52 protein-coding genes and 4 pseudogenes (1 of these 56 running past the window's edge) are annotated in these 55979 nt (G+C 60.5%); 26 read left to right on the forward strand and 30 right to left on the reverse strand.

The window, feature by feature from the left end; all coding sequences use genetic code 11:
- The first annotated feature begins 48 nt into the window (after nucleotides 1-48).
- From AC1Q6D_RS05845 to AC1Q6D_RS05875, 7 genes and pseudogenes are all read left to right on the forward strand, one after another.
- Nucleotides 49-342 carry an integrase core domain-containing protein gene (locus AC1Q6D_RS05845; protein WP_371919945.1) on the forward strand — a complete coding sequence of 98 codons (294 nt, stop codon included), beginning with the start codon at nucleotides 49-51 and terminating at the stop codon, nucleotides 340-342.
- A gap of 327 nt (nucleotides 343-669) precedes the next feature.
- Nucleotides 670-1167, forward strand: a complete 498-nt coding sequence (locus AC1Q6D_RS05850; RefSeq protein ID WP_103406860.1) for a hypothetical protein — start codon at nucleotides 670-672, stop codon at nucleotides 1165-1167.
- A 315-nt stretch (nucleotides 1168-1482) separates the two neighbouring features.
- Nucleotides 1483-2352, forward strand: a pseudogene (locus AC1Q6D_RS05855) (aldehyde dehydrogenase family protein); the annotation flags it as partial.
- 50 nt (nucleotides 2353-2402) lie between these two features.
- Nucleotides 2403-2831: an MFS transporter gene (locus tag AC1Q6D_RS05860; RefSeq protein ID WP_256590412.1), complete on the forward strand. Its 429-nt coding sequence runs from the start codon at nucleotides 2403-2405 to the stop codon at nucleotides 2829-2831.
- A 143-nt stretch (nucleotides 2832-2974) separates the two neighbouring features.
- A pseudogene (locus tag AC1Q6D_RS05865) lies at nucleotides 2975-3537 on the forward strand (GMC oxidoreductase); the annotation flags it as partial.
- Between the two features lie 53 nt (nucleotides 3538-3590).
- Complete coding sequence (locus AC1Q6D_RS05870) at nucleotides 3591-4001, forward strand: response regulator (protein ID WP_103406861.1); 411 nt, start codon at nucleotides 3591-3593, stop codon at nucleotides 3999-4001.
- A 53-nt stretch (nucleotides 4002-4054) separates the two neighbouring features.
- Nucleotides 4055-4720, forward strand: coding sequence for an HAD-IA family hydrolase (locus AC1Q6D_RS05875; RefSeq protein ID WP_103406862.1), 666 nt, complete (start codon nucleotides 4055-4057; stop codon nucleotides 4718-4720).
- A 121-nt stretch (nucleotides 4721-4841) separates the two neighbouring features.
- Here AC1Q6D_RS05875 and AC1Q6D_RS05880 read toward each other — a convergent pair whose 3' ends face one another.
- From AC1Q6D_RS05880 to AC1Q6D_RS05905, 6 genes are all read right to left on the reverse strand, one after another.
- A complete protein-coding gene (locus AC1Q6D_RS05880; RefSeq protein ID WP_103406863.1) occupies nucleotides 4842-5294 on the reverse strand; it encodes a hypothetical protein in 453 nt (150 codons plus the stop codon).
- A gap of 144 nt (nucleotides 5295-5438) precedes the next feature.
- Nucleotides 5439-6800 carry a purine-cytosine permease family protein gene (locus tag AC1Q6D_RS05885; protein ID WP_103406864.1) on the reverse strand — a complete coding sequence of 454 codons (1362 nt, stop codon included), beginning with the start codon at nucleotides 6798-6800 and terminating at the stop codon, nucleotides 5439-5441.
- Nucleotides 6801-6805: 5 nt separating this feature from the next.
- Entirely contained in the window at nucleotides 6806-7483 is a 678-nt protein-coding gene (locus tag AC1Q6D_RS05890; RefSeq protein WP_103406865.1) for a cysteine hydrolase family protein, read from the reverse strand.
- Between the two features lie 133 nt (nucleotides 7484-7616).
- Entirely contained in the window at nucleotides 7617-7769 is a 153-nt protein-coding gene (locus AC1Q6D_RS05895) for a hypothetical protein (protein WP_167361809.1), read from the reverse strand.
- Between the two features lie 130 nt (nucleotides 7770-7899).
- Nucleotides 7900-8943, reverse strand: a complete 1044-nt coding sequence (locus AC1Q6D_RS05900; protein ID WP_103406867.1) for an LLM class flavin-dependent oxidoreductase — start codon at nucleotides 8941-8943, stop codon at nucleotides 7900-7902.
- Between the two features lie 451 nt (nucleotides 8944-9394).
- Nucleotides 9395-9880, reverse strand: a complete 486-nt coding sequence (locus AC1Q6D_RS05905) for a flavin reductase family protein (RefSeq protein WP_103404893.1) — start codon at nucleotides 9878-9880, stop codon at nucleotides 9395-9397.
- A gap of 323 nt (nucleotides 9881-10203) precedes the next feature.
- Between AC1Q6D_RS05905 and AC1Q6D_RS05910 the strand changes: the two genes are divergently transcribed.
- On the forward strand, nucleotides 10204-11610 hold the full coding sequence (locus AC1Q6D_RS05910) for a purine-cytosine permease family protein (RefSeq protein ID WP_103404892.1): 1407 nt from the start codon (nucleotides 10204-10206) through the stop codon (nucleotides 11608-11610).
- Nucleotides 11611-12240: 630 nt separating this feature from the next.
- On the opposite strand, the gene AC1Q6D_RS05915 is transcribed toward AC1Q6D_RS05910, so the two are convergent.
- The 5 genes from AC1Q6D_RS05915 to ribBA form a co-directional block, all read right to left on the reverse strand.
- The gene (locus AC1Q6D_RS05915) at nucleotides 12241-13395 is read right to left on the reverse strand and encodes an ABC transporter ATP-binding protein (protein ID WP_047527862.1); all 1155 of its coding nucleotides are present in this window, start codon (nucleotides 13393-13395) and stop codon (nucleotides 12241-12243) included.
- Nucleotides 13396-13412: 17 nt separating this feature from the next.
- A complete protein-coding gene (locus AC1Q6D_RS05920) occupies nucleotides 13413-14222 on the reverse strand; it encodes an ABC transporter permease (protein ID WP_047527863.1) in 810 nt (269 codons plus the stop codon).
- A gap of 6 nt (nucleotides 14223-14228) precedes the next feature.
- Complete coding sequence (locus AC1Q6D_RS05925) at nucleotides 14229-15161, reverse strand: ABC transporter permease (protein WP_047527865.1); 933 nt, start codon at nucleotides 15159-15161, stop codon at nucleotides 14229-14231.
- Complete coding sequence (locus AC1Q6D_RS05930) at nucleotides 15158-16183, reverse strand: ABC transporter substrate-binding protein (protein ID WP_103404891.1); 1026 nt, start codon at nucleotides 16181-16183, stop codon at nucleotides 15158-15160. The genes AC1Q6D_RS05925 and AC1Q6D_RS05930 overlap by 4 nt, the downstream gene beginning before the upstream one ends.
- Nucleotides 16184-16556: 373 nt before the next feature.
- Entirely contained in the window at nucleotides 16557-17666 is a 1110-nt protein-coding gene (ribBA, locus tag AC1Q6D_RS05935) for a bifunctional 3,4-dihydroxy-2-butanone-4-phosphate synthase/GTP cyclohydrolase II (protein WP_047527868.1), read from the reverse strand.
- 71 nt (nucleotides 17667-17737) lie between these two features.
- Here ribBA and AC1Q6D_RS05940 point away from each other — a divergent pair, with 71 nt between their 5' ends.
- Complete coding sequence (locus tag AC1Q6D_RS05940) at nucleotides 17738-18034, forward strand: DUF1330 domain-containing protein (protein ID WP_103404890.1); 297 nt, start codon at nucleotides 17738-17740, stop codon at nucleotides 18032-18034.
- A 65-nt stretch (nucleotides 18035-18099) separates the two neighbouring features.
- Here the strand turns inward: AC1Q6D_RS05940 and AC1Q6D_RS05945 are convergent, their stop codons facing one another.
- The 9 genes from AC1Q6D_RS05945 to AC1Q6D_RS05985 form a co-directional block, all read right to left on the reverse strand.
- Complete coding sequence (locus tag AC1Q6D_RS05945; RefSeq protein ID WP_090319567.1) at nucleotides 18100-18663, reverse strand: NUDIX hydrolase; 564 nt, start codon at nucleotides 18661-18663, stop codon at nucleotides 18100-18102.
- A gap of 2 nt (nucleotides 18664-18665) precedes the next feature.
- Nucleotides 18666-19418, reverse strand: coding sequence for a GntR family transcriptional regulator (locus AC1Q6D_RS05950; RefSeq protein ID WP_020800935.1), 753 nt, complete (start codon nucleotides 19416-19418; stop codon nucleotides 18666-18668).
- A gap of 88 nt (nucleotides 19419-19506) precedes the next feature.
- A complete protein-coding gene (locus tag AC1Q6D_RS05955) occupies nucleotides 19507-19896 on the reverse strand; it encodes a carboxymuconolactone decarboxylase family protein (protein ID WP_047527877.1) in 390 nt (129 codons plus the stop codon).
- A gap of 81 nt (nucleotides 19897-19977) precedes the next feature.
- Entirely contained in the window at nucleotides 19978-21429 is a 1452-nt protein-coding gene (locus AC1Q6D_RS05960; protein WP_103404889.1) for an NAD-dependent succinate-semialdehyde dehydrogenase, read from the reverse strand.
- Between the two features lie 170 nt (nucleotides 21430-21599).
- Nucleotides 21600-22085, reverse strand: a complete 486-nt coding sequence (locus AC1Q6D_RS05965; protein WP_047527880.1) for a flavin reductase family protein — start codon at nucleotides 22083-22085, stop codon at nucleotides 21600-21602.
- Between the two features lie 12 nt (nucleotides 22086-22097).
- Nucleotides 22098-23579, reverse strand: coding sequence for an aldehyde dehydrogenase (locus AC1Q6D_RS05970; RefSeq protein ID WP_103404888.1), 1482 nt, complete (start codon nucleotides 23577-23579; stop codon nucleotides 22098-22100).
- On the reverse strand, nucleotides 23576-24409 hold the full coding sequence (locus AC1Q6D_RS05975; RefSeq protein WP_103404887.1) for an alpha/beta fold hydrolase: 834 nt from the start codon (nucleotides 24407-24409) through the stop codon (nucleotides 23576-23578). The genes AC1Q6D_RS05970 and AC1Q6D_RS05975 overlap by 4 nt, the downstream gene beginning before the upstream one ends.
- A gap of 42 nt (nucleotides 24410-24451) precedes the next feature.
- Nucleotides 24452-25042, reverse strand: a complete 591-nt coding sequence (locus AC1Q6D_RS05980; RefSeq protein ID WP_047527885.1) for an amino acid synthesis family protein — start codon at nucleotides 25040-25042, stop codon at nucleotides 24452-24454.
- A 304-nt stretch (nucleotides 25043-25346) separates the two neighbouring features.
- Nucleotides 25347-25820 (reverse strand): PA2171 family ribosome-binding persister protein, encoded by a 474-nt coding sequence (locus tag AC1Q6D_RS05985; RefSeq protein WP_103404886.1) that lies wholly within the window; start codon nucleotides 25818-25820, stop codon nucleotides 25347-25349.
- Nucleotides 25821-26198: 378 nt separating this feature from the next.
- On the opposite strand from AC1Q6D_RS05985, the pseudogene AC1Q6D_RS05990 reads away from it, so the two are divergent.
- Both AC1Q6D_RS05990 and AC1Q6D_RS05995 read left to right on the forward strand, forming a co-directional pair.
- Nucleotides 26199-27076, forward strand: a pseudogene (locus AC1Q6D_RS05990) (hypothetical protein).
- Between the two features lie 29 nt (nucleotides 27077-27105).
- A pseudogene (locus tag AC1Q6D_RS05995) lies at nucleotides 27106-27582 on the forward strand (SAM-dependent methyltransferase); the annotation flags it as partial.
- Nucleotides 27583-27620: 38 nt separating this feature from the next.
- Here the strand turns inward: AC1Q6D_RS05995 and AC1Q6D_RS06000 are convergent.
- Both AC1Q6D_RS06000 and AC1Q6D_RS06005 read right to left on the reverse strand, forming a co-directional pair.
- Nucleotides 27621-28112, reverse strand: coding sequence for a copper chaperone PCu(A)C (locus AC1Q6D_RS06000; protein ID WP_103404885.1), 492 nt, complete (start codon nucleotides 28110-28112; stop codon nucleotides 27621-27623).
- On the reverse strand, nucleotides 28112-28717 hold the full coding sequence (locus AC1Q6D_RS06005; protein WP_103404884.1) for an SCO family protein: 606 nt from the start codon (nucleotides 28715-28717) through the stop codon (nucleotides 28112-28114). The genes AC1Q6D_RS06000 and AC1Q6D_RS06005 overlap by 1 nt, the downstream gene beginning before the upstream one ends.
- Nucleotides 28718-29408: 691 nt before the next feature.
- Here AC1Q6D_RS06005 and AC1Q6D_RS06010 point away from each other — a divergent pair.
- The 3 genes from AC1Q6D_RS06010 (at nucleotide 29409) to nirD (ending at nucleotide 34191) form a co-directional block, all read left to right on the forward strand.
- Nucleotides 29409-30734, forward strand: coding sequence for an OprD family porin (locus AC1Q6D_RS06010; protein WP_103404883.1), 1326 nt, complete (start codon nucleotides 29409-29411; stop codon nucleotides 30732-30734).
- A 521-nt stretch (nucleotides 30735-31255) separates the two neighbouring features.
- Nucleotides 31256-33817 carry a nitrite reductase large subunit NirB gene (nirB, locus tag AC1Q6D_RS06015; RefSeq protein WP_103404882.1) on the forward strand — a complete coding sequence of 854 codons (2562 nt, stop codon included), beginning with the start codon at nucleotides 31256-31258 and terminating at the stop codon, nucleotides 33815-33817.
- A complete protein-coding gene (gene nirD / locus AC1Q6D_RS06020) occupies nucleotides 33817-34191 on the forward strand; it encodes a nitrite reductase small subunit NirD (RefSeq protein ID WP_103404881.1) in 375 nt (124 codons plus the stop codon). Before nirB ends, nirD begins: the two co-directional genes overlap by 1 nt.
- Nucleotides 34192-34239: 48 nt before the next feature.
- Here nirD and ilvD read toward each other — a convergent pair whose 3' ends face one another.
- Nucleotides 34240-35922 carry a dihydroxy-acid dehydratase gene (ilvD, locus tag AC1Q6D_RS06025; RefSeq protein WP_103404880.1) on the reverse strand — a complete coding sequence of 561 codons (1683 nt, stop codon included), beginning with the start codon at nucleotides 35920-35922 and terminating at the stop codon, nucleotides 34240-34242.
- A 374-nt stretch (nucleotides 35923-36296) separates the two neighbouring features.
- On the opposite strand from ilvD, the gene mqo reads away from it, so the two are divergent.
- The 3 genes from mqo to AC1Q6D_RS06040 all read left to right on the forward strand — a co-directional run bounded on the left by mqo (nucleotide 36297) and on the right by AC1Q6D_RS06040 (nucleotide 39844).
- Complete coding sequence (mqo, locus tag AC1Q6D_RS06030) at nucleotides 36297-37940, forward strand: malate dehydrogenase (quinone) (RefSeq protein WP_103404879.1); 1644 nt, start codon at nucleotides 36297-36299, stop codon at nucleotides 37938-37940.
- A gap of 588 nt (nucleotides 37941-38528) precedes the next feature.
- On the forward strand, nucleotides 38529-39194 hold the full coding sequence (locus tag AC1Q6D_RS06035) for a M24 family metallopeptidase (RefSeq protein ID WP_103404878.1): 666 nt from the start codon (nucleotides 38529-38531) through the stop codon (nucleotides 39192-39194).
- A gap of 80 nt (nucleotides 39195-39274) precedes the next feature.
- A complete protein-coding gene (locus tag AC1Q6D_RS06040; protein WP_256590285.1) occupies nucleotides 39275-39844 on the forward strand; it encodes a nucleotidyltransferase family protein in 570 nt (189 codons plus the stop codon).
- A 57-nt stretch (nucleotides 39845-39901) separates the two neighbouring features.
- Here the strand turns inward: AC1Q6D_RS06040 and AC1Q6D_RS06045 are convergent, their stop codons facing one another.
- From AC1Q6D_RS06045 to AC1Q6D_RS06070, 6 genes are all read right to left on the reverse strand, one after another.
- Nucleotides 39902-41080, reverse strand: a complete 1179-nt coding sequence (locus AC1Q6D_RS06045; protein WP_103404877.1) for a trans-sulfuration enzyme family protein — start codon at nucleotides 41078-41080, stop codon at nucleotides 39902-39904.
- Nucleotides 41077-42453, reverse strand: coding sequence for a pyridoxal-phosphate dependent enzyme (locus tag AC1Q6D_RS06050; RefSeq protein WP_047527915.1), 1377 nt, complete (start codon nucleotides 42451-42453; stop codon nucleotides 41077-41079). Before AC1Q6D_RS06050 ends, AC1Q6D_RS06045 begins: the two co-directional genes overlap by 4 nt.
- A 251-nt stretch (nucleotides 42454-42704) precedes the next feature.
- Nucleotides 42705-42977, reverse strand: a complete 273-nt coding sequence (locus AC1Q6D_RS06055) for a hypothetical protein (protein WP_103404876.1) — start codon at nucleotides 42975-42977, stop codon at nucleotides 42705-42707.
- Between the two features lie 74 nt (nucleotides 42978-43051).
- Nucleotides 43052-43714 carry a glutathione S-transferase family protein gene (locus AC1Q6D_RS06060; RefSeq protein ID WP_103404875.1) on the reverse strand — a complete coding sequence of 221 codons (663 nt, stop codon included), beginning with the start codon at nucleotides 43712-43714 and terminating at the stop codon, nucleotides 43052-43054.
- A gap of 64 nt (nucleotides 43715-43778) precedes the next feature.
- Nucleotides 43779-44006, reverse strand: a complete 228-nt coding sequence (locus AC1Q6D_RS06065) for a hypothetical protein (RefSeq protein ID WP_146041504.1) — start codon at nucleotides 44004-44006, stop codon at nucleotides 43779-43781.
- 66 nt (nucleotides 44007-44072) lie between these two features.
- Complete coding sequence (locus tag AC1Q6D_RS06070) at nucleotides 44073-45752, reverse strand: sigma-54-dependent Fis family transcriptional regulator (protein ID WP_103404874.1); 1680 nt, start codon at nucleotides 45750-45752, stop codon at nucleotides 44073-44075.
- 384 nt (nucleotides 45753-46136) lie between these two features.
- Here AC1Q6D_RS06070 and AC1Q6D_RS06075 point away from each other — a divergent pair, with 384 nt between their 5' ends.
- The 7 genes from AC1Q6D_RS06075 to AC1Q6D_RS06105 all read left to right on the forward strand — a co-directional run bounded on the left by AC1Q6D_RS06075 (nucleotide 46137) and on the right by AC1Q6D_RS06105 (nucleotide 51868).
- Nucleotides 46137-46439: a phenol hydroxylase subunit gene (locus AC1Q6D_RS06075; RefSeq protein ID WP_103404873.1), complete on the forward strand. Its 303-nt coding sequence runs from the start codon at nucleotides 46137-46139 to the stop codon at nucleotides 46437-46439.
- Nucleotides 46436-47431 carry an aromatic/alkene monooxygenase hydroxylase subunit beta gene (locus tag AC1Q6D_RS06080; RefSeq protein ID WP_103404872.1) on the forward strand — a complete coding sequence of 332 codons (996 nt, stop codon included), beginning with the start codon at nucleotides 46436-46438 and terminating at the stop codon, nucleotides 47429-47431. Before AC1Q6D_RS06075 ends, AC1Q6D_RS06080 begins: the two co-directional genes overlap by 4 nt.
- Complete coding sequence (locus tag AC1Q6D_RS06085; protein WP_103404871.1) at nucleotides 47428-47700, forward strand: MmoB/DmpM family protein; 273 nt, start codon at nucleotides 47428-47430, stop codon at nucleotides 47698-47700. Before AC1Q6D_RS06080 ends, AC1Q6D_RS06085 begins: the two co-directional genes overlap by 4 nt.
- A gap of 50 nt (nucleotides 47701-47750) precedes the next feature.
- Nucleotides 47751-49286 carry an aromatic/alkene/methane monooxygenase hydroxylase/oxygenase subunit alpha gene (locus tag AC1Q6D_RS06090; protein WP_103404870.1) on the forward strand — a complete coding sequence of 512 codons (1536 nt, stop codon included), beginning with the start codon at nucleotides 47751-47753 and terminating at the stop codon, nucleotides 49284-49286.
- Between the two features lie 122 nt (nucleotides 49287-49408).
- Nucleotides 49409-49768, forward strand: coding sequence for a phenol hydroxylase subunit P4 (locus AC1Q6D_RS06095; protein WP_103404869.1), 360 nt, complete (start codon nucleotides 49409-49411; stop codon nucleotides 49766-49768).
- Nucleotides 49769-49778: 10 nt separating this feature from the next.
- Nucleotides 49779-50840, forward strand: coding sequence for an NADH:ubiquinone reductase (Na(+)-transporting) subunit F (locus AC1Q6D_RS06100; protein ID WP_103404868.1), 1062 nt, complete (start codon nucleotides 49779-49781; stop codon nucleotides 50838-50840).
- Nucleotides 50841-50965: 125 nt separating this feature from the next.
- Nucleotides 50966-51868: a SphA family protein gene (locus AC1Q6D_RS06105; protein ID WP_103404867.1), complete on the forward strand. Its 903-nt coding sequence runs from the start codon at nucleotides 50966-50968 to the stop codon at nucleotides 51866-51868.
- A 104-nt stretch (nucleotides 51869-51972) separates the two neighbouring features.
- Here the strand turns inward: AC1Q6D_RS06105 and AC1Q6D_RS06110 are convergent, their stop codons facing one another.
- Nucleotides 51973-53685 (reverse strand): amidase, encoded by a 1713-nt coding sequence (locus AC1Q6D_RS06110; RefSeq protein WP_103404866.1) that lies wholly within the window; start codon nucleotides 53683-53685, stop codon nucleotides 51973-51975.
- Nucleotides 53686-54384: 699 nt separating this feature from the next.
- Between AC1Q6D_RS06110 and tssB the strand changes: the two genes are divergently transcribed.
- Both tssB and tssC read left to right on the forward strand, forming a co-directional pair.
- Nucleotides 54385-54888, forward strand: a complete 504-nt coding sequence (gene tssB, locus AC1Q6D_RS06115) for a type VI secretion system contractile sheath small subunit (RefSeq protein WP_103404865.1) — start codon at nucleotides 54385-54387, stop codon at nucleotides 54886-54888.
- Nucleotides 54889-54922: 34 nt separating this feature from the next.
- On the forward strand, nucleotides 54923-55979 hold the 5' portion of the coding sequence (gene tssC / locus AC1Q6D_RS06120) for a type VI secretion system contractile sheath large subunit (RefSeq protein ID WP_103404864.1). The gene runs 482 nt beyond the window's last position; only the first 1057 of its 1539 coding nucleotides appear in the window; it begins with the start codon at nucleotides 54923-54925; its stop codon lies beyond the right edge, outside the window.

Consider the following 55979-nt stretch of genomic DNA (forward strand, 5'->3'; position numbering starts at 1 on the left):
ATTTTTGCATCCAGCCTGCAGGTCGTCCCATAAACACCTCGATCAGAGGTGTTGCGACGACCGGTTGAATCCGCCCAGTACACCAGCCATAAATTCAGAAATGAACTGCTGGAACATGGACTCCGGCAGAGCATGAACCGTAAAGGCGAATGCTGGGACAACGCTCCAATGGAGCGTTTCTTTGGAAGTTTGAAATCAGAGTGGGTGCCAGAAGCAGGCTACGGATCGGAACATGAGGCCCGAGCGGATGTGCAGCGCTATGTATCGCGCTACAACATCACCAGGCCGCATAGCTACAACGACTATCGGTCACCAGTCTCCAGGGAGAAGTTGGCGGCGTGAAACCTTAATCGGTGTCCAGGATTACTTGACCAGTTCAGCCTGCTGGCGATGAAGCTGATGCGGTGTAGCTGATGGGCTACCAAGGTTCAACCTGGTGGTGTCACGCGACCCGACTGAGCCCGCTCAATGGGGATTATTATCGACAGTACTTTTTCCTATGAACAGAAGACATTTATAAGTTCAATTTTGAATGTATACGAACAGCCTGTCGAGTTTACGCCCTCTGAACAACTTCCACAGCTAACAGAACTGTTAGTGGTCCACCCCCCGCAACTGCTCTAATGTCACACCTGCACTAACCACATACAAACCAGGCAGGTTAAGACAATGGATAAGAATTTCATCAAGCTCGCCTCTGAATTCAACGATAAATTCAGAGAACTCCCTGAAGACAAAGCAGCAAAAGGATCGATGACTGTCACTGTCAAAAGGGAGCACAACGTTATAAAGCAAGAAGCCAAAAGCTTCTACTTTGGTGCTACTGACTCTGCGTTTTTTCTTTACGCCTACCTCGGAGATACATCGAAGAATCATCAATACATTCAAATTCTAGGAGATGAACAGCTAAGGGAAAAAACCTATGAGCTTGCACCTGAAGGTACCAAGGGGGCGTACGCTTGGTACAACTTCGTCGATGGAGGTACCCACATGAAAATTGGCAGCGGGAAGTTGGTAATCTGGGAAGTTTCCATTGATCCAAACGACCCGTTTCGCGGTTTCGTGAAGGGCTCAATTGACTTCGAGTGCGAGGATAGACACCCGACAGATAGCAAGCTTAAAGTTGTGAGCAAGGACTTTTGGATTGAGGGTAAGGGCTCCCAATAAGCAGGCTAATCCAAGCCAACTTTGGATCTTTTGAATGGAGGGCTTTGGCGGGTGCACAGATCGCTGTAGGAGCCTGCTGGCGATGAAGTTGATGCGGTGTCGCTGATGGCCCCATCGCGAGCAGGCTCGCTCCTACAGTGGGTTTGAGTGGGTCACACATGCTGTAGAGCATGTAAAACCTGTAGATACTCTGTTCCCGGTCAAGCTTTCAGCAGGTGCTTATCGCTGAAAAGCTTGGCCGTGTCGAAATCCTCTCCCGAGCGCATGCACGCCCACAAACTTGCTCAGGCGACCGGGTTTGTCGATGCTCGTTCCAGCGTGATCAACATCCTGACCATGGATCACGCCATCGCCGCCGCTGTTTGCACCCATAAGGCCGTGGGGCTGATCCCCCTGACCGGTAGCGTCAACGCCGGTCGCATCGTGCTCGACTACTGCAAGGCCAACATCGCCAAACCTTCCCGGGAACTGGGCGGTAAGACCCCGGCCATCATCGAAGTCGACGCCGACCTTGAAACGGCTGCCACCGCCATCGTCGCCTCCAAGACCACCTACTGCGGCCAGTTGTGCACGGCGGTAGAGCGGGTCTACGTGCAGGAAAGCGTCCACGACCAATTCCTCGCGTTGCTCAAGGCGAAAATCAGCGCCGTGGCATTCGGCGACCGCGCCAGGGAGCCAGGCTTTATGGGGCCACTGGTCAACGCCAGTTCGCAGCAGAACATTCATGCCATGGTCCAGCGCGCCGTCGCTGACGGTGCCGTGCTGGAAACCGGCGGTGTGCTGCCTGAAGGCAAGGGGAATTTCTACCCGCCGACCCTGCTCAGCCACTGCCGCCAGGACATGGAAATCATCCAGGAAGAAATCTTCGGTCCAGTGCCGCCGGTGCTCAAGTACCGCGACATCGACGAAGCCCTGGCCATGGCCAACGACCATCAGTTCGGCCTGGCCTCGGTGCTCTATACCGAGAACTACCGCACCACCATGAAAGTTGCCAACGCCATCGAGGCGGGCGAGCTGTACGTCAATCGCACCCCGGCTGACCCTTGCCAGGGCTTCCACGCCGGCTGGAAACGTTCCGGCCTGGGCGGTGATGACGGCAAGCACGGCATGCTCGAATTCACCCAGACCCGTCTTGTGGTCATGAATACTGATTCACCGGTAACACGCCTCACGCTGCATCTATAAAAGCAATTAACTGGGACGCCCGGACCAACCGGGCGCCCGAGGTCTACTCGATGTCCAAGCATGCATCCACTGCTGCCGCTATTCAGTGTTCGAGCGCGAGTTCAAAAAGCCACAGTGACAAGGAAAGTCGCTATTTCCAACTGATGCTGCTGGTACTGGCCGCCGGTGCGATCTACCCGATCCTGTACCTGCGTCAGGTTTACCAGACCACCATGCTCGAAGTGTTCCATATCAATCACAGCGAGCTGGGTTACCTGTACTCGATGCTCGGCACGATCTTCCTGCTCAGCTATTTGCCCAGTGGCTGGCTGGCCGACCGTATCGCACCGCGCTTTCTGATTTTCTTCTCGCTGGTCGCCACCGACGCCCTGGGCCTGTGGTACTCCACCGCGCCGTCGATGACCGGTCTGATGATCATCTTCGGTTGCTGGGGCCTGACCACCGGCCTGACCTTCTGGGCCTCGGTGCTCAGCGAGTGAAGATGATTGCCCATCACTCCGAGCAGGGCCGTTTCTTCGGCATCCTCGATGGTGGTCGCGGCCTGGTGGAAGCCTTGCTGGCAACCGTAGCCCCGGGACTGTTCGCCTTTGCCACCGAAACCCGTGGCGAGTCGGCAGCCGAAGGCTTCAATCCACTGTCGTACCAGATCCCGAAAAACAACAAGGCGAGCCTCAAGCCGAGCCGTATTCCGGCTTCCTGTTGTGCTTCAACCCCTGCCGGCCGACCAGCCGCGGGCACATCGAGATCGCCTCGAAAAAACCCGAGGATGCGGCGTTAATCGACCCTAACTACCTGAGCACGCAAAAGGACATCGACGAGGTGATCCAGGGCAGTCGCCTGATGCGCAAGATCATGCAGGCACCGGCCCTCAGGGGCATCACGGTCGAGCAAATGTTGCAGTACTTCTGCGACAACAGCGGGTCGATTTATCACCTGTGTGGTTCCTGTGCCATGGGTGCTGACACTCAGAAGTCGGTGGTGGACAAGCGTCTGAAAGTGCATGGCCTGGAGGGGTTGCGGGTCGTCGATGCGTCGATTTTCCCCAACGTGACCTCCGGCAACACCCATGCCGCCGTGTTGATGGTGGCGGAGAAGGGCGCTGATCTCATCCTGCAGGACGCCCGACTTCACTATTCGCCTGTATCAAAAATGAATTTCCGCCCACTCCGCTGCTCCTACCTGTAGGCAGCGGCGTTGAGCCCGCGAATTCATTGAAGCAATCAGGGAGCGGCACGGTCATGAGTCGAGTACCGACAGCGGGCGAACACCTTCCTGGCGAGTTGATCCTGGTGGTTGAGGATGACCCGCTGATTCTGGAGTTTCTCTGTGAAATCCTGCAGGACGAAGGCTTTGTGGTGCAGCCGCAGATCAGTGCGGACGCTGCATCGCAGTATCTGGAGCAGCATGCGCAGGATGTGCGGATGTTGCTGACCGACATCACCATGCCGGGCAAGCTCAATGGCGCGGACCTGGCCAACCTGTTCGGTGATCGCTGGCCGGACAAGCCGATCATGATCATGTCCGGCTTTGAGACCCCCGAAAGCTCGGGCGTGCGGCATGCGGTTTCATTCATCAAGAAACCCTGGGCCCTCGGGCAGTTGCTCGACTGCGTACAAAACGCATTGCAGGCTAATCCGCCGCCGCATTGATCCTGTACATTGGCCATCACACCCGCCAGCTCCGTTAGACAGGAAGGTCCGCCTTGTCCGCTCAAACCTGCGTTTTCCATCACCCGTACCGTGCCTTTCTGTTTGATATGGACGGCACCGTACTGACGTCCATTGCCGCCGCCGAGCGCGTCTGGGCGACCTGGGCCAAGCGTCACGGCGTCGATGTCGAGACCTTCCTGCCGACCATCCACGGCGCCCGCGCCATCGACACGATCAGCCGCCTGGCGTTGCCCGGCGTCGATGCCGAAGCCGAAGCGGCATGGATCACCCAGGCGGAACTCGAGGATGTCGACGGGGTGGCAGAGGTGGTGGGTGCGGCGGGGTTCCTCAAGTCATTGCCGGCCCATCGATGGGCTATCGTCACCTCTGCTCCCAGAGCGTTGGCGTTGCGCCGCATGGCCGCCGCCGGGATTCCCGAGCCGCAGGTGATGGTCACGGCCGAAGACGTCAGCGCCGGCAAACCTGATCCGGCCGGTTATCGATTGGCGGCCCGGCGACTGGGTGTCGAGATCACCGAGTGCCTGGTGTTCGAAGATGCCACCGTTGGCATTCTTGCGGCCGAAGCGGCGGGGGCGGATTTGCTGATCGTCACGGCCACCCATGATCAGCCGATTCAGACGGCGCACGCGACCCTGGCCGGTTATGACCGGATTGTGGCCAGACTGAACGGCGACCTGATCCAGCTGCAGCTTTTGTGAGTGATAGCGCCTTCCAATGAAGAAAGGCCCGCCAGCAGGTTCTGCTGAAGGGCCGTCAGGTGAGCGTTCGCGCCGCTGCCGGCGTCGCCTCGCCAGTCGGGTTGCGGGTGCTGGCCTTGAGCTACTTCTGCGCAACGCCTTGCTTGATGTCCCCACAGAAAATATCGACATTGCCGTCGGTCGCCGCAGTGCGCACGACGATGGAGTATTCACCGGCCAGCAGCACGGACAATTCGACGGGGGCGCTTCGGCTGAACGCCCAGCCGCGTACGGCCTGGCGTTCAGTGTTGACTTTGTCGTTCATGGCGTAGGCGACAGGCCCGGGTTTTGCGCAACTGCCCTTGTTGATGAACGAATAGAGGCGCAAGGGCAGCACCGCTCCGGTTGGCACACCACTGATGAAGAAGCTGAGGCCGGTTTGTTTGTCCCAGTCGGACAAGGCGACATTGCCGATCTGACCAGTGTTTTGCCGGGTGGCAACCAACGTAACAGACACGCTCTGGTTTGATGAAGTGGCGCAGCCGAACAGACTGGTCATGACCATGAGCGCGGTAAGTGAGTTTCTGAGTTTCATTGCCAACCTCCTGCATAGAAGAACCGCAATGGGTGATTAAGGGGTATAGCTCATTAATCGCTGCCCGGGGCTGCAATGCTGTCCACTCAAGGTCGAGCACTGACTTGTGGCGAGGGAGCAAGCTCCCTCGCCACAGATTAGTGATTACGACGCTTGCTTCAGCACCGGCGTGCGCTTGCCCAGTTTCATCAGCCAGAAGTAGCTCAAGGCCGGCACCAGCAACCCCACCAGCCAGGCCAGGTCGACGCCGTCGAGCGCCGTGGCCACTGGGCCGACGTAGAGCGTGGTGTTCATGAACGGAATCTCCAGCGCAATCGCCAGCACAAAACTGCCGCAGGCGATCCAGTTGACCCGGCCATAGATCCCGTTGACGTCAAAGATGTCATCGATCCGGTACTGACCTTTGCGCAGGCAGTAGTAATCCACCAGATTGATCGCCGTCCACGGGATCAGGAAGTAGCTCATGAAGAAAATGAAGTTGAGGAAGAAGGTGATGAAGTCGTCCTGACTGATGGTGCACAAGGCTGTGGCCACCAGGCTGATCACCAGCATGAACAGGCCGCGCACCCGGGGCGTCACTTTCAGGCGGGCGAAGGGTTCAATCACGGTGATGGTCGACATGAAGGCGCCATACAGGTTGAAGACGTTGATCGACACCTGGCCGTAGACGATGAAGGCGAACAGCAGCAGCGCGCCGCTGCCGAACAGCCCGGCGACATGGCCGCCGACGTTGCTGGAAAAGTCGCCGATGCCGACACTCAGGATCGCCCCGAGAATCATCATCCACGCACCGCCACTGACCGTCCCGGCGTAGCTGTACCAGAACACCTTGGCGGTCGGCGTTTGACTGGGCAGGTAGCGCGAATAGTCGGCGACATACGGCGCATACGACAGCTGCCAGGTGACGGCAATGCTCACGGCCACCAAAAATTTCGACAGCGAGAACCCGGTCGGCAGCCACTGCTCGGGCGGAATCGACAGTTGCAGGGCGAAGAGCGTGGCAGCGACGAACACCAGCAGCGAAAGGATCGACAACAGCTTTTGCAAGCGGTGAATCAAGCGGTAGCCGTAGAGCGCGACGACGAAGCACAAGGCGCCGATCAGGTAGATGTTGCCGTTGGCGGGCAACGGGCTCACCGACTCCAGCGCCTGGGCGGCGAGCAGGGTGTTGCTGACGAAGAATCCCAGGTAGATCAGCATCACGAACAACAGCGGCAACACCGCCCCGAGCACGCCGAACTGGGCCCGGCTCTGGATCATCTGCGGGATGCCCAGTTTCGGTCCCTGGGCAGAGTGGGAGGCCATGAATATCGCCCCGATCAGCGAGCCGATGATGATCGCCAGCGCGCTCCAGAACAGGTTGAGCCCCATCACCACCGGCAGCACACCCGAGGCGATGGTGGTGATGTTCATGTTGGCGCCGAACCAGATGAAAAACAGTGAACCCGGCTGGCCATGACGTTCGGCTTCGGGGATGAAATCGATGCTTCTTTTTTCAACTTGCATGGCTATCACTCCTGAGTCCGGACGAGGTGGGTGTGCAGGCGGGCGATGGTGCTTTGCAGTTCGTGGGGCTGGTGGGCGAACAGGTCCGGGTGCTCGGGACTCAGGCTCACGTAGTCACGGCTTTCCAGGGCGCGCCGGCATTCGCCGGTGGTGAGGATTTCCAGGGAGTAGACCCAGTTGGCCATGATCAACAGCGCCGAATAGTGCCCGGCCTGGGTGGTCGTGGTGCAGGCGTCGCTGACCAGGCGAATGTGATAGCCGAGGGCAAAGGCATCGAACACCGTGGTCAGCACGCAGACATCGGTCAGCACGCCGCCGATGATCAGCGTGTCGACGTCCAGTGCCTTGAGCCGGGCATCGAGGTCGGTACGGTGGAAAGCGCTGTAGCGGCCTTTATCGACGACGGCTTCATCGGGTCGCGGGGCGAGGCTTTGGATGATCTCCACTTGCCGCGTGCCGGCGCGATAGCCGCTCGGGCCGCCATCGGCCTCGCGGGGTTCGCCCGGTGGCAGATCACTGCCGTCGGCCTGGTTGATATGACGGGTATAGATCACGGGGACCCGCTGCTGGCGGGCGCTTTCGAGCAGTGTGGCGGTGTTGGCCAGCACCGAATCGAAGTGTTCGAGGACGAAACCGTCCTCCTGTTGCATGTCGATGATCAACAGTGCGTTTTTATTGTTCATAGAGCAAACCTGATCATGGGCCGGACACTGTTGCGTCCAGCCAGCCCGATAACCACCGGGCCGAAGCACAATGCACCGCAAACGCGAGGCTACCGCCTGACGCCGAGGTACGTGGATTCCTGTTGGGGAGTGCTCAGTGAACTATTTGCCAGAAGCCGTTCTGCTTGGCCGAAACACTGGCGCGCAGACGCTTGAAATGCAGGTGCGAAGCGGTCCATTCACCGCGCAGGTAAGCCCGCGCGGCGCCGGAGGGAAGGGCGAGTGACTGGAGACGACCATTGAACATGGAAATCGACCCTGTAGGAGCGAGCCCGCTCGCGATAAACCTGAGAACACTGCTGGGTGTCAGGCCCCCAGCGTTATCGTTGACGAACATCGCGAGCAAGCTCGCTCCTACACACAGCAACTCAGAGGACTCAGCGGAACGCCGGGACCACGTGCTTGATAAACAGCTCCAGGGATTTCTTCTTCTCGGCGTGCGGCAAGCTGTTGTCGCACCAGAAGCTGAACTCGTCGACGCCCAGTTCCTGATAGTACTTGATGCGTGGAATGATCTCTTGCGGGGTACCGATCATGGCGGTCTTGTGCAGGCTGTCCAGTTCAAACTCCGGACGACCGGCGAATTTCTCTTCCGGGCTTGGCGCCAGGAAGCCGTTGACCGGGGTTTCCTTGTTGCCGAACCAGGCATCGAAAGTGCGATAGAACCTGGCGATCGCCTTGGCCCCGACCTTCCAGCCTTCGGGATCATCGACGGCGTGAACATGGGTGTGACGCAGCACCATCAGTTGCGGGCGTGGCACGTCCGGGTTGTTGTCCAGCGCGGTCTGGAACTTGTTCTTCAGGTCCAGGACTTCTTCGTCGCCTTTCATCAACGGCGTCACCATGACGTTGCAGCCGTTGGCCACGGCGAAGTTGTGCGAGTCCGGGTCACGGGCGGCGATCCACATCGGCGGGTTCGGTTTCTGAACCGGCTTGGGCACGCTGGTGGAGGTCGGGAATTTCCAGATGTCGCCGTCATGGGCGTAGTCGCCTTGCCACAGGGCACGAACCACCGGAACCATTTCCCGTAGCGCCTGGCCGCCGCTTGAGGCGGGCATGCCACCGGCCATGCGGTCGAATTCAACCTGGTAAGCACCACGGGCCAGGCCCACTTCCATGCGCCCGTTGCTGATCACGTCCAGCAATGCGCATTCGCCGGCGACCCGGATCGGGTGCCAGAACGGCGCGATGATAGTGCCGGCGCCGAGGTGGATGGTGGTGGTCTTGGCCGCCAGGTAGGCCAGCAGCGGCATCGGGCTCGGCGAGATGGTGTATTCCATGGCGTGGTGTTCACCGATCCAGACGGTGCTGAAACCACCGGCCTCGGCCATCAGGGTCAGCTCGGTCAAATCTTCGAACAGCTGGCGATGGCTGATGCTTTCGTCCCAACGTTCCATGTGTACGAACAGGGAAAATTTCATGACGCTTACCTCGGATCTTTTGTTGTCGGCCTGTCGACTGCGGGCCTGTTGCCTGGAATGAGCGCAGGGCTCCCCGGTGTTCTCGCCAGTGTAAAGCGCGTTCCTGAGCACGGCTGTTCGGCTGATTGATTATTGGTATACCATAATACGGAATATCTGCAAAATATTTCTCTCAGACGGTCACATACCAAGAGTCATCCGGCTTATGCCTATCTGTCCCTGGGCACGCAGGAGGGCGGTTATGTGTTCCGGCGCGGACAACACGGGCATTCAGACGACCCGCGTTATCGTTGGCGTCCATCGCGAGCAGGCTCGCTCCTACAGGGATTTGCGTAGATCTGTAGGAGCGAGCCCGCTCGCGAAAAACGCGCGGACAACACGGGCATTCAGACGACCCGCGTTATCGTTGACGTCCATCGCGAGCAGGCTCGCTCCTACATGGATTGTGGAGTCAGGCGAGAACAGGCAGGGCGCCCATCTTGCCGTGGCAATACACCAGTGGTCCGGCGTTCTGCCGGGGCACGATCAGGTTCTTCACCGCGCCGACCATGATCGCGTGGTCGCCCCCTTCATATTCGCGCCACAGTTCGCATTCGATGACCGCCGTGGCGTTGGCCAGGATCGGATTGCCCAGCTCGCTCAATGTCCACTCGATGCCTTGTGCCTTGTCTTTGCCCTTGCGCGCGAAGGCATAGGCTTCGCTTTGCTGACCGCCGGAAAGCACATGAATGGCAAAGCGTTTGTTCTTGATCAGAACCGGGTAGGAGTCGGAACTGTAGTTGGGGCAGAACAGCACCAGGGCCGGGTCCATGGACAGTGAACTGAACGCACTGGCCGTCAGGCCGACGATGTGCCCGTCGTCATCGAGCGTGGTGATCACGGTTACGCCGGACGGGAACGAGCCCATGACTTGTTTGTAGATGGCGGCATCGATCATTGGACTGTCCTCGGGTGTGGTGCGTGGTTTTTATGAGTTTGTAGGTCTGATGGTATACCGTAATACAGCGTTTGCAAGGGCTTTTTCTACCGGCCGATAAACGTACACCTCCGGTCTTTAGGTCAATAAATACGGGGCTTTAAGCTAGGCGGAGAGTGGTTTTTTGCGGCAGGATTGCAGATCAGATGGGCTTGCAAAGACCGGATCAGTCTTGTGAAAAGCTTGGAATACCATAATATGGTGTTCATCTGAGGGGCGGCCAGAGAGTCCCCCCGGTTTGGCTTCATACAAAGATAAGAACAGACAAACTCGAGTTCATGCATATGTCCCAGATGTCCCGGCAAGACCCGTTGATCGAGAATCACACGGTCGATTACGTTCCACTCGCAGAGCGCCACGGGAAGGCCCGCGATCTGTTCACCCTATGGTTCAGCACCAACATTGCACCACTGCCTATCGTCACCGGTGCCATGGTGGTTCAAGTGTTCCATCTCAATGTGTACTGGGGGCTGTTGGCGATTGCCCTGGGGCACATGGTCGGCGGGCTGGTGATTGCCCTCGCGTCGGCCCAGGGCCCGCGCATGGGCATTCCGCAAATGGTGCAGAGCCGGGGTCAGTTCGGTCGCTATGGTGCGCTGCTGATCGTGTTCTTTGCCGCCCTGATTTACGTCGGTTTTTTCATTTCCAACATCGTGTTGGCCGGCAAATCGATCGTCGGCATCGTGCCTTCGGTCCCGGTGCCCGCCAGTATCCTGATCGGTGCCCTCAGCGCCACCGCCATCGGGGTGATCGGTTACCGCTTCATCCATACCCTCAATCGTATTGGTACCTGGGTGATGGGCAGCGCGCTGCTCGCCGGTTTCCTCTACATCTTCGCCCATGACTTGCCGGCGGACTTCTTCACCCGTGGCGGTTTCAACCTGTCCGGCTGGTTGGCCACGGTATCCCTGGGCATCATCTGGCAGATCAGCTTCTCGCCCTATGTATCGGACTACTCGCGCTACCTGCCGGCGGATATCGGCATCAAGCGTCCATTCTTCGCCACCTACCTGGGCGCGACCCTGGGCACGATCCTCTCGTTCACTTTCGGCGCGGTGGCGGTCCTGGCAACCCCTGAAGGCACTGAAGCGATGGCTGCGGTCAAGCAATCCACCGGTTGGCTGGGGCCGATTCTGATGGTGCTGTTCCTGCTCAACATCATCAGTCACAACGCCTTGAATCTGTACGGCGCGGTGCTGTCGATCATCACTTCGATCCAGACGTTCGCCAGTCAGTGGACGCCGAGCATCAAGGTGCGCGTGGTGTTGTCGAGCGTGGTGCTGGCAGGGTGCTGCGTGGTCGCGCTCGGCGCTTCGGCGGACTTCATCTCACAGTTCATCGGGCTGATCCTGGCGCTGCTGTTGGTACTGGTGCCGTGGGCCTCGATCAACCTGATCGATTTCTATGTGATCAAGCGTGGGTGCTACGACATTGCCTCGATTTTCCGTGCGGATGGCGGGGTCTATGGGCGGTTCAATCTGCATGCGATCGTGGCGTATTTCATCGGGATCATCGTGCAGTTGCCGTTCGCCAATACATCGCTGTATGTCGGGCCTTATGCCAATCTGGTTGAGGGCGCGGATCTGTCGTGGCTGGTGGGGTTGGTGGTGACGTGTCCGCTGTATTACTGCCTGGCGACCCGTGGGCAGGTTCGGCAGCGCGAGGTGGCGCGGTTTGGTTTTACTGACTGATTGTTGATTGGCGGTGTTTGTCTGGAATGCCCGGCTTTTGGCCGGGCATTTTTGTTCTGGTGATTCGTGAATACAGGCAGCCTGGTGCCGACCTGTTGTTTGTTTTCGGAGTACCTACCCATTCCTGCGGTAACGGCCACTAATGGTTTTGCCCTGATGGCGAGTCTCTTTTTCAAAAGCCAAAGCGAGGCGGCCTGACAGCCGATCTGATTTTCGCGGATACCGCCAATCCCCTGTGGGAGCCAGCCTGCTGGCGATGGACGTCAACGATAACGCGCCCTGTCTGAAGGATCGCGTTATCCGGGGGTTCATCGCCAGCAGGCTGGCTCCCACAAGGGGATCGCAGACAGACCTGTAATCAGGTCGGCTGTCAGGCCGCCTCGCGTTGCTCTGGCTATTGAGGATCTTGCCCCATCGCGGCGGGCCCACCGAACGCCAGGGTTTGATTACTTGGCCCCGGGTGGCATTGCGCTTTTCAAAGTGACCCGCTGTAAGAGCGGAACCCCAAGTGGCCGTTACCGAAGGAATGGACAGGTACACACACTGAAAAAAAAGGTCACCACAACCCGACGTTGTGGTGACCCGAGGGTGACAAATATCTAGCGCTCCACTGGCATGGAGCTCAAAACATCAATGCGCCCCAGCCGCCTTGTTCAGGTCGCTCTCAGCCCATTCGGTATAGACACAAGCATCCGCCGTCGCCCAGCGCACACGCACCGGATCGCCCGCCTTCATGGGCATTCCGGCCGCAGACAACGCCTTGACGGTCATCGAGGTGCCGCCCGAGGTCACTACGCTGCAGGTCTGGCTTTCGCCCAGGAACAACACTTCCACGACCTTGGCCGAGACTTCATTCCAGCCGGCGGCCAGTGGCTCCCGGGCTGCTTGCTCAACGCTCAAGGCCAATGCTTTTTCCGGACGCACCATCAGCAGCACATCCTGATGGGTTTGCAGCCCGGCGGTCAGGCGGATCGACAGCGACTGCCCTTCAAACGAAGCCGCCGCATTGCCCTGGGCCTTGAGCTTGAGGAAGTTCGAGTTGCCGAGGAACGAGGCGACGAAGGCATTCGGCGGGTTCTGGTACAGGTCATAGCCGCTGCCCAGGCCAACGATCTTGCCGTGGCTGAAGATCGCGATGCGCTGGGACAAACGCATGGCTTCTTCCTGGTCGTGGGTCACGTAGACGATGGTGATGCCCAGGCGTCGATGCAGCTGGCGCAGTTCATCCTGCAAATCTTCACGCAGTTTTTTGTCCAGTGCGCCGAGGGGTTCGTCCATCAGCAGGATGCGTGGCTCATAGACCAGTGCCCGTGCGATGGCGACCCGTTGCTGCTGGCCGCCGGACAATTGCGAAGGCCGGCGGTGGGCGAATTGCTCCAGCTGCACCAGCTTGAGCATGGCATCGACCCGGCGTTCGCGTTCGGCCGTGGCCAGTTTGCGAATCGTCAGCGGGAAGGCAATGTTGTCGCGCACCGACAGATGCGGGAACAGCGAGTAGCGCTGGAACACCATGCCGATGTCGCGCTTGTGCGGCGGTACATTGACCAGTGACTGGCCGTTGACCAGGATCTCGCCGCTGCTCGGCGTTTCGAAGCCGGCGAGCATCGACAGGGTGGTGCTTTTGCCGGAGCCGCTGGAGCCGAGGAAGGTCAGGAACTCACCGTCCTTGATGTCCAGCGAGATGTTGTCCACGGCGGCGAAGTCGCCGTAGTACTTGTTCAGGTTGCGCAGGCTGACCAGCGGCTGGTCGTTTTGCTGGGCGCTATCTTTGATCACTGCACTCATGTCGTTCTCCTGCGCGCTCAGGCGCTGATTTCGTTGCGCCGGCGCAGTGCGGCGGCGATCACCATGACCAATACCGAGAGGCCGATCAGCAGCGTCGAGGCGACGGCGATCACGGGCGTCAGGTCCTGGCGCAGGGTGGTCCACATTTTCACGGGGAGGGTTTGCAGGGTCGGGCTGGCCATCATCACGCTCAACACCACTTCATCCCACGAGACGAGGAAGGCGAAGAGGGCGCCGGCCACCATGCCGGGACGAATCGCCGGGAAGGTCACCTTGAACACCGCTTGCAGGCGCGAGGCACCGCAGATCACCGCGGCATCCTCGATCGACTGGTCGAACAGCTTCAGCGAGTTGATGATCGAGATGATGGTGAACGGCAACGCGACGATCACATGGCTGACCACGAACGCGAACATCGTGCCGGTGTAGCCCAGTTTCAGGAACAGCGCGTACACCGCCACGGCGATGATCACCAGCGGCACGATCATCGGCAGGGTGAACAGGCCGTAGAGCATTTCCCGGCCAGGGAAGCGGCCGCGCACCAGGGCGAACGCCGTCGGCAAACCCAGGGCCACGGCGAAGAACGTGGTCAGCACCGCGACCTTGAGGCTGGCCATGGCCGCGTTCATCCAGTCGGCGTTGGAGAAGAACTGGACGTACCATTTGAGCGTCCAGCCCGGTGGCGGGAACACCAGCCATTGCGACGATCCGAACGACAGCAGCACGATGAACACGATCGGCAGCAACAGGAACAGACCGATCAGCCCGGTGGTGGCGTACAGGCCGAAGCGCATCCGGCGGCTCATGGCATTGGGGGTCAGGAGCATGACGGCTTACCTCGCGTTACTGGCGCCAACCGGGGATTCCGGCTGAAGCTTCAGGTAGAAGTAGAACAGCACCAGCGTAATGACGATCAGCAACGCGGCGCCGGCGCTCGCCAGGCCCCAGTTGAGGAACGACTGCACCTGCTGAATGATGAACTCGGGCAGCATCATGTTCTGCGCACCGCCCAGCAGGGCCGGGGTGACGTAGTAACCGAGCGACATCACGAACACCATCAGGCCCCCGGAGAACAGGCCCGGCCGGCACAGCGGCAGGAACACCCGGAAGAAGTTGGTCCACGGACTGGCACCGCAGATCGAACCGGCCTGCAGAATCATCGGGTCGATGGCCTGCATGGTCGCCTGCAGCGGCAGCACGATGAACGGGATCATGATGTAGCTCATGCCGATCACCACGCCGGTCAGGTTGTGCACCATTTCCAGGGGCTGGTCGATGATGCCCATGGCCATCAGCGCCTTGTTGATCACCCCGGAGGCTTGCAGCAGCACCAGCCAGGAGTAGGTGCGGGCGAGGAGGCTGGTCCACATCGACAGCAGCACGATGTTGAGGATCCAGCGACCCCAGCCGCGCGGTACCAGGGTGATCGCCCAGGCCAGCGGGAAGCCCAGCAGCAGGCTGAACAGCGTGACCAGGCCGGCCACCGAGAAGGTGTTGAGCAACACCCGGGCGTACGCCGAGTTGGCGAACAACTGTTCGTAATTGCCCAGGCCCGGCACCGGTTCAAGCACGCCACGCAACAGCAGGCCAATCAACGGCGCGAGAAAGAACAGGCCCAGGAACAACAGCGCCGGGATCAGGTTGCTTGCACCACGCCAGCGCTGCGCCAGGGTCGGGGATTGCGTCATCGCAGCGGCCTTGCCGGCAGCGCCGGAGGCGCTCCCGACGGGCGTGGATGGACGGGACGCGGTTACCGTCATTTTCATTTGACCAGCCATTCGTTCCACCGTGTCGCGATGGCCGGACCGTTCTTGGCCCAGTACGCGAAATCAAGAGTGATCTGATCCTTAACGTAGGCCGTCGGCAGGTTAGGGGCGAGCACCGAATCCAGGCGCGCGACGCTGTCGACGTTGACCGGGGCGTAGGCGGTCAGGTTGGAGAAGTCGGCCTGGCCCTTGGCACTGCTGGCGTTGGCCAGGAACTTCATCGCCGCGTCCTTGTTTTTCGAACCTTTTGGGATGACCAGGATGTCGGCCATGACCAGGTTCTGCTTCCAGCTTACGCCCACCGGGGCGCCGTCTTCCTGCAGGGCGTGAATCCGGCCGTTCCAGAACTGACCCATGCTCGCTTCACCGGAGGCCAGCAACTGTTGCGACTGCGCGCCACCGCCCCACCAGACGATGTCTTTCTTGATGGTGTCGAGTTTCTTGAAGGCGCGATCCAGGTCCAGCGGGTAGAGCTTGTCGGCCGGCACGCCGTCGGCCAGCAGTGCCAGTTCGAGGACGCCTGGGCTTGGCCATTTGTAGAGGGCGCGTTTGCCGGGGTAGGTCTTGGTGTCGAACAGTGCGGACCAGTCCTGGGGTTTGGCGGCGCCGAGCTTGCCTTCGTTGTAGCCGAGGACGAAGGAGAAGAAGAACGAGCCGACACCATGATCGGAGACGAAACGCGGGTCGATCTTGGTGCGATCGATGACTTTGAAATCGAGGGGTTCGAGCAAGCCTTCAGAGGCGGCGCGCAAGGCGAAGTCAGCTTCGACATCGACCACGTCCCATTGCACGTTGCCGCTTTCGACCATGGCTTTGAGCTTGCCGTAGTCGGTCGGGCCATCCTGGACCACGGTGATGCCGCTGGCCTTGCTGAACGGATCGGCCCAGGCCTGCTTCTGCGCATCCTGGGTGCTGCCGCCCCAGCTGACGAAGTTGACGCTTTCAGCCGCCATTGCCACGTGACTGGCCGTGGCCAGCAAACCCGCGAACAGTACTGCGGTTGCACGTTTGTTCAACACCATTTTCACGCCCTCATTTGTTGTGTTTTTGAGCGGGCTTTGTATTGCCCGCCTATCGGGAGCAGTAGGTCCATCTGGCCTCTAAAGGCGACCGTGCCAAGGGCTGTTATTGGTGCTTTCCCTGGCGGGCGCACTTGGCCAAATCGTTCGGTCTATGGAATATCATATTATGGTATTCCAAACTTTGTGCAAGCATTTTGCCTTACCGGCTATCTGCCGAAGCGGTTTTTTTTAGAAAACTTCGGTGCCTCTGATCGGCACAATCCCATGGGGGAGCGAGCTTGCTCGCGATGAGGGCAGGGCAGTCGATTTCAATATCGATTGGCCTACCGCTATCGCGAGCAAGCTGCTCCCACCGGGGCAAATTCCGCTCGGGTCACTGGGTAAACGCAATACTCTCCACCACCTCCAGGTCGTACCCGGTCAAACCGGCGTATTTCAACGGCGGCCCCAGATGCCGCAGCTTGCCCACGCCAAGGTTCTGCAAGATCTGCGCCCCGGTGCCGACTTCCGAATAGATCCGTGACTGCGAACGGCTGAACTGCCGTGGCGGTTGGGTCAATTGTGGTACGCGCTCGAGCAACGCTTGCGAGGATTCGTGATTGGCCAACACCACGACCACGCCACATCCTTCTTCAGCCACTCGCTGTAACGCCGCCCACAACGTCCAGTTGGACGGCCCGCTGTACTCGGCGCCGACCAGGTCGCGCAACGGGTCGATCACATGCACGCGCACCAGCGTCGGTTGTTCGCGACGCACGTCACCCATGACCATTGCCATGTGCACACCGCCTTCGATGCGATCCTCAAAGGTGATCAGACGGAAGGTGCCATGCACCGTTGGCAGTTCGCGCTCGCCGATGCGTACGACCGTGTGCTCGGTACTTAAACGATAGTGGATCAAATCGGCGATGGTGCCGATCTTGATCCCGTGTTTGCGCGCGAACACTTCCAGATCCGGGCGACGGGCCATGGTGCCATCGTCGTTCATGACTTCAACGATCACCGAGGCCGGTGTGAAACCTGCCAGGCGTGCCAGGTCGCAACCGGCCTCGGTATGCCCGGCGCGGGTCAGGACGCCGCCTTCCCGGGCGCGCAACGGGAAGATGTGACCCGGCTGCACGATATCGGCGGCACTCGCACCCTGGGCGACGGCGGCGGCGACGGTACGCGCCCGATCAGCGGCGGAGATGCCGGTGGTCACGCCGACGGCGGCTTCAATCGACACGGTGAACGCGGTGCTGAACACGCTGCCATTGCTCGGCACCATCTGTTCCAGGCCAAGGCGCTGGCAGTGCTCGTCGGTCAAGGTCAGGCAGATCAGCCCGCGTGCTTCCCGGGCCATGAAGCTGATGGCTTCGGCGCTGCAACGGTCGGCGGCGAGCAACAGGTCGCCTTCGTTTTCCCGGTCTTCGTCGTCAACCAGGAGCACCATCTTGCCTTGGCGGTAGTCTTCGATGATTTCTTCGATGCTGTTGAAGGCCATGTGAGGATTCTCGGTGTTTGTTGGAAATATATTGTGGTATACCATAATACAAAACAACCGGAGAGGTCACTATGAAGGCGTACTGGATTGCTCACGTGGATATCACCGATCCCGTTCAATACAGCCAATACACCCAGCGGGCGCCGAAGGCGTTTGCCGAATACGGCGGACGGATATTGGCGCGTGGTGGGCGCAGCGAGGCGATGGAAGGGCGGCCGACGCCGCAACGCAGCGTGGTGATCGAGTTCGATTCCTATGACCAGGCCGTGGCCTGTTATCGGTCGGATCTTTATCAGGAGGCCAGGGGGCACCGCGAGGGTGTGGCTCTGGCCGAGGTGATTATTGTCGAGGGGGTGGTGCCGGTTTGATGGGTGGACACCCTTCAGCTGTCCCCCGGATCGACTGTAGGAGCGAGCTTGCTCCTACAAGGGCGCTAGCGAATGAAGTGAATCTTGCCGGTATCGTCGTTGCCGATGTAGATGCCGTAGACCCCGGCCTGCCGCTCTTCGATATAGCGCTCGAGAATCTGCCGGATCGCCGGGTAATAGATGCTGTCCCAGGGAATGTCCTCGGGCGCGAAGAATTTATAGTCGAGGGTTTCCGGCCCGTACTGGCCGGTGATTTCCAGGGCGATGGCGCGGAAGATGATGTACACCTCGCTGATCTTCGGCACGCTGAAGATCGAGTACGGCGAAAGGATTTCCGCGCGTACGCCGCTTTCCTCCCAGACCTCGCGCAACGCCGCCTGCTCGGTGGTTTCGCCGGCTTCCATGAAGCCCGCCGGTAGCGTCCAGGTGCCCGGACGCGGCGGGATTGCGCGTTGGCACAGCAAATACTTGCCGTCCTGCTCGATGATGCAGCCGGCGATGATTTTCGGATTGACGTAGTGGATGTAGCCGCAGCCGCGGCACATCAGGCGCTCGTGCGTATCGCCCGGCGGCAGCTGTTGACCCAGGTCAGGGCTGCCACACTTCGGACAAAAGCTCGGGCTGAACATGATCAACGACCTATGCGGGGTTCTTTGAGGGCGATGGGCTGGGTGATCTCGGGGATCGCCCCGGTCTCTTCCTGCTTGCGCTTGAGGTAGTCGAGGGCCACGGTGGCGGCGGCGCGGACGTGGTCGACGCAGGCCTGGTGAGCGGCCAGCGGATCGCCGCTCTTGATCGCCTCGACCATGCGTTCCATTTCCTGGTTACTGGCGCCACGACGGTTTTCCTGAGACACCGAGGTCGCGCGCAAGTAGCTGATGCGCGCCTGCAACTGGCGCAACTGGGTGGCCGCGACGTGGTTGCCAGAGCCTTCGAGCAACACGTCGTAGAAGCCTTGCACGGAGTCGATGACCTGTTGCAGTTCACCTTCCTTCAGGGCTTGGCGGTTTTCTTCCAGGGCTTTTTCCAGGGCCTTGATGTCCTTGGCCTTGGCACGCAGGGTGAACAGCTGGACGATCAGGCCTTCGAGCACGCAACGCAGCTCGTAGATATCGACCGCGTCGGCCAGGGTGATGATCGCCACGCGTGGGCCCTTGGCGTCGGCGAATTCCACCAGGCCTTCGGATTCCAGGTGACGCAAGGCTTCGCGCACGGAGGTACGGCTGACGCCCAGGCGATCGCACAGATCGCGTTCGACCAGACGGTCTCCCGGCAGAAGCTGGAAGTTCATGATGGCGCTTCGCAATTTATCCAGCACGATTTCGCGCAGGGTAACGGGGTTGCGATTGACCTTGAAGCTGTCGTCGAGTGGCAGGCGTTTCATGGGGTCCGCTCTGATTGTGGCTGTCCATGCAAAAAAAGCACTTCGATTGCAGCAATCTCCGTGCTCGTCAGATCAAACAGCCAAGGGGTTAACTGGAGGCCTCGGCATCGGCTTCGGCGAAGGCTTCTCGGGCGAGCCGGAAACTGTCGACGGCGGCGGGAACACCACAATATATGCCGACCTGAAGCAGAATTTCGCGTATTTGCTCACGACTCAAGCCGTTACGCAAGGCGCCGCGCACATGCAGCTTGAGTTCGTGAGGCCGGTTGAGCGCCGAGATCATCGCCAGGTTGATCATGCTGCGCTCCTTGAGGGACAGACCCTCGCGACCCCAGACATGACCCCAGCAGTATTCGGTGACCATTTCCTGCAGGGGGCGGGTGAAGTCGTCGGCGTTCTCGATGGAGCGATTGACATAGGCTTCGCCCAGCACCTGGGTACGGATCTGCAAGCCTTTCTCGTACTTCTCGTTGCTCATTGCATGTGTCTCCTGTGGGGCTCAGATCTCGAGGCTGTGCTGTTGGCCGCAGCGCGGCTCCTGCCGTTTGGCCAACATGACTTAGAGCCCACCCATCAGGGTGTATTTAAGTTCAAGGTAGTCCTCGATGCCGTACCTGGAGCCTTCACGGCCCAGGCCTGAGGACTTGATTCCGCCAAACGGCGCGACTTCGGTGGAGATCAGCCCTTCGTTGATCCCGACCATGCCGTACTCCAGCGCTTCGCTCATGCGCCAGGCACGACCCAGATCGCGGGTGTAGCAGTAGGCGGCCAGGCCGAATTCGGTGTCGTTGGCCATGTGCACGGCCTCGGCTTCGCTGTCGAAGCGGAACACCGCCGCCAGCGGGCCGAAGATTTCTTCCCGGGCGACTTTCATCTGCGTGGTGACGCCGGCCAGCACGGTCGGCTGGAAGAAGCCGTTGCCCAGCGCATGGCGTTCGCCGCCGCACAGCAGGCGGGCGCCTTGGGCCAGTGCGTCCTGCACGTGGTCCTCGACCTTGGCCACGGCGCGTTCGTTGATCAACGGACCTTGAGTGATGCCCGCCTCGAAACCGCTGCCGACCTTGAGCTGCGATACGCGCTCGGCCAGCCGCGCGACAAAGGCGTCATGAACGCCGTCCTGCACCAGGAAGCGGTTGACGCAGACGCAGGTCTGCCCGGCATTGCGGAACTTGGCAATCAGCGCGCCTTCCACGGCACGTTCCAGGTCGGCATCGTCGAAGACGATGAACGGCGCGTTCCCGCCCAGTTCCAGCGAGACCTTTTTCAGCGTCGGCGCGCACTGCGCCATGAGCAATTTGCCAATCGCCGTGGAGCCGGTGAACGACAGTTTGCGCACCAGGGGGCTGGCGGTCAGTTCGCCACCGATGGCAATGGCGTCGCCGGTGATTACGTTGAAGATGCCCGCAGGAATACCAGCCTGTTCGGCCAGCGCGGCCATGGCCAGGGCCGAGAACGGCGTTTCCGGCGCTGGCTTGACGATGCACGGGCAGCCAGCGGCCAGTGCCGGGCCGGCCTTGCGGGTGATCATCGCCGCCGGGAAGTTCCACGGTGTAATGGCCGCGACCACGCCAATCGGTTCTTTGCTGACGACAATGCGCGCGTCGCCCTTGTGGCTGGGAATGGTGTCGCCGTAGATGCGTTTGGCTTCTTCAGCGAACCACTCGATAAAGCTGGCGGCGTAGAGGATTTCGCCCTTGGCTTCGGCCAATGGCTTGCCCTGTTCGAGGGTGAGGATTTCGGACAGGGCGTCGGCGTTTTCCAGCATCAGGGCGTGCCAGCGCTTGAGTGTGTTGCTGCGTTCCTTGGCGGTCAGTGCACGCCAGGCCGGCCAGGCATTATTGGCAGCGTCGATGGCCTGGCGTGCATGTTCGGCGCCGAGGTTCGGCACGCGGCCGATGAGTTCACCGGTGGCCGGGTTGAAGATGTCCTGTTGCGCGCCGTCGGGTGCATCCAGCCATTGGCCGTTGATGTACGCCTGCTGGCGGAACAGTGATGAGGCTGCTGGGCTCATGCCGGCTCCTGACAAAATTAAAAGATCTGCGCGGCCCCTTGTAGGAGCGAGCCTGCTCGCGAAAAACCCGAGAACGCCAAGGGCTGTCAGGCAGCACGCGTTATCGTTCTCGACCATCGTCGGAGCGCCGCCCGGAGAAGGCTCGCTCCTACAGGGGGGGGTGTGAAGCATCAGCCCAGCGCGGGCAGCGGCCCCAGCTTGCCTTTGTGGTAGACCATCGGCGTCACCGGTTGCGCGGGCAAAATCAGGTTCTTCACCGCGCCGACGATGATGGCGTGATCGCCGCCGTCGTATTCGCGCCACAGTTCGCACTCGATGATTGCCGTGGCCTTGGCCAGTAGCGGGTTGCCAAGTTCGCTCAGGTGCCAGTCGATGCCTTTGGCCTTGTCCTTGCCTTTGCCGGCAAAGGCATAGGCTTCGGCGGTCTGGTCGGCGGACAGCAAGTGAATCGCGAATTGCTTGCTGTCGCGCAGCACCGGGTAGGTGTCCGAGGCATAGTTGGGGCAGAACAGCACCAGCGCCGGATCGATCGACAGCGCACTGAACGCGCTGGCGGTGATGCCGACGATGCCACCGTCGGGGTCCAGGGTGGTGACCACCGTGACGCCGGACGGAAACGAACTCATCACGTCTTTGTAAATGCCGGGTTCGATCATTTCTCTGGACTCCTAGCGCATCACGAACGGGTCAGGCATTGGCGCCTGGGAAAGGTTGATCCACACCGTTTTCAGCTCGGTGTAGGCCAGCACCGAATCGATGCCGCTTTCGCGTCCATAGCCACTGTTCTTGAACCCGCCGATCGGCGCCATGGCCGAAACCGCGCGGTAGGTGTTGACCCAGATGATCCCCGAACGCACGTCACGGGCCAGGCGATGGGCACGGCCCAGGTCGCGGGTCCAGATGCCGGCGGCGAGGCCGAACTGCGAGTCGTTGGCGATCGCCAGGGCTTCGGCTTCGTCCTTGAAACGGATGACCGAAGCCACCGGGCCAAAGACTTCTTCCTGCATGATCTTCATCGAGTTGCGGTCGCATTCGAACAAGGTCGGCTCATAGAACCAGCCGTCTCCGAGATTCTGCGGACGCTTGCCGCCCAGGCGCAGCTTTGCACCTTCGGCAATGGCATCGGCGACCAGGCCTTCAACCACCGCCAGTTGCTGCGCCGTGGCCATCGGGCCCATTTCGCTGCTGTCTTCCTGCGGGTTGCCGATGCGGATGCGCTGGGCGCGCTCCACCAGGCGCCCGACGAATTCGTCGTAGATCTCGTCCTGCACCAACAGGCGCGAACCCGATACGCAGCTCTGTCCGGAGGCGGCGTAGATCCCGGCGATGGCACCGTTGATCGCGCTGTCGAGGTCGGCGTCGGCGAAAATGATGTTCGGGGATTTGCCGCCCAGTTCCAGGGACAGCTTGGCGAAGTTCTCCGCGCTGCTGCGCACCACATGCCGCGCCGTCGCCGCACCGCCGGTGAAGGCGATTTTACGGATCAGCGGATGGCGGGTGAGGGCGGCGCCGGTGCTTGGGCCATAACCGGTGACGACGTTGACCACGCCCGGCGGAATCCCGGCTTCGAGGGCCAGGCGCGCCAGCTCCAGAATGGTCGCCGAGGCATGTTCGGACGGCTTGATCACGATGGTGTTGCCCGCCGCCAGGGCCGGGGCGAGTTTGATCGCGGTCAGGTACAGCGGGCTGTTCCACGGAATGATCGCGGCGACCACGCCCATGGCTTCATGCACGGTGTAGGCAAACAGGTCCGGCTTGTCCAGCGGCAGGGTGCCGCCTTCGAGCTTGTCGGCCAGGCCTGCAGTGTAGTGGAAGAACTCCGGCAGATAGCCGACCTGACCGCGGGTTTCGCGGATCAGCTTGCCGTTGTCGCGGCTTTCCAGCTGCGCCAGTTGTTCCTTGTTTTCGGCGATCAAGTCGCCCAGGCGCCGCAGCAGTTTGCCGCGGGCGGTGGCGGTCAGGCCACGCCAGGCCGGGCTGTCGAAAGCACTCTGCGCGGCCTGCACGGCGCGCTCGACGTCGGCTTCGTCGGCATCGGGCAGTTCGGCCCAGGGTTCGGCCAGGGCCGGGTTCAGGCTTTCGAAGGTCTTGCCGGACAGGGCATCGACCCATTCACCGCCGATGCACATCTGGAAGCGTGCGAGTGTCATGCAACGATCCCCTTGATTTGGTTTGGTCGGGAGTGCGCTTTATCGAGAAACTCCAGCAACAGCTGGTTGACCAGGCGCGGCGATTCTACGGGCATCATATGCCGCTGCTCGGCGAGGACGGCAACTGCCGCGCCGGGAATGCGCTCGGCCAGTTGCCGGGCCATTTCCGGCGTCGAGCCAGGGTCCAGTTCTCCGGTGGCGATCAGGGTCGGCACCTGGATGCCGGGCAGGTCCTCGGCGCGGTACATGTCCTGGGTTGCAAACAGCTCATAGGTGGTCAGGTAGCCCTGGGGGTCATTGCCTGCCAGCGTCTGGCGAATCGCGGCGATCTGCGCCGGATTGGCCGCCTGGTATTCGCGGCTGAACCAGCGCGACAACGCCGCTTCGGCGTTGGCGTCCGGTCCATGCTCGGCGGCCTGGCTGGTGCGGGCGATCACCCCGGCGCGCTGTTCAGCGCTGCGGTTGAACACGCTGTTGAGCACCACCAGGCTTTGCAAGCGTTGCGGGTAATGCAGGGCAAAGGCCCGTGCCACCAGCCCGCCCATGGAAAAACCGATCACCGCCGCCTTGGGCAATTGCAGGTGATCGAGCAGCTCCAGCAACTGGTCGGCATAGCCGAGCAGGGGCGTGCCGCTTTCCGGGCGCGGGCTGGCGCCATGACCGAGCATGTCGTAGGCGATGACCCGGTACTGGGAGGCCAGGCCAACGATCTGGCCGCCCCACATTTCTTTATTCAGGCCCACGCCGTGGATCAAGACCACGGGCTGGCCTTGGCCGGTCGCCAGGTAACTGGTGCCAGCCGGGGTGAGTTCAGCGGTGAGCCGAATCATGGAGCGCTCCTGCAAACCTTCTTGTTGTAGTGACCGACCGTCTTACTGGGCTTTTTCGGCCGCCAGTTCTTCCAGGTCGATGTAACGGTTGCCGATGCGTGGGTGCAGGCGGCCGCCATCGGCGCAACCCAGGACGACGACTATTTCGTCGGCACGCGGCGCGTCTTCGATCTGCATTTCCAGGGTGATGTAGTGCGAACGCAGGCCTTCATCGTCCTTGTGCATCATCGGGATCTGGATCGAGGTGCCCGGGCCGCCGCGCTTGTTGGTGAAGCTCAGGTAGCTCTTGGCTTTCACGGCTTCGCGGTAATGGTTGCCAAAGCGCAGGGTGTGGATCACGGCCGAGGCGTGTTCGATTTCGCCGTCGGCGCCGACCACGGCAGCCTTGCCGTAGGCTTCGATCTTCTCGGCACCGCCGATCAGGCCCACCAGGCGTTCAACCATCATGGCGCCAAGGTCGGAGCAGTTGGCGCGAATTTGCGGTTTCAGGTCTTCGACAAAACCGTTGCCCACCCAAGGGTTTTTCATCACCACGGCCAGCCCGACCATGGTCACAGGCTTATCACTGGCCTTGCCGCCTTCGATAAAGGTTTCTTCGATGTAGCTGACGATCTTGCGGATTTCAAAACTCATGAGCGGCTCCATTTCAGAGTGAAAAGTGTCTGTGCGTCTGATGGTATACCATAATACCGTAAGCGCAAGACCCTGAATGGAGTTTCTGGTCGGAAGGTGCGCAAACCCGCCAGCCATTGATCGGATGCCGGTCTTGAACAGTTGAAAAAGGGGAGCAGCCATATCCTTGCCATGCCGATCGGTGGCAGGCGATTGCGGCGCTGCGTTGGGCAATGCGTTGAAGTTAACGGTGACGTTACGCGACGAAGCCTGAGCGCGGCGTCGAAGGGCCCGCGTCAGGCTTCAATGTATGGCCGGTCAGTGATCAGGCCGCCATGCCGTCGCCGAGCGACTTCTTATAAGAAGCCTTCATCGACTCCATTTGTGCCCCCAGTTCATCCAGTTGCGCTTTGCCCAAGAGTTTTTTGGCCTGAGGAAACATCTCCGTTTCTTCTTCTTCGATGTGATGCTCAAGCAACTCCTTGACCACCTTGGCGCGTCCGGAAAACTCCACGCTGGCCGGGTCTGTGGCCTTCAGGTCAGGCAGCACCAGGGAGTCGACCGTGCGGTGCTCTTCCTTCGCCTCGTAGTACATTTTTTCCTGTTCTTTACCGCCGGCTTTTTTGTAGGCCGGGTAGAGAATTTCTTCTTCAAGCTTGGTGTGGAGGGTGATCTCCATTTCCAGCTTGCCAATCAGCTCGGCGCGTTTTTTTACCGCGCGCTCGGTGGAGTCGTTCAGCTGGGTCAGGATGGCTTTTACTCGTTCATGGTCGGCTTTCAGAATGTCGATGGCGTTCATGGTTCAGCCTCTGCTGTCACGGGAAGTCAGGACCGGTCGTTGCCGGCAATCTCTGTGGTTGCCCCAGGACAGGAGCATGAGCTGTGCCAATCTGGTTGCGCGAAAAACGCCATTGAGATCAATGATTTGGCGCAGGAAGTGGCGAAAAGCCTCATGCAGCTTGCCCGAGCGCTGTCGTGCCGGCATTGCAAATCGCGGACAGGTGCACTGGGGCGAAGGTGTTGGCGCAGCTTTCTGTATTGCCACCGGTCCATGGCCTGGGAAAGCCGATGGGATTTTTCGTAGCCGGACAAATCTCCTGTTCAACGAGCAGCGTTTCGTTTAATCGCCACTGGATGTCAGGGGCAGTCGAAATGCATGGCCCAGGAGAATGACCTCATGACCGTGTTCACACTTTTGTCCGGCACATCCTCGACACTGACTGATTCAAGTCATGAACGGTGCCGCGACCTCTACGGCGTGTTGTACAGCAAGGCTTCCGATGCCGAATCAAGGGCGGAAACCTTACTGCACCAACAACTGGCCCGCGCCGCTGAGCTGCCTTGTGACTTGCCCGAAACGCCGGAGCAATTGTCGGCATGGGCCGAACGGCATTGTGCCGAGGTGGCACGCGACTATGCCCGGTACATCGAGGAGCGCCAGCAGGGCGGCGCACGGCGCTATTTTCAGAATAAGGCTCACGCGCTGTATTTCCTGCAACGGGTAGCGCCGACCAAAGAGGTCGATGGCGCCTGGCTGGAGGGGGTGGTGGATGGCTGGCAGGACCAACGGTTCGACGGTCCGGTCAGCACATGCATTCCGATTACTGTCGGATCGAGGGCAGGACCGTGAACGAGTGGCTGTCGGCGGCCGGGCAGGTGGAGGACTTTCTCGGCGCACTGGAGCGCAAGGGTTGGATCAAGCGCCATTGTCCACCACAGGAAAGTCGCTTCTGGAATTTGATCGAAGGCAGCACCGCCGCCATGTTCGGCGTGTTCAGTGGATACGAGAAGCAACTGCTGCGCGACTGGATGGCCGGTGACTGGCAAGACCCGAAACGTCAGCCATCACTGCGTCGCAAGCACGACGAGAACCACACCGACGCCGGGTGGGCAGATGATCCGGAACTCAAGGCATTGCAGGACACCCTGAGCGAGCAATCGCCACGGCAACAGCTTGAGTCGTTGATTCCGTGGCCCTCGGCGCAACGTCATTGCCGTCCGGCCGGGCTCTACGCCTCTCGACGCTTCATTGAATTGCGTACCCGTCTGCGCTGACCCCTTTGCACTGACTCAAGGAGCGCCACATGTCAGCACAACAAAACGCCGATCAAGGCTTACTGGAGTGGGGCAGGCGCCTGCTCGCCGAGCATTATCGTTTCGTCACCCCGACCCCGTTGACCCACCAAAGGGTTCTTCAGCGCCTGGCGACACCGCTGGCAAAAGACCTGCGCGATGTTTTCGGTGGGTCGATGCCGTTCGATCACCGGTTGTTTGCGACGGAGGCACTGGCGGCGCTGGAGCAGGCAGGCATCGTCGAAAGGGAGGGCTCGCTATGGCGCAGTACTGTGCGCTGGTCAACCCTGGAAGGATTGCTGTTCGCCCATTCGGCGTACCCGACGACCCAGGCCGACTCGGTGTTTTTCGGTCCCGACAGCTACCGCTTTGCCCGGTTGATCGAAGCGCATTTGCAGCAGTGTTTCGAGCCTGTGCGGCGCGTGGTGGACATCGGTTGTGGTGCCGGCGTCGGCGCGTTGATCGTCGCCCGCGCCCGACGCGACGCGTGACCATGAGCCGCCTCGGGGGGGAGGCGGTCAGCAGATCAATGCATCTTGCTGTGGTCCATCATCTTGTTGTGATCCATGGTGCCCAGCGCCCTGGCTTCAGCTTCGACGTTGATCGTTTCTTTCTCGCCCTTGGCGTTTTCCACGACCAGGGTCAGCGGCACTTTGCTGCCTTCCTGAACCTGGGCATTCAAGTCCATCAACATGACGTGGTAGCCGCCCGGATCGAGGCTCACCGGTTTGCCGGCCGGCAGCTCGACGGACTCGACCTGACCCATTTTCATCACGTCGTCTTTCATGCTCATCTGGTGGATTTGCACGGTCCTGGCGACGGGCGACTGTACGCTCAGCAGTTTGCTATCGGTGTCCGCCTGCAGGGTCATGAAGGCCCCGGTCGATGGCTGGCCGGCCACCGTCGCGCGAACCCAGGCGTCGTTGACCAGGGTTTGCGCCGACGCTTGCCAGGCCATGCCGATCAGGGACAGGCCGAGGGCCAGTTGTTTAAAACGCTTTGCGTACAACGAAGTCATCAGCAGACCTCCATGACGGTGAGCAGGTCTTCTGCGCACTCTTTTGCGGTAAGGGACGCGGACAGCCCGAGGCGCAAGTTGCCCCTGGAGTCGAAGACGTAGCTGGTCGCGGTGTGGGAGAGGGTGTAGGTGTCGCCGCTCGGGACTTTTTCATAAAACACGCCGAACTCCTTGGCGGTGGCGGCGGTTTCTTCCAGGCTGCCATAGAGCGCCTCGAAACTCGGGTCGAAGGCCTTGACGTATTTGTCGAGCATTTGCGGGGTATCGCGCTCGGGGTCCAGGGTGATGAAGATCACTTGCAGGCGTTCGCCGTCGCGGCCCATCAGCTTCTTGGCCTGGGCGGCGCGGGCCAGTGTCGTCGGGCACACCGCAGGGCATTGGGTGAAACCGAAGAAGATCATCGGCATCAGGCCACGGTAGCTGCCGAGCATCCGGGTCTCGCCCTGGGCGTCCTTGAGCTTGAAGTTACGCCCCATGATCTTGTCGCTCAGATCCTTGCCGTACTTGAACGACAGCTTGTTGCTGTCATCACAGCCGGCGAGCAGGCCAAGGCTCAGCAGGCCCATGCCTTGCAGGACGGTGCGACGGGTATACAACGTACTCATGGAAAAAAGCTTCCTGTGTCACCACTGAAAAACCACAGTGCCTGACGTATCAGGCGAAAAAAAGCGCGTGGATGTTAACAAACTGTTGCCCTGTGGCGCTCAATCGGTCGCCCGCCGGTCATGCGCCAAATGGTCGCGGTCAGCCGTTCACAACCCGGCTAAACGCGCCTTTGGGGGCACAGTGCAGATGCACCACCGTGCACGATTGATGGTCGGAGATCCCGATGACGACAACGACTCAACAGTTTTAACGGGCGGGTACTAGCCGATGGATTCGGCGTGTTTGTCTACTTCTTTTTCGCGGTGCCTTCAGTGTTGGATATTTGAGTCAAGCTCAAATGCCGGGCCGTTTCGGCTATATAACGAGCCCGCTCAAAGCGACTAAGGCATCTGCTTGTAATAAGCCTGAATTGTTGCAGGAATTGATAATTACTTTCACGGGAAACCGGATCAATGTTTCGGCGCGAAAGTGTTATAAGTTTTTCGCCTTAGGGCCTGCCATGTAATAAAAAATAAACCGTTATAAAACGGTGTATCACTCTGCGCGATCAAAAGATTGCGACTTAGAGCTTTTTTCTTATCTGCCATTGACTTACGACTGTTCGCTTTTGACCGCCCGACTTCAGGGGATGCCCTGCTTTCTGCGCATTGAGAGACGAGGCAGTTCTATTAAAAAACAGGGGAACGAACAATGTCTTTGAAGTGGAATTTGGTGGCGCTGGCTGTCTCACTGGGTGTTACTCAACTAGCGTCGGCCGCTGGTGTGGAAGACCAGGCGACTGCCAAGGGGTTTGTTGAAGGCAGCAGTTTGAACCTCCTACTTCGCAACTTTTATTTTGATCGTGACGGTAAGAATACGGCGGGCGACAAACAGGACTGGTTGCAAGTGACACAAGGCAACTTCACCTCCGGCTTCACCCAAGGCACCGTCGGCTTTGGGGTGGATGCCTACGGGTACTGGGGGGTGAAGCTGGACGGTGGCAAAGGCAATGCGGACTCCGGCAACTTGCCGGTCGACAGCAACGGCCGGCCGAAGGATGACTTCAGCAGCGCAGGCGCGTCGATCAAGGCCCGGTTCTCCAAGACTGAACTGCACTATGGCAACTTGCAGCCAAACAACCCGGTCCTGGCCACGGCGGGCACTCGTGCCACGCCTCAAACGGCGACCGGTTTCAACTTGTTGAGCAGCGAAATCGAAGGGTTGAACCTCGACGCCGGGCATTTCACCGCCAGTAACGGTTCGACCACAACCAACAATAGCCATGACCTGTATGCCGGTTATGCAAACGTGGCGGCCAAGAGTATTGACTACCTCGGCGGCAAGTACACGCTGACCGACAACTTGTCCATGAGCTTGTTTGCGTCGGACCTCAAAGACGTCTGGCACCAATACTATGGCAATGCCAACTACACGATCCCGTTCACTGCCGATCAGTCACTGAACCTGGACTTCAATATCTACCGCACCCTCGATTCCGGCCAATCCAAAGCCGGCGCCATCGACAACACCACCTGGTCGATGGCTGCGGCGTACTCTTTCCTGAGTGCTCACACCGTTACACTGGCGTTCCAGAAAGTTCACGGCGACACGCCGTTTGACTATGTGGCCGTTGGCAATAACAAGTCGGGTGATTTGGCCGACTCCATCTTCCTGGCCAACTCGGTTCAGTACTCTGACTTTAACGGTCCTGGCGAAAAATCCTGGCAGGCCCGTTACGACCTGAACATGGCGGCCTATGGCGTGCCGGGGCTGAGCTTTATGACGCGCTACCTGAACGGCGACAATATCGACGGCACCCACATGCCGGTCGGCAGCGCCTACCAGGCCTATGGTTATGGCTCTGACGGCAAGCACCACGAAACCAACTTCGAAGCCAAATACGTGGTGCAGACCGGTCCAGCCAAAGACTTGTCGATGCGGGTGCGTCAAGCCTGGCACCGCGGTAACGCCGATCAGGCGGAAGGGGATTACAACGAAACCCGTCTGATCGTGGATTACCCGATCTCGATTTTCTAAGCGCAAGACCGCCGGTCAGGCCCGAAGGGCGCACCGCGTTGACGGCCAGTTTCAGCCCTGCTGAAGCTGGCCGTTTTGTTTGTACAAGCGCTTCCCTGGGTGCACTTTTAAAGCGCCGTGGCTGACGACGTGCACCAGTGCGAGGCGATTTTCCAGGTGTTCCAGCGTCATGTGTCACCCGCCGTCGGAACGCTTCCATCCTGCCGGGAACGCCTCTGGCCCACCCTTACAAGGCCATTTCCAGCGCGTGATGGACCCGTTTCGCCTGTCGCGCACAGCATCCGTCACCCACTGGCACAAAGGCTGCATTAATCCCCTCAAGTCCATCTGAAAAAGAGGGACAGCCCTCTCGGTCAACGACGATCGACTGGCCGCACAGGTCGTGGGCTACATCGGTGGATCAGGCATAGCCGTCTGGTTTCAACACCGCAAAAGAACAGGCAAAGACGCCTGGAACCGCAAGGTTTCAGGCGTTTTTTTTTGCTTTTTTTTACCGTGATTGGCTTTGGCAGGTGTCGTTTATGAATTCCAATGTAGCCACGTTGAACAAGCTGCAAACGCTGGTCGTGATCGGCAACGGCATGGTCGGACATCATTGTGTGGAACAGTTGATCGAGCGCGGAGCCCTTGATCGCTATCGCTTGCACGTCTTCAGCGAAGAGCCGATGCGCGCTTACGACCGTGTGCACCTTTCCGAATACTTCTCCGGCCGCGACGCCGAGTCGTTGGCGCTGAGCGATGCATCGTTGTACCAGACGCCCGGCGTCACCCTGCACCTGGGTGTGCCGGTGCTGGAAATCGACCGCGAGCGTCGTCAGGTCATCACCGCGCAAGGGTGTGTCAGCTACGACAAACTGGTCCTGGGCACCGGCTCCTACCCCTTTGTGCCGCCGATTGAAGGCGCTGAAGGCGATTCGCGCCTGGTCTATCGCACCCTCGAAGACCTCGATGCCATTCGAGCGGCGGCGGCCAATGCCCGGCGCGGCGTCGTGGTCGGCGGTGGCCTGCTCGGTCTGGAAGCGGCCAACGCGCTCAAGCGCCTGGGCCTTGAAGCCCACGTCGTGGAGTTCGCCCCGCGCCTGATGCCGGTGCAACTGGACGATCTGGGTGGCCTGGCGCTCAAGGCACAAATCGAACGCCTGGGCGTCGGCGTGCACCTGTCCCGCGCCACGCAATCGATCAGCGCCGGTGAGGACTACCGCTATCGGATGAATTTTGCCAACGACGAATTTCTCGAAACCGACCTGGTGGTGTTCTCCGCCGGTATTCGCGCCCAGGATGCGCTGGCTCGCCAATGTGCGCTGGAGATCGGCCCCCGCGGTGGCGTGGTGATCGACGACACCTGCTTGAGCTGCGACCCGAACATCTATGCCATCGGCGAGTGCGCATCCTGGAATGGCAGCCTGTTCGGTCTGGTCGCGCCCGGCTATCAAATGGCGCGCAGCGTCGCCGCGCGGCTGTGCGATGACGTGGCCGAGCCGTTCCAGGGCGCCGACATGTCGACCAAGCTCAAACTGCTGGGCGTCGACGTCGGCTCCATCGGCGATGCCCACGCCCATACGCCGGGTGCCCGCAGCTATCAGTTCATTGACGAGACGAGCGCCGGCTACCGGCGCCTGGTGGTGGACGCCACCGGCAAGCGCGTGCTGGGTGCGGTGCTGATCGGCGACAACAGCTACTACGACACCCTGCTGCAATACATGCAGAACGCGATTGCCTTGCCGTCCGAACCGGCCGCGCTGATTCTGCCGTCGTCCGAAGGCGCGCCGACCCTGGGGCCGGGCGCCTTGCCGGAAGCGGCGACGATCTGCTCTTGCCACAACGTGACCAAGGGCGCCATCTGCTCGGCCATCGACGGCGGTTGCACCGACCTCGGCCTGCTCAAGTCACAGACCAAGGCCTGTACCGGCTGCGGCGGTTGCGCCGGTCTGCTCAAGCAAGTGTTCGAGCATGAGTTGACCGCCCGGGGCGTCAGTGTCGACAAGAGCCTGTGCGAACACTTCGCCTACACCCGCCAGGAGCTGTATGCGCTGGTTCGGGTGGAAGGGGTGATCACCTTCGAAGAACTGCTGGCCAAACATGGCCGGGGTCACACCGGTTGCGACGTGTGCAAGCCGGCCGTGGGCTCGATCCTCGCCTCGTGCTGGAACCAGCCGATCATGGACCCGTCGCTGGTGCCGTTGCAGGACACCAACGACACCTTCATGGCCAACATGCAGAAGAACGGCACGTACTCGGTGGTGCCGCGCATTCCCGGCGGCGAGATCACCGCCGACAAGCTAATTGCCATAGGCGTCGTCGCGAAGAAATACGACCTCTACACCAAGATCACCGGTGGCCAGCGCATCGACCTGTTCGGCGCCCAGTTGCATGAGTTGCCGGACATCTGGGCCGAGTTGATCGAAGCCGGTTTCGAAACTGGCCACGCCTACGGCAAATCGACCCGTACGGTGAAATCTTGCGTCGGCAGCACCTGGTGCCGCTACGGCGTGCAGGACAGTGTGCAAATGGCCCTGACCCTCGAGGATCGCTACAAGGGCCTGCGTTCGCCGCACAAGCTCAAGTTCGCCGTCTCCGGTTGCACCCGCGAGTGCGCCGAGGCGCAAAGCAAGGACGTCGGCGTGATTGCCACCGAGAAAGGCTGGAACCTCTACATCGCCGGTAACGGAGGCATGCGTCCACGTCACGCCGAGTTGTTCGCCACCGACCTGGACGACGCGACCCTGATCCGCTACATCGACCGCTTCCTGATGTTCTACATCCGCACCGCCGACAAACTGCAGCGCACCTCGGTCTGGCGCGAAAGCCTGGAGGGCGGCCTGGATTACCTCAAGGATGTGATCCTCCACGACAGCCTGGGCCTGGGCGCTGAACTGGAGTCGCAGATGCAGTTGGTGGTCAACCGCTATGAATGTGAGTGGGCCAACGCCCTCAAGGACCCGGAAAAGCTCAAGCGCTTCCGCACCTTCGTCAACGATAAACGCCCGGACCCGGACATTCACTTTGTCCAGGAACGTGGTCAACGCCGGCCGATCATGGCGGCCGAACTCAACCTGATCCCTGTTACCGAGGAGACTGTCTGATGACTCAGTCCAATACCCAACGCGTTGAAACCGGTGCGTCAGCTGTCTGGCAATCGGTGTGCAGCCAACAGGATCTGGTGAATGACTCCGGTGTGGTGGTGTGGCTGGACGGCGCGCAAGTGGCGCTGTTCTACCTGCCGGGCGTCGAGGGCAAAAACCTCTACGCCATTGACAATCACGACCCGCAATCGGGGGCCAATGTCATCGGTCGCGGCCTGGTCGGCAGCCTCAAGGGCGATCTGGTGGTGGCGTCGCCGATCTACAAGCAGCATTTCCGCCTGGAGGACGGCACCTGCCTGGAGTACCCGCAACAGCGTCTGCGGGTCTGGCCGGTGCGGTTGAATGATGGGGTCGTGGAGGTCGGGGTGGCCTGACAACACACTTTTGTGAGCGTTGCGGCGCGGCGATCCGACTTGCCAGCGTTAGAGGTATTTGTCCGTGACGGCGCCTTCAGAGGCGCTGGACACGGTCTTCGCGTATTTGGCCAACACCCCGCGTTTGTACTTCGGCTCCGGCCGCACCCAACGGCTCTTGCGTTCGGCCAGTTCGGCATCCGGCACATCGACCGTGATCTGTCGGGTTTCGGCGTCGATGGTGATGTTGTCACCGTTTTCGACCAGCGCAATCGGCCCGCCGTCAAACGCCTCGGGCGTGATATGCCCCACGACAAAACCGTGTGAGCCGCCGGAGAAACGGCCGTCGGTGATCAACGCCACCTCCTTGCCCAATCCCTTGCCCATCACCGCCGAGGTCGGCGAGAGCATTTCGCGCATGCCCGGCCCGCCCTTGGGGCCTTCGTAACGGATCACGATCACTTCGCCAGGTTGCACTTCACCGTTGAGGATGCCCGCCAGCGCATCTTCTTCGCCGTGGTAGACCCGTGCCGTGCCCTCAAAGCGCAGGCCTTCCTTGCCGGTGATCTTGGCCACGGCACCGGTGGGCGAGAGATTGCCGTGCAGGATCACCAGGTGCGAGTCCTTCTTGACCGGTTGGTCGAAGGGCAGGATCACGTCCTGGCCGGCCGGGTAGTCGGGGACGTGCGCGAGGTTTTCGGCCAGGGTCTTGCCGGTGACGGTCAGCACATCGCCATGCAGCATCCCGGCTGCCAGCATGCGTTTCATCAAGGGTTGAATGCCGCCGATGGCCACCAGTTCGCTCATCATGTATTTGCCGCTGGGGCGCAGGTCGGCGACCACGGGAGAAACCTTGCCCAGCTCGACGAAGTCATCGAGGGTCAGTTCGACATCGACCGCATGGGCCATGGCCAACAGGTGCAACACGGCGTTGGTCGAGCCGGCGAGGGCGATCACCACGCGGATGGCATTTTCGAAGGCCTTGCGGGTCATGATGTCGCGCGGTTTGAGGTCAAGCTTGAGCAGTTCCATGACCTGCTGGCCGGCCCGGAAACTGTCCGACGCCTTGTCGCTGCCGATGGCGTCCTGGGAGCTGGAACCGGGCAGGCTCATGCCCAGCGCCTCGATGGCCGACGCCATGGTATTGGCGGTGTACATGCCGCCGCACGACCCGGGGCCGGGAATGGCCACTTCCTCGATCTGTTTGACCTGGATCTCGCTGATATCGCCGCGCGCGTGCTGGCCCACGGCCTCGAACACGGAAATGATGTCGGTGTGCCCGGCACCGGGGCGGATGGTGCCGCCATAGACGAAGATCGACGGCCGGTTCAGCCGCGCCATGCCGATCAGGCAGCCCGGCATGTTCTTGTCGCAACCGCCCAGGGTCACCAGTCCGTCGAAGCCTTCGCAACCGGCCACCACCTCGATGGAGTCGGCAATCACCTCACGGGACACCAGCGAATATTTCATGCCTTCGGTGCCGTTGGCGATGCCGTCGGAAATGGTGATGGTGTTGAAAATCACGCCCTTGGCACCGGCGGCATTCGCGCCTTTTTCGGCTTCGATCGCGAGTTTGTCGATGTGCATGTTGCAAGGTGTGACCATGGCCCAGGTGGAGGCAATGCCGATTTGCGGTTTCTTGAAGTCTTCGTCGGTGAAGCCCACTGCACGCAGCATGGCGCGGGCGGGTGCGGCCTCCACGCCGTCGATGACTTGAGAGGAGTGTTTGCGCAGATCGTCTTTATCGCTCATGGGCGGTTCCTCACAGGCTCAACGGATGACCAGTGAGTATAGTCGCCCCTGCACCGCAAGCCTGGCGCCTGCTGATCCATCAACCGCGGGTTTGCCGTGTCGTGATATTCTTCGCGCCAACTTGGTTTGACCTATTCGGTTTTCCTGTCCTTGAGACGGGCGAACGGAATCACTGTCGCTCAAGTAGCTGAAGCCAAAAAAGATAAAAAGTCAGTTCAGAAGGGACATATAACTGGGGTCGATACAGTCGGCCTTGTGTGCCCACCCTCCGGATGTCATGCGCGAGAACCTGCGGCAGCCTGCCTGAATGCCGTAAATCAAGGCTCGTGAGTGAAGCTGGAAGGGCGGATTGCGTTTTATCATAGGTGCTACAGATGTTTAAAAAAGTGAACACGGCCCTGCTGGGGCTGGCCCTGTCGTTGGGGATGACGACGGCCCAGGCCGAAGAAGCCAGGAAAGTCGACGTGCTGCTGATTGGTGGCGGCATCATGAGTGCGACCCTTGGCGTCTGGCTCAATGAGCTGGAACCCGGTACCTCGATGGAAATGATCGAGCGTCTCGATGGCGTCGCCCTGGAGAGCTCCAACGGCTGGAACAACGCCGGTACCGGTCACTCCGCCCTGGCTGAATTGAACTACACCCCGGAAGACGAGAACGGCAAAGTCTCGATCCCGAAAGCCGTTGAAATCAACGAAGCTTTCCAGATCTCCCGTCAGTTCTGGGCCTGGCAGGTTCAGCAAGGCGTGCTGAAAAACCCGCGTTCGTTCATCAACTCCACGCCGCACATGAGCTTTGTGTGGGGCGATGACAACATCAAGTTCCTGAAAAAGCGCTACGAAGCCCTGCAAGCGAGCCCGCTGTTCGCCGGCATGCAGTACTCCGAAGACCCGGCGGTGATCAAGAAGTGGGTTCCGCTGATGATGGAAGGGCGCGACCCGAACCAGAAAGTCGCGGCCACCTGGTCTCCGATCGGCACCGACGTGAACTTCGGCGAAATCACGCGTCAATTCGTGGCTCACCTGCAAACCACGCCGAAATTCGACTTGAAGCTGTCCAGCGAAGTGCAGGACATCACCAAGAACGCAGACGGCAGCTGGCGCGTCAGCTACAAAAACCTCAAAGACGGCAGCCAATCCGAAACCGACGCCAAGTTCGTGTTCATCGGCGCTGGCGGCGGTGCCCTGCACCTGCTGCAGAAGTCCGGCATTCCTGAAGCCAGGGAATACGCAGGCTTCCCGGTGGGTGGCTCGTTCCTGGTGACCGAAAACCCGGCCATCGCCGAGCAACACCTGGCCAAGGCCTACGGCAAAGCCTCCGTTGGCGCACCGCCGATGTCGGTTCCGCACCTGGACACCCGCGTCCTGGACGGCAAGCGCGTGATCCTGTTTGGCCCGTTCGCGACCTTCTCGACCAAGTTCCTCAAGGAAGGTTCGTACCTGGACCTGCTGACCACCACGACCACGCACAACGTGTGGCCAATGACCAAGGTCGGCATCAAGGAATACCCGCTGGTCGAGTACCTGGCCGGTCAGTTGATGCTGTCGGATGAAGACCGCCTCAATGCCCTGAAGGAATACTTCCCGAACGCCAAGGCCGAAGACTGGCGCCTGTGGCAAGCGGGCCAGCGCGTGCAGATCATCAAGCGTGATGAAGCCGCCGGTGGCGTGCTGAAGCTGGGCACCGAGATCGTCGCTTCCCAGGACGGCACCATCGCCGGCCTGCTGGGCGCATCGCCAGGCGCTTCGACCGCTGCACCGATCATGCTGTCGGTACTGCAGAAAGTCTTCAAGGACAAGGTCGCGACCCCGGCCTGGCAAGAGAAGCTGCACCAGATCGTGCCGAGCTACGGCACCGCGCTCAATGCCAGCCCCGAGAAAGTGGCGCAAGAGTGGGCCTACACCGCCAAGGTGCTGGAACTGACTCCGCCACCGGTGATCGGTCAGGTTGCTGCTCCGGCTGTCGAGGCTGAAAAGCCGAAGGCGCCAAAGGAGAACGCCTCGACGGATATGGCGTTGTGATCCGCAGGTCCCGTCGTTGTGAACGGGACGCCCGGATGAGCTGATCCGCGATAAAGAAAGCCCGCTGAACCGGTGACGGTCAGCGGGCTTTTCTTTGGGTTTTTAATGGCATTGCGGCAGGGCAATACCTGTAGGAGCTGGCCTGTCGGGTCGCCGCATCGCAGCGATGATCGTTAACGATAACGCGTGTGGCCTGGTTAAACGCGGCGCACTGGAGTCCATCGCCACCCGCAGGTTGTGCGTTTACCGGGCTCGCGTGCAGAGCCTTGTTCTGGGCGGACTTTGATCTGATCCGTATTTTTCTGCGCTTTCTGCCTCTGTAACGTACTCAGCTGGCGCGCCACAATAACGGTACGGTCGGCAGTCGCCGCCGTGATTGCACCGTACTTTCAAGCTGGAGGAAGACTTATGGGCAAGATGGCATTTTTTCTCGGTGGCTTTCTGATACTGACGATCCTGATCGGCGTGCTGGCCACTATTTCACCGGTTTAACGCTGCCAGGTCATGACCCCCTGCCTTGATCTTGAATATCGCAATATAAAAATGTATACAGCGATCACGTGCGCGGTCTTAAACAAGGAATGACTCATGACCATGGCCCTGAGTGGTAAAGAAGCGGTAGGCGAACGTTACGACCTGGAATCGATGCGCCATGCGCAGCAAATGACCTGGAAGGCGATCGATCAGATTGCCCGCGTCATCACTCCGGGCATGCGCGAGTCCGAGGCGCAGTTGCTCGGCAAGCAGGTGTTGTCCGAACTGGGCATGGATCGAATCTGGCATCCACTGCTGGTGCGCTTCGGTGCCAATACGCTCAAGACGTTCAAGCAGCGTTCCGATGGCGACCCGCAATTGGGCGAAGAGGACATTTTCTTCATCGACATGGGCGTGGTCTGGCAGGGCCACGAAGGGGATGCCGGCGCAACATTCACCACCGGTTCCGATCCGCAAATGATCGCCTGTGCGGCGGCGGCCAAGGATCTGTTTGACCGGGTCGAAAGCTTTTGGCGCAGCGAGCGGGTGTCCGGCGTGGCGCTTTATGACTATGCCGCCGCTCAGGCAACGGCCATGGGCTGGAGGCTCAATCTGGACATCAAGGGTCACCGGGTCAGCGATTTTCCCCATGCGATCTACCGGGGTGGCGACCTCGGGGATCTGGATCAATGCCCGAATACCGGCCTGTGGATTCTGGAAATCCAGATCGCCCATCCCGAGCGTCCCTTCGGCGCGTTCTATGAGGATTTGCTGATTTGACCGTCGAGTGAAGCGGCGTCCCGGGAAATTGCGCTATTGTCGCTGGCCAGCACTGGAGCGATTTACAAGGGACGAAGCACATGACATTGACTGTCGAAAGCCTGGTCAGCATTGCAATGACCAACCCCATCAACGCTGAATTGACCGCACGTTTGCCTGCACTGGGTTTGTCCGAGTGCATGCTCACGGCCGGTTGCCTGTTCCAGGCTGTATGGAACCATCAGGCGCAGTGGCCGGCCGCATGGGGCGTGAAGGACTACGACGTTTTCTACTTCGACGAGGATCTGTCCTGGGAGGCCGAGAATGAGGTCATTCAGTGCGCGCAGCGTCTGTTCCGGGACCTGGACGCCAACGTCGAGATCAGGAACCAGGCTCGCGTGCACCTGTGGTATGGCCAGCGGTTTGGCGGTGCCTATCCTCAGCTTCAGTCGGCCAGGGACGGAATCGATCGTTACCTGATCGCCGGCACCTGCATCGGTCTGGATGTTGAAACCGGCGAGCTCTATGCACCCAACGGCCTGGCCGACACCGAGCACGGCCTGCTGCGTATCAATCGCAAGAATCCCAAGCCGGAGCTGTTCGCGCAGAAGGCGAAAAGTTATCAGGCGCGCTGGCCCTGGCTCAGGATCGTTGAACCTGATAGTCCGTGACCCGTTGCGCAGGCGAGAAGCACTGGCAGCGCCTCCATCGAACCTCTGCCGGCGACTTCAGATCCGCGCCAGCGCCTGAGCCAGATCCCCACGCAGGTCTTCGACATCTTCGACCCCCACGGACAAGCGCACCAGCGCATCGCCGATACCCAACTGTGCACGGGTGTCGGCGGGGATGGTGGCGTGGGTCATGATCGCCGGGTGCTCGATCAGGCTTTCCACACCCCCCAGGCTTTCGGCCAGGGCAAAGATCCGCACGTTTTCGAGGAACCGCCTGGAACCGGCCAGGTCGGTGTTGAGGTCGAGCGAAATCATCCCGCCGTAACCGCGCATTTGTCGCCGCGCCAGCTCGTGCTGCGGGTGCGACGCCAGGCCCGGATAGTAGACGCGCGCCACCTGTGGCTGGCGCTCCAGCCATTGCGCCAGCTCCAGCGCATTGCTGCAGTGACGTTCCATGCGCAGCGCCAGGGTCTTGACCCCGCGCAGGGTGAGAAAGGCGTCGAACGGGCCGGCAATCGCGCCCACTGCGTTCTGCAAAAAGCCCAGGCGCTCGGCCAGTTCGGCGTTCTGCCCGACCACGGCGATACCACCAATCACGTCGGAGTGGCCGTTGAGGTACTTGGTCGTCGAGTGCAGCACGATGTCGAAACCCAGCTCCAGCGGGCGCTGGATATACGGGCTGGCAAAGGTGTTGTCGGCCACGCAGATAATGCCCCGTGCATGGCAGATTCGGGCGATGGCGGCGAGGTCGGACAGGCGCAGCAGGGGATTGCTCGGCGTCTCGACCATGACCATCCGGGTATCGTCTTGCAGTGCCGCTTCGAACGCCGCCAGGTCGGTCAAGTCGACGAAGCTGAAACGATGCCCGGCGCTGCGCTGGCGCACCTTGTCGAACAGGCGGAAGGTCCCGCCGTACAAATCATTGCCCGAGACCACGTGCGAGCCGGCGTCGAGCAGCTCCAGTACGGTGGAGATCGTTGCCAGCCCGGACGCGAAAGCGAAGGCCTGGGTGCCCCCTTCGAGATCGGCCACGCAACGCTCCAGTGCCCAGCGCGTCGGGTTGTGCGAGCGTCCGTAGTCGAGGCCTTTGTGCACGCCGGGGCTTTGCTGCAAATAGGTGGAGTTGGCATAAATGGGTGGCATCAGCGCCCCGGTGGAAGGGTCCGGCGCCTGTCCCGCGTGGATCACCCGGGTGGCGAAGCCCTGTGGCGCGGCGTCTTTATCGTGCTGACTCATGCTAGGGATCTCCGTAAGTGATTGAGCATGTCGAACCGGGTAATCAGGCCATGAAAGCCCGACGCGTCGGCGATGATGGCCACCAGGCCGCGGTCGAGCTCTGCCTGCAGCTCGGCCAGGCTGGCGCCGGGCGGCAGGGTTTGCAGTTTGTCGGTCATCGCGCCGGCCACGGTCAGGCGAAATTGCGAGGCGTCCTGGTGCACACGCAACAGAATGTCGGACTCGTCGATCACCCCGATCAGCCGCTGGCCATCGACCAGCACCGGCAGTTGCGACACATCCGCCAGGCGCATGCGCTGGAAGGCGGTGAGCAGGGTGTCATCGGGGCCGACGCTGATCACCCGGCCATCTTCGAAACGCCGCGCGATCACGTCGCGCAGGTCGCCGTAGCGCTTGCTCTGCAGCAGGCCCTGATCGGACATCCACTGGTCGTTGTAGACCTTCGACAGGTAGCGGGTGCCGGTGTCACAGACGAAGCTGACCACCCGTTTCGGCTCGGTCTGCTCGCGGCAGTATCGCAGCGCCGCGGCCAGCAACGTACCGGTCGAGGAGCCGCCGAGGATGCCTTCGGCGCGCAGCAGTTGCCGGGCATGATCGAAGCTTTCCTCGTCGCTGATCGAGTAGGCGTGGCGCACACTGGAAAGGTCGGCAATCGAAGGAATGAAGTCCTCCCCGATGCCTTCCACCGCCCAGGAGCCGGGCGTCGGCAGGGTGCCATCGCGGCTGTATTGGGCCATCACTGAACCGACCGGGTCAGCCAGCACCATCTCCAGGTCCGGCTGTACCCGCTTGAAGAAACGCGTCAGCCCGGTCAGCGTGCCGGCCGAACCGACGCCGACCACAATGGCGTCCACATCATGCTGGGTCTGCGCCCAGATCTCCGGGGCGGTGCTGCACTCGTGGGCCAGTGGGTTGGCGGGGTTGTTGAACTGGTCGGCGAAGAAGGCGTCGGGGATGTCCTGTGCCAGCCGCGCGGCGACGTCCTGGTAGTACTCGGGATGGCCCTTGCCGACGTCGGAGCGGGTGATGTGCACTTCGGCGCCCATGGCCTTGAGGTGCAGGACTTTTTCCGTGGACATTTTGTCCGGCACCACCAGCACCACCCTATATCCCTTGGCGCGACCGACCAGGGCCAGGCCGAGACCGGTATTGCCGGCGGTGGCTTCAACGATGGTGCCACCGGGCTGCAGGCGACCATCGCGTTCGGCGGTATCGATCATCGCCAGCCCGATACGGTCCTTGATCGACCCACCGGGGTTCTGCGATTCAAGCTTGAGGAACAGGGTGCACGGGCCGGTATCGAAACGGCTGACACGCACCAGCGGCGTGTTGCCGATCAGTTCGAGTACGGCGGGGCGGGAGTCGTTTGGCATGTCGTCACCTCCTGTGGAAATTCGCACTGGAAAGACAGAAACCAGCGGCGCGTCATCGCACCATTTGCGGCAAATCTTCGTTTGGACCATAGGCCGGGATTGCCTCTGCCGCAACCTGAGGCGGCCAGTCGGTCATGTCGTCTGCGCGTGTCAACGGTCCCCGACTGTGGGGGAAATTCCTGTGTTTGGGCGGTTTTTGGGGGGAGAGGGGAACTGCGCTCGGGCGTTGGTTTTACCGCAGGATTCGTCGTCTACAGGGTTGCCGCGATCATGACCAGGTTCAACGCCTGCATGAACGGCGTGATCGTCGCCAGGCCTGTGGCCTGTAGGGCGATCATGATTATCGTCTGCGCCGGATTCAGCGCCAGAGCGGCCAGCAGCTGAATGTCCGTGGCGACCTGCTCGGCAATGCCGATGACCGTGGACGTTGTCGAGCTCAGCAATGACGTGGCCGACAACGTCGCCAGGACGATCACCCCTGCCACGGCAAGGATGAATACTGCCACCCATGCTTGCGCCCCCATGTCTACCTCCGCTGCCGATTGTGCCGATGCGCACCATCAGCCAAAGCAAGGGGCGGGCCAATGCCCGGCAGCGGCTAGCGAAACCGCTCCGGGATGGCCTCGGCAAACGGATAGAGCGAAAAGTAAGGCCGGGCTTCGTCGATGACCCGCTGGAACGACGGCCGCTGGGTCAACCGTTCGAAATACCCCTGCAAGTGCCGGCAGTCCGCGGGAAACGGCAGCAAGGTGCTGGCATAGAAAAGGGCCGGGCAGGCGGCGCAGTCGGCCAGGCTGAAGTCCGGGCTGGCCACCCAGGTGCGACCGGTCAACTGGCGCTCGAGCATGCCATAGGCGGTCATCAGCGCGGCGCGCTCGCGGGTCAGGTCGCCATGGGTCCCACGCAGGCGATCGGCTACGATCTGTTGCATCGGGGTCTGCACATGAAGGTCGAAGAAGCGGTCCCACAGGCGCACTTCCAGCGCGGTGTCCCAATCAACGGGAATCAGCGGGTGCCGGCCAGCATGGAAGTGGTCCAGGTACTCGATGATGACACTCGACTCCGCCAGGTTGCGCTGGCGCGCGTGATCGCGGATGACCGGGAACTTGCACGGCGGCCAGAGCGCCTGGAGCACTGAGCGGTCCGCCTCGCTGGTGAGGTCGATGATTTTCTTTTCGAATTCGATGGCCTGTTCGTAGAGCGCGACCAGCACTTTGTGGCAGTACGACGACAGCGGATGGTAGTAAAGAGTCAGCGGCATCTTTCAGCTCCGGCTTGCAGGGCGACCCTTGCAGTATTGGCCAGGGTCCGGCAACACGCCTCTGTCACGCCTTGAAATGTTTTAAGCGTTTCGCCGAGCGCCAGCCGCCAACAGCGCCATCCGTCACTTCCCAACCTTGATACCCATGGCCATTCATCGGGCGCGCCCTCGTGCGTGCGGAAGTTGGCGGCGAAAAAACCGAATAACGATAAGAAATCACCGGGAACACCCCCAGGGCAGCGGACACGTTCAGGAACGTCGGTTTCTCGCTGCGCAATGGCCAGTCGAACACCGAAGGCGGCCTCGACGTTGATCAGAGCCGCTTCTTCGTCAACGACACGCGGTCGCTGTTGTAAGTCTAGGGGGACTTTTTCAGGCGGTACGCCAGCGCGGGCCGGGTCAGGCCCAGCAGGCGGGCCGCCTCCGAGACGTTGTGCTGGCTGCGTTCCATGGCTGCCTGAATCAACGCATCCTCCACGCCGTCCAGGCCGATACCGCTGTCGATGATGGTGTCGATCCAGTCCTGGTCGCTGGCAAGCGCCGATTTGACCAGGCGTCCATCGCTGGCCAGGCCAATGCTTTCGGCCAGTTGCGGTGAATGCGGGAAGAGGGCGTCGACGGTGATGCTCTGGTTCTCATCGGTGATGATCACGCCGCGCTCCATCAGGTTTTCCAGCTCGCGGATATTGCCGGGCCAGTCGTAGTGCAGGCACACCTGCAGCGCCCGGTCCGACAGGCCCAGGGTTTTTTTCTTGTAGCTGGCATGGAGTTTTTCCAGGAAGTGATCGATCAGCAGCGGGATGTCTTCGCGGCGTTCGCGCAAGGCCGGAATGCGCACCGGGAACACGTTCAGACGGTAGAACAGGTCCGCCCGGAAACGCCCTTGCTTGACCGCGTTTTCCAGGTCTTCGTGGGTCGCGGTGATGACCCGCACGTCGACCTTGCGGGTCTGCGAATCACCGACCCGTTCCAGCTCCTCTTCCTGCAAGACCCGCAGTAGCGTGGCTTGCGCACGCGGGGTCAATTCGACGATTTCATCGAGGAACAGCGAGCCGCCGTTGGCCCGCTCGAAACGCCCCATGCGCGATTGCTGGGCACCGGTGTAGGCGCCTTTTTCCACGCCGAACAGTTCGGCTTCGATCAGGTCGGGCGGGATGGCGGCGCAGTTCAGCGCGACAAAGGGCCCGCCGGCCCGTTCGCTGCGCAAGTGCAGGCTGCGGGCGATGACTTCCTTGCCCACGCCGGTCTCGCCCAACAGCAGCACCGAGGCCTTGCCCAGGGCCACCTTGTCGATCAGTGCGCAGGTCCTGCGGTACACCGCCGACTGGCCGATGCCGTAGAACTTGCCGGCTTCAATCTGCAAGCGCTGGCGCATGTTGGCCACTTGCACCTGCAGCGCTTGCAGTTCATCGATGATCGGGTCGCTCTGGAAGTAGCGCATGATCTCTTCGGCGTCATCCCACTGCTCGGCGGGCTTGCCGATGATCCGGCAATGCGTGTCGCCGCAACCGCGGCAACTGACCTCCTTGTAGATGATTTGCCGGCCGAGGAAAAACGAGCTGTAGCTGATGGCATAACCGAGCAGCATCCAGCACACCGGCTGATCGGAGTGGAGGTTCTCGGTCCGGCAGTTTTCCACTTCAAAGGAGTCCTGCCATTCGATATCGGCGTAGAACTGGCCGTTCTCCAGATCGATGTCGATGGTCTGCGGGCGCACGTTGACCATGCCCTTGAGCGAGTGCAGTTGGGGGCCGGTGAAGAACATGTCCACATCACTGCCCTGGGGCCGCAACTTGCGCGCCAGCTCCGCATCCTTGAGCCCGGACTGATAGCCCAGGCGCAGGAAAAATCCCTTGGCGCGCTCGACGCCGAGCATCTCGATCAACTCGCGTCTGCACGATGCCATCATCGAAACCTGGATCAACAACATGCGTTGTTCATCCAGCCAGATTTTCCCTTCGCTGCCGAGAAAGCGAACCTGGTCGCTCAGGTCCTTGAGCGACGGCGGGTGCTGGGTAGCCTTGTACGTGGTGATCATTCAGTGCGCCCCTGATTTGTAGTTATTGGGGTGGCGATGCGGTCCGCTCAGGCTTTTGGCGGATTGTTCCAGGCATCGTAGCGACCTCGGTTTTTCAGGCAAGGCAAGGTCGCTTTTTCTTTTTCTAAGCGGCCTGAAAGCGGACCAAAAGTCAATCGCCGGATGATCGCTCATTTGCTCGAAGGGGCCGGGGACGATTGATCAAATGATCAATTTGCCGCTGCCGAGGTCTTGTCCGGCAGCCGCTCTTGAACTCTGCCTGGTGGTCGGTGCGTGCGTTTAACTGTTTGTTTTTAAACAAATAAAAAATCGATTTCGAACGATTTTTCGTCGCTGGCACCCTTGTTGCTCCGTACCCCGACCATAACAAGGGAGTACCCGAGCATGAGCCAACCTGGCAGCACTTTCGATCAGATGCCGCGTTACATCCGTGTACGCAGCGAGCCTGACGCCACCTTCGTCGAATTCGATTTCGCCATCGGCTATCCCGACCTGTTTGTCGAGTTGGTAATGCCGCATCAGGCGTTCCGGCAGTTTTGCGAAAACAACCGGGTGCAGCACATGGACGCCCAGATGTCCGAGGCCCTCGACGCCGATGCGCAGAAGTGGCGCTACGGCGAAACCCGCGACGCTGATCAGGTCGCCGCCCCCCCAACACAACAAAAACCACAGGAGTCCACTCCATGAGTGTCGAGATCAAGACGACGACCGTCGAGACGATCCGCAACACCTTCAGCCACACCCGTCGCCGCTTTGGCGACAAGGTGGCCAGCCGTTATCAGGAAGCCAGTTTCGACCTGGAGTCGGCGACCAACTTCCATTACCGGCCGCTGTGGCAGCCAGACAAGTTGCTCAACGACGCCACCCGCACGGCGGTGGTCATGGCCGACTGGTACGCCGTCAGCGACCCGCGCCAGTACTACTACGGGGCCTACGTCCAGGCCCGGGCCAAGATGCAGGAAAACGCCGAGCACGATTACGCGTTCTGCGAAAAGCGCGACATGCTCGCCGGTCTGTCCGGCGCCAATGTCCAGTTGATCAGCACGCTGTTGTTGCCGCTGCGCCACGCCGAGATGGGCGCCAACATGAACAACAGCAACATCGCCGCCGATGGCTTTGGCACCAGCGTGACCCAGATGCACATGTTCCAGGCCATGGACCGCCTGGGCATCGCCCAGTACCTGTCGCGCATCGGCCTGATGCTCGACGACGGCGATGTCCTGCTGCTGGCCCAGGCCAAGCAACAGTGGCTCAAAGACCCGGCATGGCAAGGCATGCGCCGCTACGTCGAGGACACCCTGGTGGTGCGCGACTGGTTCGAATTGACCGTGGCGCAAAACCTGGTCAGCGACGGCCTGGTGTACCCGCTGCTGTTCCACAAACTCGACGAACAGCTGACGGCCAACGGCGCCGGCCAGGTCGGCATGCTGACCGAATTCATGCGCCTGTGGTTCGCCGAGAGCCAGCGTTGGGTCGATGCCCTGCTCAAGACCGTGGTCAACGAAAGCGCCGCCAACAAGGTGCTGGTGCAAGGCTGGGTCGATCACTGGAGCCATCGCTCGGTCGAGGCGCTGCAAGCGCTGGCGGCCCTGGGGCTCGATCCATCGGCGCTGGATACGGTGTGCAGCGAATTCGACTCGCGCCTGAAAAAACTCGGCCTGACAGGAGCCCAAGCATGACTTCCCTCGTTTACATGAACCTGCAGGACACCGACTACGCGCGCTCGATCGTCGACGCCATCGTCCAGGACAACCCCCATGCCGAGATCCAGCACCAGCCTTCGATGATCCGCATTGAAGCCCAGGGCCGGCTGGATATCCGCCGCGAGACGGTCGAGGCGCTGACCGGCAGCGTCTGGGACATTCAGGAAATGCTGATGTACGTGATCACCCTGGGCGGCAACGTCGTGGAAGAGGACGACAGTTTTTCCCTGTACTGGAACAACTGATCCATCGCCAACAGCCGTTTGATCCATAACAAGAATTCGGGAGTGCCATCATGGCCGTGAAAAAACGCCTTAATGCCAAAGAAAAATACCGCTGCATGACCCGTGACCTGGACTGGGAGCCGAGCTACCAGACCCACGAGGACATCTACCCCCATGAGCGTTTCGAAGGGATCAAGATCACCGACTGGGACAAGTGGGAAGACCCGTTCCGCCTGACCATGGACACCTACTGGAAGTACCAGGCCGAGAAAGAGAAAAAACTCTACGCGATCTTCGACGCCTTCTCGCAAAACAACGGCCATACCACGCTGTCGGACGCCCGTTACGTCAACGCGCTGAAGCTGTTCCTGTCCGGTGTCACGCCGCTGGAATACCAGGCCTATCAAGGTTTCGCCCGGGTCGGCCGGCAGTTCAGCGGTGCCGGTGCACGGATCGCCTGCCAGATGCAGGCCATCGACGAACTGCGCCACGTGCAGACGCAGATCCACGCCATGAGCCACTACAACAAGCACTTCAACGGCCTGCATGACTTCGCTCACATGCACGACCGCGTGTGGTTCCTCTCGGTGCCCAAGTCGTTCTTCGAAGATGCGCGCACGGCCGGTCCGTTCGAGTTCCTGACGGCGATTTCGTTTTCGTTCGAGTACGTGCTGACCAACCTGCTGTTCGTGCCGTTCATGTCAGGCGCGGCGTTCAATGGCGACATGGCCACGGTGACCTTCGGCTTCTCCGCGCAGTCCGACGAGGCGCGGCACATGACCCTCGGTCTTGAGGTGATCAAGTTCCTGCTCGAGCAACACGAAGACAACGTGCCGATCATCCAGCGCTGGATCGACAAGTGGTTCTGGCGCGGCTACCGCCTGCTGACACTGGTGGGGATGATGATGGACTACATGCTGCCGAACAAAGTCATGTCCTGGTCCGAAGCCTGGGGCGTGTATTTCGAAGAGGCCGGCGGTGCATTGTTCAAGGACCTGGAGCGCTATGGCATCCGTCCACCCAAGCACGTCGAAGAAGCCAACATCGCCAAGGATCACGTCAGCCATCAGGCCTGGTCGATCTTCTATCAGTACAGCCAGGCGACCAACTTCCACACCTGGATGCCCACCGACGAGGAACTGGACTGGCTCTCGGAAAAGTACCCGGACACCTTCGACAAGATCTACCGCCCACGTTTCGAACACTGGCGCGCATTGCAGGAAAAGGGCGAGCGCTTCTACAACCCGACCTTGCCGATGCTCTGCCAGATCTGCCAGATCCCGCTGTCGTTCGGCGAGCCGGATGACCAGACCACCCTCAGCCATCGCAGCGCCGAGCACGAGGGCGAGCGCTATCACTTCTGCTCCCAGGGTTGCTGCGACATCTTCGAATACGAGCCGACCAAGTACATCCAGGCCTGGTTGCCGGTGCATCAGATTCTGCAGGGCAACTGCGGTGGTGCGGACGTCGAGTCGGTGGTGCGCGATTACTACAACATCAATCCCGGCCAGGACAACTTCGAATACCTGGGCTCCACCGAGCATCGGCGCTGGCAGGACTGGCACCCGAACGATCGCAACAGCGCGCCGGCCACCTCGAAACCCTAACCCTTGTGGGAGCGAGCCTGCTCGCGATGGCGGTTGAACATCCACCTGTATCGGTGGCCGTCAGATCGCTTCGCCGGCAAGCCGGCTCCTACAGATAACTGACAATAAGAAGGAAAACGATCATGCCTGTGACTGCCATCGGCGCCTACGACGCCCAACCCCTGGACCGCCAGGAAAATTTCCATGGCCTGCAGCTGGTGTACCTGTGCTGGGAACGACACCTGATGTTCTGCGCCCCGTTTACCTTTCCGTTGCCCCCGGCGATGCCGTTCAGCGATTTCATCGAGCAGGTGGTCAAGCCTTCGATTGCCCGGCACCCGGATGCGCCTCGGGTCGATTTCGCCCAGGCCCTGTGGCGCCTCAACGATCAGCCGTTCACCCCTGACCTTGGGGCGAGCCTGATCGCCAACGGCATCGATCACAAGAGCCTGCTGCACCTCGACACCCCTGGCTTGAACGGCCTTGCCGGCAGCTTCAACTGAGGACATAGCGATGAGCTATCAAGTAACCATCGAACCCACGGGTGAGCAGATCGAAGTGGAAGAGGGCCAGACCATCCTGCAGGCCGCCCTGCGCCAGGGCGTCTGGCTGCCGTTTGCCTGCGGTCATGGCACCTGCGCCACCTGCAAGGTCCAGGTGCTCGAAGGCGAAGCGGACCTCGGCGCAGCCTCGTCTTTCGCGCTGATGGACATGGAGCGCGATGAGGGCAAGGTGTTGGCGTGCTGTGCCATTCCGCAGAGCGACATGGTGATCGAGGCCGACATCGATGCCGACCCGGATTTCCTCGGGCATCCGGTCGAGGACTACCGCGCGGTGGTCAGTGCGCTGGTGGACCTGTCACCGACCATCAAGGGCGTGCACCTCAAGCTTGACCGGCCCATGGCCTTTCAGGCGGGGCAGTACATCAACCTGCAATTGCCCGGCATCGAAGGCACGCGGGCTTTTTCCCTGGCCAATCCACCGAGCCGTGCCGATGAAGTTGAACTCCATATACGGCGGGTCGACGGCGGCCTGGCCACGGGCAAGATTCACGACGACTTGAAGGTCGGCGATACGGTGGATCTGTCCGGGCCGTACGGCCAGTTTTTTGTGCGCACCTCGCAAAGTGGCGACCTGATCTTCATCGCCGGCGGCTCCGGTTTATCGAGCCCGCAGTCGATGATTCTCGACCTGCTGGAAGCCGGCGACAGCCGCCAGATCGTGCTGTTTCAGGGCGCGCGCAACCGTGCCGAACTCTACAACCGCGAACTGTTCGAGGCGCTGGCCCGGGAGCACGCCAACTTCACCTATGTGCCGGCGCTCAGTCAGGCGGTCGAGGATTCCGACTGGACGGGGTTCAAGGGCTACGTGCATGACGCCGCGAAGCAGCATTTCGACGGTCGCTTCAACAACCGCAAGGCTTACCTGTGCGGGCCGCCGGTGATGATCGATTCGGCCATTACCTGCCTGATGCAGGGGCGGTTGTTCGAGCGCGACATATTCATGGAGCGCTTCTACAGCGCCGCCGACGGCAGTGAGCAAACCCAGCGTTCGGCTTTGTTCAAACGCATCTGACACAGCCCTTGACCCACTGTGGGAGCGAGCCTGCTCGCTCCAACCAGTAATGGAACCTGCCTTCTCGACACCCCGCGAGCGGGCAGGGCGTGCCTGACCGATAACAACAATAAAGGTTGAAACGAATGACTCGCAGAACAAACAAGCTGCTCTTGATCTCCACCCTGGCCAGCGTCAGCGCGGCGCTCGCTGTCCCGGTGCACGCCACCGAAGGCGGAGGAACGTCTTACCCCTTGGGCGCGGAAAACTACATGTCCGGGGCGATGCCCCCACCGGGCTTCTACGGGCAACTGTTCGTCAATCACTATGAAGCCGACAACCTGCGCGGCAACGACGGCAAGAAACTCCCGGTGGATTTTCGCGTGCGCGCCAACGCCATCACCCCACGGCTGATCTGGGTCAGCGATTACACCCTGTTTGGCGCCAGCGTGGCGCTGCACGCGATCGTCCCGCTGGTGGACCTCAAGGTCGATCTCAACGGTCAGTCGCAAAGCAAACAGGGTCTTGGGGATGTGATCTTCGGACCGGCACTGGGCTTTCACCACAGCGAGAAATTCCACAGCATCCTCGCCCTGGACATGATCGCCCCCACCGGTCGTTATGACAAAGGCGACCTGGCCAACATCGGGCGTAACTACTGGGTGATCGAGCCGGTCTACGCCCTGTCCTACGTCGACCCGAACGGGCTCAACCTCGATGCCAAGGTGATGTACGACTTCAACCGCGAGAACCCGGCCACCGACTACCGATCGGGGCAGGAGTTTCACGTCGACTATGCCGTCGGCTGGGGGCTGGGTAATGGTTGGGTGCTGGGCGTGGGTGGCTACTACTACCGACAGACCACCGATGACCGCCAGAACGGCGAGACGATCGAAGACAACAAGGGCCGGGCGCTGGCCATCGGGCCGTCGATCAAATACACCAGCAAGGAGGGCTGGTTCGTCACCGGGAAGTGGGAGCAGGAAACCGAAGTGCGCAACCGGGCGCAGGGTAACGCGTACTGGATGAAACTGACCGTGCCGTTCTGACAGGGTACAACCCTGTAGGAGCGAGCCTGCTCGCGAAGCGGTGTATCAGACGCTATTTAAGTCGTCTGACACCCTGTATTCGCGAGCAAGCTCTCCCACACCCTTTATCGGCCGCCAGACAGCGGCGGGGTGCGCGGCGGGATCAGGCGCTTGGACCCGGTCGATTCGAACGCCGAAGCAAAACGCAGCAGCGCCGAATCGTCATAGGCACGACCGGCGAAGGTCAGGCCGACGGGCATGCCGATGTCGGGCATCACACCCATTGGGACGGTAACCGTCGGCACGCCCAGGTGGCGGATGGCGAGGTTGCCGTTGGCCACCCAAACGCCGTTGCTCCAGGCGATATCCGCTGACTGCGGGTCGACATCGGCGTTGGCCGGCGCCACGTCGGCGACGGTCGGGAACAGCACCGCGTCGAGCCCCAGGCGATCCATCCATTCTTCCAGGTCGATGCGCCGGGTCTGTTCAAGACCACGCAGGCCGTCAGGCACCGTGCTGATCTGGTCCCACGGCGTAATGCCGCGTTCTGCCATCTTCACGTATTCGTCCATGCCGGCGGCCAGGTCGCCCTCACGGTTAGGCAGCGTGCCCGGGTCGTGCGGGAAAATCAGCGGCCCGTCGACGTCGACCAGACGGTTGAGTTTCGGATCGCCGTTGGCCTGCAGGAAATCATCGAAGGCCCAGGCCGTCAGGTCCCACAATTCGTGGTGCAGGAACTCTTTGGAGACAATGCCGCGGTTGAACACGGTCGGCGCACCGGGACGATCACCTTCGCAATTGGAAACCAGCGGGAAATCGACTTCGAGCACTTCGGCGCCAGCGGCTTCCAGGGCCTTGCGTGCTTGCTGCCACAGCCCGATCACCGAATCACGGGTAATGATGCGTTGCCCGGTCGGTCCGCCGATACCCGGTGCCTCGCTGGTGCCGGCTTCGGCATCGGCGTTGATGTACATGCGCGGAACGCCGAAGCGCTTGCCCGCCAGTGAGTCGGACGTAACCGCAAGTTCCTGATAGGAAGCCGGGCGCACCGAGGCAACGCTCGGAATCGGCACCCAGGGTTGCAGGCGCCACAGATCGCCGCGAGTGTCGGTATCTTCCGCTACCACCACGTCGAGGACCTCAAGCAGGTCGGCCATGGTCCGCGCGAATGGCACGACCACGTCCATGGTCGGCGTCAACGGCCAGTTGCCGCGCACCGAAATCACCCCGCGTGAAGGCGTATAGGCGCACAAACCGTTGTTCGACGCCGGGCCACGGCCACTCGACCAGGTTTCTTCGGCCAGGCCGAAGGCGGCGAAGCTGGCAGCGGTGGCCGTGCCGGCGCCGTTCGACGAACCCGAGGCGAACGGCGCGGTGAGGTAGTTGGCGTTGTACGGGCTCTCGGCACGGCCATAGACGCCCCGCTGCATGCCGCCATTGGCCATCGGAGGCATGTTGGTCTTGCCCAGGCAGATCGCCCCGGCACCGCGCAGGCGTTCGATGGTGAACGCGTCGCGATAGGCAATCAGGTCCTTGAAGGCCGGGCTGCCCGAAGCCGCCGTGAGTCCCTTGACCAGGTAACTGTCCTTGGCCGTATAGGGGATGCCATCAAGCGGACCCAGCGTCTGGCCCTTGGCCCGACGGGCATCGGAGGCCTGCGCTTCAGCGAGTGCTTCGGGGTTGCGCACCACGACCGCATTGAGGGCAGTGGGCGTGTCGGTGCCGTCGTACGCATCGATCCGGGCGAGATAGGCCTGGACCAGCTCAACCGCCGTGGTCTGGCCGGACTCCAGCGCAGCGCGCAGTTGGGCGATGGAAACTTCAGTGACCTCGATCATGCCGCCACCGCCGCTTGCTGATGGGCGACACGGTGATGGCGGCCATCGCACAAGGTCCTGGAAACAGCGACATCGCTTTTCTGAAAATGGGTGTTCATATCGGTTCTCGTTGCACGGCGTTCCGCGACGCGGGCTGTTTTTAGGGCTGAGCGCAGTATTTTGCACCAAGTCGGGAGGAGGGCAATCGCTGTGATGGGGTCTGAGCCCTGGCTGGGGGCTGAACGAGGATTTGTAATCGCCCTGGGAGCTGGTCATTTTTGCACATCGCAGCTACCTGAAAACTGCAAATGGTCAGGCAAGAAGTTATCGCGAAACCTCGGGAAACACATTAGGTGGAGGGGGGAGTGAAGGGAGGATGTGATTATTTAATTCATTTTTTCGATTGGTAATGCCAGGTGGTTGCACCTATTCCTGGGCGTTGAGTACTGATTTTTGGTCATTTTGTAGCTTGCGTCTGTACATGATGTAGGAGAATTCCTAACGTTGCTTTGGGGTGTGGAAAGATGGTGTGGGATAGTTCAATGTTGTCGGGATGTTAACGGGGCGTGACTTTTAAGGGCGTCGCGCTTGTTCGAAATTAAATGGAATTTATGCTTTATGGTTGGCGCTTTATTGTGTCGGGCTATTTAGAGTCATGAGTTTCATTCTTGCATGAGTTGTAGCGGATTTTACTATTTGCTACTTAGGTCTGGAGGAATTATGGCTTCAAACAGTTTTCAAAATGAAGTGCCCAAGGCTCGGGTCAACATAAAACTCGATTTGCATACTGGCGGCGCACAGAAAACAGTCGAATTGCCCCTCAAATTGATGGTCATGGGTGACTACAGCAACGGCAAGGAGCAGCGCCCTTTGTCGGAGCGAACCAAAGTCAGCGTGAACAAGAACAACTTCGACAATGTATTGGCTGATTTTTCCCCCGCGTTGAAAGTGGCAGTGGAAAACGTTCTGGCGGATGACGCCACCGATACATCGGTCGAATTGAATTTCCAGAGCATGAAGGATTTCGAACCAGAGCAAGTCGCACGGCAAATACCACAGCTGCGTGCCTTGCTGGCGATGCGCAACCTCTTGCGCGATCTCAAGTCCAACCTGTTGGACAACGCCACCTTTCGTTATGAGCTGGAGCGTATCCTCAAGGATGATGCGCTGAGTGATGAGCTACGAGCCGAATTGGCCGCCCTGGCTCCGGCAGAAGTTAATTAATTTAATTCGGTTCGTCTAAAGGGAAGTTTTCTCAATGTCCTTAGAAAGTTCTAACGTGCAATCGCGCGGCGCTACAGTGTTGTCCGAAGAAAATGCAGGCGTGTATGGCGCGCTGTTTGGAAAAATAAATCTTAGCCCCGTTGAAACATTGGCGGATATTGAAGCGTTCCAGAATTCCGAGGCGCTTTCGGAGGCCACCGCCGATGAGCGGGTAACCGCCGCCGTCAGTGTGTTTCTGAACTTGCTAAAACAATCGTCGCAGAAAGTCGAACGCCTGGATAAAACGCTGCTGGACGAGCACATTGCATCGCTGGATGCGCAGATCAGTCGCCAGCTCGACGCGGTCATGCATCACCCTGATTTCCAGCGGGTAGAGTCAACCTGGCGCGGCGTCAAATCGCTGATCGATCAGACCGATTTCCGCCAGAATGTGCGGATCGAACTCCTGGATATCAGCAAGGATCACCTGGTACAGGATTTCGAAGATGCGCCTGAGATCGCTCAAAGTGGTCTGTATGTGCATACCTACACCCAGGAATACGACACGCCGGGTGGCGAACCGATTGCCGCGGCCATTTCCAACTTCGAGTTCGATCGCAGTCCGCAGGACATTGCCCTGCTGCGCAATATTTCCAAAGTGTCTGCCGCCGCGCACATGCCATTCATTGGTTCAGTCGGCCCGGCCTTTTTCGGCAAGCAGTCGATGGAAGAGGTCGCCGCCATCAAGGATATCGGCAACTACTTTGACCGTGCCGAATACATCAAGTGGAAGTCATTCCGCGACAGCGACGATGCCCGCTACATCGGCTTGCTCATGCCGCGAGTGCTCGGCCGCCTGCCTTATGGCCCGGACACCATTCCAGTGCGCAGCTTCAACTACGTCGAAAGTGTCAAAGGGACTGACCACGATAAATACCTGTGGACCAACGCTTCGTTCGCCTTCGCGGCAAACATGGTCAAGAGTTTCATCGCCAACGGCTGGTGCGTGCAGATTCGCGGGCCGCAGTCGGGTGGCGCGGTCACCGATCTGCCGATCCATCTGTACGATCTCGGCACCGGCAACCAGGTGAAGATCCCTTCGGAAGTGATGA

This window comes from Pseudomonas sp. MT92 (assembly GCF_058792515.1).

What these genes read in the sequence shown, in the direction of transcription:
- AC1Q6D_RS05850 (WP_103406860.1), top strand. Translation starts at nt 670, where the DNA reads ATGGATAAGAATTTCATCAAGCTCGCCTCTGAATTCAACGATAAATTC.
- AC1Q6D_RS05860 (WP_256590412.1), top strand. Translation starts at nt 2,403, where the DNA reads ATGTCCAAGCATGCATCCACTGCTGCCGCTATTCAGTGTTCGAGCGCG.
- AC1Q6D_RS05870 (WP_103406861.1), top strand. Translation starts at nt 3,591, where the DNA reads ATGAGTCGAGTACCGACAGCGGGCGAACACCTTCCTGGCGAGTTGATC.
- AC1Q6D_RS05880 (WP_103406863.1), bottom strand. Translation starts at nt 5,294, where the DNA reads ATGAAACTCAGAAACTCACTTACCGCGCTCATGGTCATGACCAGTCTG.
- AC1Q6D_RS05885 (WP_103406864.1), bottom strand. Translation starts at nt 6,800, where the DNA reads ATGCAAGTTGAAAAAAGAAGCATCGATTTCATCCCCGAAGCCGAACGT.
- AC1Q6D_RS05890 (WP_103406865.1), bottom strand. Translation starts at nt 7,483, where the DNA reads ATGAACAATAAAAACGCACTGTTGATCATCGACATGCAACAGGAGGAC.
- AC1Q6D_RS05895 (WP_167361809.1), bottom strand. Translation starts at nt 7,769, where the DNA reads ATGTTCAATGGTCGTCTCCAGTCACTCGCCCTTCCCTCCGGCGCCGCG.
- AC1Q6D_RS05900 (WP_103406867.1), bottom strand. Translation starts at nt 8,943, where the DNA reads ATGAAATTTTCCCTGTTCGTACACATGGAACGTTGGGACGAAAGCATC.
- AC1Q6D_RS05905 (WP_103404893.1), bottom strand. Translation starts at nt 9,880, where the DNA reads ATGATCGATGCCGCCATCTACAAACAAGTCATGGGCTCGTTCCCGTCC.
- AC1Q6D_RS05910 (WP_103404892.1), top strand. Translation starts at nt 10,204, where the DNA reads ATGTCCCAGATGTCCCGGCAAGACCCGTTGATCGAGAATCACACGGTC.
- AC1Q6D_RS05915 (WP_047527862.1), bottom strand. Translation starts at nt 13,395, where the DNA reads ATGAGTGCAGTGATCAAAGATAGCGCCCAGCAAAACGACCAGCCGCTG.
- AC1Q6D_RS05920 (WP_047527863.1), bottom strand. Translation starts at nt 14,222, where the DNA reads ATGCTCCTGACCCCCAATGCCATGAGCCGCCGGATGCGCTTCGGCCTG.
- AC1Q6D_RS05925 (WP_047527865.1), bottom strand. Translation starts at nt 15,161, where the DNA reads ATGAAAATGACGGTAACCGCGTCCCGTCCATCCACGCCCGTCGGGAGC.
- AC1Q6D_RS05930 (WP_103404891.1), bottom strand. Translation starts at nt 16,183, where the DNA reads ATGGTGTTGAACAAACGTGCAACCGCAGTACTGTTCGCGGGTTTGCTG.
- ribBA (WP_047527868.1), bottom strand. Translation starts at nt 17,666, where the DNA reads ATGGCCTTCAACAGCATCGAAGAAATCATCGAAGACTACCGCCAAGGC.
- AC1Q6D_RS05940 (WP_103404890.1), top strand. Translation starts at nt 17,738, where the DNA reads ATGAAGGCGTACTGGATTGCTCACGTGGATATCACCGATCCCGTTCAA.
- AC1Q6D_RS05945 (WP_090319567.1), bottom strand. Translation starts at nt 18,663, where the DNA reads ATGTTCAGCCCGAGCTTTTGTCCGAAGTGTGGCAGCCCTGACCTGGGT.
- AC1Q6D_RS05950 (WP_020800935.1), bottom strand. Translation starts at nt 19,418, where the DNA reads ATGAAACGCCTGCCACTCGACGACAGCTTCAAGGTCAATCGCAACCCC.
- AC1Q6D_RS05955 (WP_047527877.1), bottom strand. Translation starts at nt 19,896, where the DNA reads ATGAGCAACGAGAAGTACGAGAAAGGCTTGCAGATCCGTACCCAGGTG.
- AC1Q6D_RS05960 (WP_103404889.1), bottom strand. Translation starts at nt 21,429, where the DNA reads ATGAGCCCAGCAGCCTCATCACTGTTCCGCCAGCAGGCGTACATCAAC.
- AC1Q6D_RS05965 (WP_047527880.1), bottom strand. Translation starts at nt 22,085, where the DNA reads ATGATCGAACCCGGCATTTACAAAGACGTGATGAGTTCGTTTCCGTCC.
- AC1Q6D_RS05970 (WP_103404888.1), bottom strand. Translation starts at nt 23,579, where the DNA reads ATGACACTCGCACGCTTCCAGATGTGCATCGGCGGTGAATGGGTCGAT.
- AC1Q6D_RS05975 (WP_103404887.1), bottom strand. Translation starts at nt 24,409, where the DNA reads ATGATTCGGCTCACCGCTGAACTCACCCCGGCTGGCACCAGTTACCTG.
- AC1Q6D_RS05980 (WP_047527885.1), bottom strand. Translation starts at nt 25,042, where the DNA reads ATGAGTTTTGAAATCCGCAAGATCGTCAGCTACATCGAAGAAACCTTT.
- AC1Q6D_RS05985 (WP_103404886.1), bottom strand. Translation starts at nt 25,820, where the DNA reads ATGAACGCCATCGACATTCTGAAAGCCGACCATGAACGAGTAAAAGCC.
- AC1Q6D_RS06000 (WP_103404885.1), bottom strand. Translation starts at nt 28,112, where the DNA reads ATGACTTCGTTGTACGCAAAGCGTTTTAAACAACTGGCCCTCGGCCTG.
- AC1Q6D_RS06005 (WP_103404884.1), bottom strand. Translation starts at nt 28,717, where the DNA reads ATGAGTACGTTGTATACCCGTCGCACCGTCCTGCAAGGCATGGGCCTG.
- AC1Q6D_RS06010 (WP_103404883.1), top strand. Translation starts at nt 29,409, where the DNA reads ATGTCTTTGAAGTGGAATTTGGTGGCGCTGGCTGTCTCACTGGGTGTT.
- nirB (WP_103404882.1), top strand. Translation starts at nt 31,256, where the DNA reads ATGAATTCCAATGTAGCCACGTTGAACAAGCTGCAAACGCTGGTCGTG.
- nirD (WP_103404881.1), top strand. Translation starts at nt 33,817, where the DNA reads ATGACTCAGTCCAATACCCAACGCGTTGAAACCGGTGCGTCAGCTGTC.
- ilvD (WP_103404880.1), bottom strand. Translation starts at nt 35,922, where the DNA reads ATGAGCGATAAAGACGATCTGCGCAAACACTCCTCTCAAGTCATCGAC.
- mqo (WP_103404879.1), top strand. Translation starts at nt 36,297, where the DNA reads ATGTTTAAAAAAGTGAACACGGCCCTGCTGGGGCTGGCCCTGTCGTTG.
- AC1Q6D_RS06035 (WP_103404878.1), top strand. Translation starts at nt 38,529, where the DNA reads ATGACCATGGCCCTGAGTGGTAAAGAAGCGGTAGGCGAACGTTACGAC.
- AC1Q6D_RS06040 (WP_256590285.1), top strand. Translation starts at nt 39,275, where the DNA reads ATGACATTGACTGTCGAAAGCCTGGTCAGCATTGCAATGACCAACCCC.
- AC1Q6D_RS06045 (WP_103404877.1), bottom strand. Translation starts at nt 41,080, where the DNA reads ATGAGTCAGCACGATAAAGACGCCGCGCCACAGGGCTTCGCCACCCGG.
- AC1Q6D_RS06050 (WP_047527915.1), bottom strand. Translation starts at nt 42,453, where the DNA reads ATGCCAAACGACTCCCGCCCCGCCGTACTCGAACTGATCGGCAACACG.
- AC1Q6D_RS06055 (WP_103404876.1), bottom strand. Translation starts at nt 42,977, where the DNA reads ATGGGGGCGCAAGCATGGGTGGCAGTATTCATCCTTGCCGTGGCAGGG.
- AC1Q6D_RS06060 (WP_103404875.1), bottom strand. Translation starts at nt 43,714, where the DNA reads ATGCCGCTGACTCTTTACTACCATCCGCTGTCGTCGTACTGCCACAAA.
- AC1Q6D_RS06070 (WP_103404874.1), bottom strand. Translation starts at nt 45,752, where the DNA reads ATGATCACCACGTACAAGGCTACCCAGCACCCGCCGTCGCTCAAGGAC.
- AC1Q6D_RS06075 (WP_103404873.1), top strand. Translation starts at nt 46,137, where the DNA reads ATGAGCCAACCTGGCAGCACTTTCGATCAGATGCCGCGTTACATCCGT.
- AC1Q6D_RS06080 (WP_103404872.1), top strand. Translation starts at nt 46,436, where the DNA reads ATGAGTGTCGAGATCAAGACGACGACCGTCGAGACGATCCGCAACACC.
- AC1Q6D_RS06085 (WP_103404871.1), top strand. Translation starts at nt 47,428, where the DNA reads ATGACTTCCCTCGTTTACATGAACCTGCAGGACACCGACTACGCGCGC.
- AC1Q6D_RS06090 (WP_103404870.1), top strand. Translation starts at nt 47,751, where the DNA reads ATGGCCGTGAAAAAACGCCTTAATGCCAAAGAAAAATACCGCTGCATG.
- AC1Q6D_RS06095 (WP_103404869.1), top strand. Translation starts at nt 49,409, where the DNA reads ATGCCTGTGACTGCCATCGGCGCCTACGACGCCCAACCCCTGGACCGC.
- AC1Q6D_RS06100 (WP_103404868.1), top strand. Translation starts at nt 49,779, where the DNA reads ATGAGCTATCAAGTAACCATCGAACCCACGGGTGAGCAGATCGAAGTG.
- AC1Q6D_RS06105 (WP_103404867.1), top strand. Translation starts at nt 50,966, where the DNA reads ATGACTCGCAGAACAAACAAGCTGCTCTTGATCTCCACCCTGGCCAGC.
- AC1Q6D_RS06110 (WP_103404866.1), bottom strand. Translation starts at nt 53,685, where the DNA reads ATGATCGAGGTCACTGAAGTTTCCATCGCCCAACTGCGCGCTGCGCTG.
- tssB (WP_103404865.1), top strand. Translation starts at nt 54,385, where the DNA reads ATGGCTTCAAACAGTTTTCAAAATGAAGTGCCCAAGGCTCGGGTCAAC.